Genomic DNA, 55,783 nt, shown 5'->3' with positions numbered 1-55,783 from the left:
TGGTCGTGCTGCTCTGGCACGCCGATGTCGCCATCCCAGAGCGTCACCTTGTGCAGGGACCATACACCGGGTTGGCCGCTTGGGGTGGCGGAGTGCGCGGAGAGCACCCGCGTGAGGGTCGGTTGGTTTATTCCGTCAAATATCATGACGTTTTGCAGGGTGGGTGTTGCGCCGCGTGTGAGGTCAGCACGCAGGGCGCGGGTGTCATCGGCCAGCCACTGAGTCCCCATGTCGACGGTGTGGTATCTCTGACCGTAGTCACCAAGATTGTCGCGCACTTGACGCTCCACCGCCAAGGGGCGCAGCCAGGCCTCTCCACTCAGTTGCACCCCCCCCAACAGCAGGCCGGACAGGCATAGCGCGGCGATGCGCAGTGTTGGTCCGCCGCCTGCGGTTGCGATCACAATGTCTTCCAGCCGTTGATGGCGCAGCAGGGTCACAGCAAAGCCGCCCGCCACACAGGCCATCGTGAGCAGCCGGGTGATGATGTCGATGCTGCGGAAGCCAATGTAGGGGAGTAACACCTGCCACAACGGGGTGTCGGTGGCGGCGGCGCGGGATTGCACTGAAGGCAGCCATTTGGCGAGGTCGATGGCAAGCGCGATCACCAACAGAACAAACATCAGAAAGCCAATTGCTGCCAGATCTGCGCGCACCATGGCGCGTACCGCCAGCCCGGTATGGCTGCGCCAGCTCATACGCGCGCCTTTGCGGGCATCATCAGCGCCTCGCCGCGCAGGATCAGATAGGCCAAAGGGGGGCCGAGATAGAGCATGCACGCGACGGAAATCAAAGCGGGCGAGGAGAGGACGTCAGCCCATTGCGTAATCAGTGCACGGCTGGCGACATCGCCTGACATCAAGAGCAGGGCGGCAAGAGGTAAGGCGACATGACGCCGGGGCCCACTGCCACCCGCCACCAATGCAGCCAGTGCCAAAAGCCCTGCCATCGGCACCATCAGCGCGCGGGTGATCAGGGTGGCCAGACGGGCAGGGGCGTCGCGGTTCAAATCGAGCAAGCGCTCAGCAGCAGAACGGGTGGTGGCGGGGCTTGGCAATGCATCTGACATCACAAAAGCAAAGCTGGCGTTTTCGGTGGCGAACCGTGTGAGGGCAGGGGCTGGCGCGTTGGAGGGGTAGGGACCTTCGAGCACGGTGAGATGTTTGAGGGTGATCTTGTGCGTGTCTGCCGGGGCCGGATCACTGACCTGCCAGCTCTGCGACAGCGCGGCGCGCCACAGGCCCCTTACGTCGGGTTGAAACACAAACAGCTGGCCACGTGGATCGGTGCCATCTTTGCGCGGTGGTGTGGCGATAAATGTGGTGTCGCGGATCGTTTGTAAGGTGGTCTCTTTCGCCCCCTCTTCGATGCGCGTCAGCACATAGGTCTTTTGAAGATCGGCCAAGGCGATGCGTTCGCCAAATTTTGCCATTGGCAGCAGCATGCCAGCGTTTAAAAAGCTGAGCAGGCCGCCCGCTGTGCCCAATACCAACACAAAGGTGACGATGCGGCCCCAGTGGATGCCTGCGGTGGCCAGAATCACCAGCTCTCCGCGGTTGCGGGCATCTTGTGTGGCGAAATATGTGGCAATCAACAGGCCGATGGCCAAGGCCAGATCGAGGATTTCGGGCCCTTTGAAGCTCAGCAGGCGCAAAATGTCAGCGGCTGACCCGCCATAGCGCAGCGCGTGTTCCATCAGGGTGGTGAAACTTTCCGCCAGAAAAATGGCCTCAATCACCAACAACAGAAGCAAAAGCCGCAATATCAGCGGCTTGCCCAGCACACGCAGCACCGGAAGGCGGGGAAACAATGACAGGCGCATCATAGTGCAAGTGTCCCTATCGGGGCGGCGGCTGGCAAGCCTGTTACCACATTGACACCATAAGATGCAGGGTGGTCAGTCCAGCCCCGGCGGCGATCCAGCTGTCCAAACTGTCCAGCAACCCGCCTTGGCGGGGCAGCATTTTGGGATAGTCTTTCACCTTGGCGATGCGTTTGTGGCGTGACGCGGTGAGATCGCCTGCGATCGCAAGCGCGCCGATCAAGAGCACAGTCACCACGGCCGGGAGCAGCGCGATATGCCAAATCAGGGCTGCGCCGATGGCCGCGATCAGCAGACACAGCGTACCACCTGCGAGACCTTCGATGGTTTTGTTGGGGCTGAGAGATGGGAAGGCTTTGGTGCGGCCCCAAAGGCTGCCAAACAGCAGCGCAAAGCTGTCAAATATTTCTACCAACACGTAGCTTGCCAACATCAGCGGGGCGAGATCAGCCGCCACGGCGCCATGTGCCAACAGAGCAAAGGGCAAGATTGGGAACAGCAACATGTCCGGCAGGGCGGGCATTTTTGTGCCCTGCAAAATAGCCACACGCCCCAAAAGCACAAACCAGAGACCGGCACAGGCCAGCGCGACCGGCGTATAAAGCACGCTGACCAAGGTGAGTGCGGCGGTGCCAATCGCCACCAGCAACACATGTTTCTCACCGGGAAGGCGTAGGGTGGCGATCTCATAGCCAATACGTGCACCCGCAAGGGTCAGCGCCGCCAAACGCATCTGCGGTCCCATCATAAACACCGCAATGAGACACAAAAGTATCAGTGCGGCGCTAAGCAGGGTGCGCATCAGGTCAAAGCTCTTGTGGCGCAGAGAGGGCACAGTTGCCAAGACGGCGAGCAACACAAATCCCCCGCCAACGATGCTGCTGGCGATCAGAGCGAGTATGTGGATGGGGGGCGCTGTCATCTGTTTTTGTATCGCGCAATGATGCGTTTCTGATGCCAGCGCAACAGTGGCGCCAGTAAGCTGCCAAAGCGATGTAGCGCGGTCATCTGAAAGCCTGGTGTCACCGCTGCATGGCGCGCCAACATGCCTTTGATCAGTTTGTTTGCCACGTCCTCCGGTTGCCACAATCCGCCGTCCGCGGTGATCTCTTTTGTGATTTCAGGCTTGGTGCGCTCTTCTTCGGCAAGCTGTGGTGTGTCGGTGTCAGGTGGGTAAACCACAGTGACAGAGATGTCTTGTGCGGCCAGTTCGAGATGCAGAATTTCGCCCAAACCACTCAGGGCAAATTTTGACGGCGCATAGGCGCCATAGCCATAGATGCCAAAGAGGGCCGCACCAGAGGCCACGAACCCGATATGCCCACCGCCTGCTGCGGCCATCGGGCCTGCGAGTGTGTGTGCAAAGGTGAGTGTGCCCAAATAGTTCACGGCCATGTGGCGCTGATGAAGGTCCAAAGGTTGCTCAGTGAACAAGCCGGGCTGCGCAATGCCAGCGCTGGCAATGGCGATCTCTGGCGCGCCGAGTTTTTGTGTGGCGTCCAGCAGGGCCTCCGTAAAGGCCTCTGTATTGGCGACGTCCACCGCGTAGGTTTGGATGTCAATGCTGGGCGCCGCGTCCAAAAGAGCAGCGCGGGCATCCAAAAGCTTGGCGGCATCGCGGGCAAAGAGCGCTAGATCGTGGCCCTTTGCGGCGAGTTGGAGCGCGGCTGCGAAACCAATCCCACTGGAGCCGCCGGTGATGAACGCCGCGCGCATCAGCCGTCTGCGTTCACAAACCGCAAGACCACTTCATGCGCGTCGGTGTCTTCGATTTGCTCCGGGGGATGTTTGAATAGAAAGGCGCTGGCCTCAGAGATCGGTCCTGCAAGGCCACGATCACGGGCTATGCGGGCCAGACGGATGGCCACAAGGGCTTCGGCGGCAGCATTTGGGCTATCTTCGACGTCCAGACGCACCTCGATATTGGTGCGCGCGCCGCCAAAAAGACGCCCCTCAAGCCGCACATAGGCAACTTTGCGGTCGTTGAGCCAAGGCACATAGTCTGACGGCCCAATGCGAATGTCGTTTTCATCCAGCCGCTCTTCCATTGCGGATTGCACGGCCTCTGTTTTGCTCTCGCGCTTGTTCATCAGGCGGGCGTTTTCGCTCATGTTCAGGAAGTCGGTGTTGCCCCCCACGTTGAGCTGATAGGTGCGATCAATTTCCACGCCACGCATTTCGGCCAGATTGGCCAAGGTGCGGTGCAAGATGGTTGCGCCCAGTTGCGCTTTGAAGTCATCGCCAAGGATGGGCACACCTGCGGCGACAAATTTCTCTGCCCATATTGGGTGTGAGGCAATAAACACCGGTATGCCGTTAACCACGGCGACGCCTGCTTCAAGCGCACATTCGACATAAAATTCGACTGCTTTTTGTGACCCAACCGGCAGGAAGATGATCATGACCTCTGCCTGAAGCTCTTTCAATTTCGCGACAATCTCTGCTTTGCTGAGCGCTGGTGCATCCGACAGGCGGAAGCTGCGATCAGCTGGATTGGTAAGCATATGCGCGGCGACGCCATCCAGATCAGGGCCGCGCAAAACCGTGGCGGTTTGATCATCAAGTTGGGTGTGAAACCGCTCTGTGCAGTTGGGCGCTGCAAAGGCAGCTTCGCCCAAGGTCAAGCCAACTTTGCGGCTGTCCACATCAAAGCCTGCCACCAAGTCCACATCGGCGGGTGTGTACCCGCCCAAGTCCGGGAAGCTGACCCCAACCGCATCATCCCCTAAGGCACGGCAATAAGACACGCCTTGGATCAGCGAACTGGCGCAGTTGCCCACGCCGATGATGACTGTGCGAATGGGGGAGGAGGGCTGCATTTGGGTCATTCTTTGTAGGCTCCGCCGGAAACGGCAATGGTATGGGTCACATAAAGACCTGTTTGTGGGTCACTTGTATAGAGGCGCAGGCCGGTCACTTTGGGAAACAGGCCACTTTCGTCGACATCAAGGTAGGCATAGATCAATTGGTAGTCGCGGTTGTTCTGTCGGGTGAAAAGCGCGGCGGAAAACGGTCCGGTTTGGCGCAGTTCCAGTTGATGTCTTTTGAGCGCGTTAAACGTGAGCGAATGCCGGTTGCTGACCGCCCCGTTGGACACGCGCACTCCAAAGCCGAACATACGTTCGTACCAACGCAGGGGCATGGTTTGGCCCTGATCTGCGAAGCGGCGCCAATAGATCGCAATCGGCTGTTTGGCATCGAGGTTTCCTTCGGCGTCAAAACGGGCTGTGTACACAACGGTATTGGCGTTCAACGTACGCTGCAGGAAAAACAGCTGTCCCGGCTCTTTGGGATGCTTGAAGGCGGGGTTTTCGGTTGGGAGCTGTTGGGTTGACTGTGTCGATAAGATGGACAGCGTCGGTTTGGCGGAGGCGGCGGAAACGGTTAGCAGAGATGTCGCAAGGGTGAGGCAAACAGCGCAGAGAAGCGATGTCAGGGAGCGGCCCCGCGAAGTCTTGCGTAGAAGTGCCGGCATCGTGGTTATTCCGCGCTCATGCGCTGTCGCAAGGCGGTCGCCGCCTGCAGGGCCTCTTCCACCGCTTTGATCACCCGATCAGTATCAGCTGTGCTGTGGGCGGCAGAGATGAAGAACCGAATGCGAGGCATGTCTTTGGGGACGCCGACATGCACCACTGGCGGGGCATAGATGCCTTGCTGCATCAAAGCTTCAGCCACAAAGACGCACTCATCTGGAGTTTCAAACAATATCGGAACCACGGCCTCGCCAATAGCAGTGCCGGTGTTCAGGCCAGCGTCGGCGGCCTTTTGCAGGAAGTCACGTGAATTGGCGCGCAATTTGGCGACGCGCTCTGGTTCGGTGCGCAAGACTTGTAGGGCCGCATGGGCGCTGGCAACAGTGGAGGGCCCCAAGCCGACCGAATAGACAAAGCCCGGCAAGCAAAAGCGCATCCATTCGATCACATCAGAATTTGCCGCGATGAACCCGCCAGAGGACGCGAAGCTTTTGGACAGGGTGCCAATGGCGATTTCGACTCGATTTGGGTCTTCGCCAAAGTGTTCGCACAGGCCGCGCCCAGTCGCGCCAAGCACACCGTAGGAGTGGGCTTCGTCCAGCAAAAGCCAAGCGTCATAGGCATCTTTCATATCCAAGAGACGCGGCAGATCAGTGATGTCCCCGTCCATGGAAAACAGCCCGTCGGTGCAAATCAGAACGCGGTTGTACTCAGCGCGGTGTTCGCGCAGCAGCCGCTCCAGATCATCCAGATCGTTGTGGGCATAGGTTTCAAAACGCCCCTTCACGCCGCGTGCGCCCACCATGATGGAGTTGTGTGCCAGCTCATCGACCAGCACCAGATCGCGCGGACCGACCAAGAGGCCAATCACGGATACGTTGGTCAGGTAGCCAGAAATCACCGACAGCACGCCGCCGACGCCGAGGAAATCGGCCATGTCTTCTTCCAAAGCGCGATGGGCAAGGCGTTCACCACCGACCAATCGTGACGCGCCAACACCGGTGCCCTGTGCGTCGATGGCTGCTTTGGCAGCGGTGGTGGTGGCGGGGTGGTGCATAAGACCGAGGTAGTCGTAGTGAGACATCGACAAATAACCGTGCGGCCACATATCGGATTGGGCCTCAAGCCCGTCGGTTGGCACAAAATAGGGATGGCCGTTTTCGATCAGCGCCCGGCCGCTCAGGCGAAAACGGCGTTCCGCGAAAGCCAGAAAGCTAGAATTTGATGTCTTCATGCAAGTCTCCGCAGCAAGGCTGCGCCAATAGCCAATCCGTGTAAAATCAAACCAAAACAAAAGCACAAACGATGGATGTTTGCGGCATTCTTTCAATATGACTGTTTAGTCGCATCCGGTCCAGAACAATGCAAGGGCGGAGTGGGCATGTTCTGGGCACATAAGGCCGGGGGCGGCGGTTGTGACCTGCATTTGTGCAGATCGCGAACGGCCAGAGCGGTCTAGACGCTTGCTCCGACAGGGATAATCATGTTCAGATGTCTCAAGACGCTCTGCCGCGAGGTGGGAAAACAAATGCGTGGCGAGGGACGTGGGTGTGACTGCACTTTTAACTGTGGAGAATCTGACCATCGGTTTTGGCTCGGCCGCACCGGTTGTGGACGATGTCAGTTTTTCGGTTGAAGCCGGGAAGACGCTGGCGCTGGTGGGGGAAAGCGGATCCGGTAAGACACTCAGTTGTCGGTCCGCTTTGCGGATTTTGCCAGCAGCCGCACAGTTGCGTGCGGGCAAGATTATCTTGGCAGGGCAAGGGGATGCAGACCCAATCGACATCACCAATCTGAGCGAGCGCAAGATGCGCGCGCTTCGTGGTGGACGCATTGCGATGATTTTTCAGGAGCCGATGCGTTCCTTGTCGCCGCTGCATCGTATCGGCAATCAGGTCTCCGAAGCGCTGAAACTGCACCACCCTTACGGCGCCGCAGAACGCAAAGAGCGTGTTTTGGCGATGTTTGAGCGGGTTGGTTTCCCCGATCCGATACGGGTGTATGACAGCTATCCGTTTGAGTTGTCAGGCGGGATGCGACAGCGCGCTATGATCGCGATGGCCATGGTTGTGCGTCCTGATTTGTTAATTGCGGATGAGCCCACCACCGCGCTTGATGTGACCACTCAGGCCCAAGTGCTGGGGCTGATCAAAGATTTGCAGGCTGAATACGGGATGGCCGTCGTTCTGGTGACGCACGATCTGGGTGTGGTGGCCAATATGGCCGACGACGTGGTTGTGATGAACAGAGGTCGTGTGATGGAGGCAGGACCCGCGCCGTTGATCCTGCGCGATCCACATCATCCTTACACGCGTGATTTGATGGCAGCAGCGCCAGAGATCCCGGCCACGCCAGAAGACCGGCCAAAAGAGGACGAGCGTGACTACATTTTGGAAATGCGCTCGGTCAACAAAACCTACATCCTGAAAGGCAGCTCGCCTTGGAAACCCAAGACTGTTGTGAAAGCGGTGCGGGGCATCGATTTTGGGGTTGAACGCGGCAAAACGCTGGCTGTTGTGGGGGAATCTGGCTCTGGCAAGACAACCTGCGCCCGGATGGCGCTGGGCGCGGAGCGCGCCGATCCTGGCGCGTCGCTGTTGTTTCGCAGCGCGCCGGATGCTGATCCGGTGAACCTGCAGGATTTGGATCGGGCAGAGCGCCTGGCATTTCAGCGCAAAGCGCAGATGGTGTTTCAGGACCCGTACAGTACGCTAAATCCTCGGATGCGGGTCAAAGAAGCGCTGTGTGAGCCGTTGGAAATTCACGGCGTTGGCAGCCCGTCAGAGCGTGTGGATCGGGCGGTGGAAATCCTGAAATGGGTGGGCCTGAACGAAAATATGCTGACCCGGTTTCCGCATGCGTTTTCTGGTGGTCAACGTCAGCGCCTGTCGATCGCGCGGGCCCTGATGCTGGGACCGACGTTTTTGGTATGTGATGAGCCGACATCCGCGTTGGATGTGTCTGTACAAGAGCAAGTCTTACAGTTGCTCGAGGACATTCGAGATCGGTTGAATCTGAGCTATCTGTTTATAAGTCACGATCTGGCTGTGGTGGCGCGTATTGCCGATGAGGTGGCCGTCATGCGGGCCGGGTTGGTGGTGGAGCAAGGCCCGCCGGAGCAGCTCTTTTACAATCCGCAACACCCCTACACCAAGGCATTGATTGCTGCGCAACCGGAACCGGATATTGCGCGTCCGATCAATTTGAAAATTGTGGCGCAAGGCGCGGGGGAACCCGGTAGCTGGCCTGACGCCTTCAGGTTTGACGGTGTCAAAGCGCCGCCTCTTACCGAAACGGAACCCGGACATAAGGTACGTTACCATGCTTAACGCGCGCATTTTTGCATTTGTTGTTGCAGCGGTGTCGGCAGTTGGCCTGACAGCGCAGGCCCAAGACTATCAAGAGAGCGCGTTTTGGCAACAAGAGGTGGATGCCGGAAACCTCCCACCCGTCGCCAAGCGAATTCCCGACGCGCCTAAAGTTGTGGATTTGGAATTGCGCAACCGTGAGACTGGTCAGCAGGGCGGTACGCTGCGCACCATGGTAACGCGTGCCAAAGATGTGCGGCAGATGGTTGTTTACGGATATGCGCGTCTGGTGGGTTACAACGAACGCTACGAGTTGGAAGCGGACATTCTCCGAGACTATGAGAATGAGGATGACAAGAAATTCACCCTGCATCTGCGCCCCGGTCATATGTGGTCAGATGGGCACCCTTTCACCTCTGAAGATTTCCGCTACTGGTGGGAAGATGTGGCCAACAATGAATTGTTGCAGCCGTCGGGCCCTGTAGATTTCCTGCGGGTTGAGGGCGAATTGCCCAAAGTGAGTTTTCCTGATGCGCATACGGTGATTTATGAGTGGAGCAAGCCCAACCCGCAGTTTTTGCAGAGTTTGGCTGAGGCGCGGCCGCCGTTTATTTACCGGCCAGCGCATTTGTTGAAGCCGTATCACGCGGACTACACGGATGAGGAAACGCTGAGCGAGCGGTTGTATGAGGCGCGGGTGCGCAGCTGGGCGGCGCTGCACAACCGGCTCGACAATATGTACAAGTTCGACAACCCGGATTTGGCGACGCTGCAGCCGTGGATGTTGGCGACCAAAGACGGCAAAAGCCGGTTCTTATTTGTGCGCAACCCATACTACCATCGTGTCGACAAAAACGGCGTCCAGCTGCCCTATGTGGATGTGGTGGAGATGCAAGTTGTTGCGCCCGGTCTGGTGGCCGCAAAAGCCAATGCTGGAGAGGTCGACCTTCAGGCGCGCGGCTTGGATTTCAAAGACACTGCCATCCTAAAGAAGGGTGAGGCGACCGGTGGCTATACCACGAAGTTGTGGAGCAACGGCACCGCAAGTCAGATCGCGATTTATCCGAACCTCAACTACAACGACAATATGTGGCGTGACACCATGCGCGATGTGCGCTTTCGCCGGGCGCTTTCGCTGGCGATCAACCGCAAGATCATCAACAAGAGCCTCTATTTTGGTCTTGCCAATTCCGGTGGCATGACTGTGCTGCCGATCAGCCCGTTCTTCCGCGAAGAAAATCGCAATGCTTGGGCCATTCGGGATCTGGAAAAGGCCAATGCGTTGCTTGACGAGATGGGGTTGGATCAGCGGGATCAGGACGGCTACCGCTTGCTGCCTGATGGCCGGCCAGCGTGGATTGTCGTGGAGACCGCAGGGGAACGCCAAGAGGTCGAAAACGCGCTGCAAATCATCATCGACAATTGGGCGGAGATTGGTGTCAAACTGATCATGCGTCCGCTGGAACGTGATATTTTGCGCAACCGTGTGTATGCTGGTGAAACCATGGCTTCAACTTGGTTTGGTTGGGACAATGGCTTGCCGCAAACTTACACATCGCCGGGGTATTTGGCGCCGTGGGATCAAGCGTTTCAGTCTTGGCCCAAGTGGGGGCAGTATCACCAGACCCACGGCGAAGTGGGTGAGCCGCCAGATATGGTGGCTGCAATCCAGCTCAACGATCTGGCACATAAGTGGACGCGTGCTTATGGCGCGGTGGAACGTGGGGTGATCTGGCAAGAGATGGTGGATATTCACGCGGACAACGTGTTTGCCATCGGCCTTTTGAACGGCGCGCCGCAGCCTGTGGTGGTCTCCAACCAGCTGCGCAATGTGCCGGACAAGGCCATTTGGGCTTGGTCGCCGGGTTCACACTTCGGGGTGCATCGCCCTGATGAATTTTTCTTTGAGCAATAGGAGCGCGGGATGGCCCTGCTGCGGTTTGCGGTTTTCCGGTTTCTGACCATGCTGGCGACACTGGCTGTGGTGTCGATTTTGGTGTTTGCCATCATCACTCTGCCGCCGGGGGATTACCTGTCCAATCAGATCAACGAGTTGCGGGCGACCGGGCAAACTGCTGGGATTGCCAAAGCGGAATTCCTGCGGTCGGAATACTCGCTGGATCAGCCACTTTGGAAGCAATACATGATCTGGGCCGGGTTTATGCCGGGCCCACATGGGTTTGCGGGGCTGATACAGGGCGAGTTTGGCTGGTCCTTTGAGTTTGACAAACCGGTGTCTGATCTGGTGGGCGGGGCACTGTGGATGACCGTATTGGTCAATCTGGCGGCGGTGCTGTTCATCTATGCGGTGGCTTTGCCATTGGGGGTCTTGGCGGCGGCGAAGTCCAAGACGTGGGTGGACTACAGCTCTGCATTTGTTGGCTACCTTGGGCTTGCGACGCCAAACTTCTTGCTGGCGTTGATCCTGTTTTACTACGGCAACCGCTATCTCAACCTGCCGATTGGTGGGTTGATGGACCCCAAGTTTGAAGGGGAGCCGATGAGCTTTGACAAGATGAAGTCGGTGCTGATCCATTTGATCATTCCAACCTTTGTGATTGGCACCTCCGGTGCGGCGGCGATGATGCAGCGGTTGCGAGCGAACTTGCTGGATGAGCTGGGCAAACCCTATGTGGAGACCGCACGCGCCAAAGGATTGAGTGAAGCGAGGATGCTGTCCAAATATCCGCTGCGTGTGGCGTTTAACCCTTTTGTGGCCGACATCGGCACGTTGTTGCCCTCATTGGTGTCAGGCTCGGTTCTGGTGTCCGTTGTGCTGGGGCTGCAAACCATTGGGCCTCTGTTGCTGACAGCCCTAAAATCGCAGGACTTGTTCCTGTCAGCGTTTGTTTTGATGTTTGTGGCGTTGTTGACCTTGATTGGCACGTTGGTGTCGGATCTTTTGCTGGCCTTGCTTGATCCGCGCATTCGGTTCGGAGGGCGGGAGCGATGAGCATGCAATCAGATGGCCGTTTTGTAGATCAGGCACCGTATAACCCTGAGGCTGCCGCCGAAGCGCGCAGTGCTGAGTTGGACATGTCCAACACGCGACTGTTGTGGCTGCGGTTTAAGCAGCACAAGCTTGGATTGGTGTCCGGGATTTTTCTGCTGTTGGCGTATCTGTCACTGCCTTTTGCCGGGTTCATTGCGCCCTACACGCCCAATGAGCGTCTCGAAGACTACATCTACGCCCCGCCTCAAGCGATCAACTTGTTCCACGAAGGCAAGTTTATCGGGCCGCATGTCTATCCAACCACCGCTGAGATTGATCTTGAGACGTTCAGTTGGAAATACGTTGAGGATCGCGACGCGCCGGCAAAACTGGAATTCTTTTGTGAGGGATCCAAATACAATTTGGTCGGCTTCATCCCCTCTACCACCCATCTGGTATGTGCGCCTGAAGGGGCAACGCTGTTCCTGTTTGGCGCGGACCGGCTGGGACGCGATGTGTTTTCTCGCATTTTCTACGGCGCGCAGCTATCGCTGACCGTGGGGTTGGTGGGGATCACCGTGTCATTTGTGATTGGCATCGTTTTGGGATCGATTGCAGGCTATTTCGGGGGCTTCCTTGATTGGATCATCAACCGGGTGATCGAAGTGCTGCGCAGCCTTCCGGAGTTGCCTTTGTGGCTGGCATTGTCCGCCGCTGTGCCGTCCCATTGGGGGCCGGTTTCCGTGTTTTTCATCATATCTATCATTCTAGGTATTTTGGATTGGCCCGGATTGGCGCGTGCGGTGCGTTCCAAATTCCTCAGCCTGCGGGAAGAGGAGTTTGTGAAGGCGGCCGAGATGATGGGGGCCAAACCCAGCCGCGTGATCAAGAAACACCTTTTGCCAAACTTCCTGAGCCATTTGATTGCCAGCGCAACCTTGTCGATCCCAGCGATGATTTTGGGGGAGACGGCGCTGTCGTTCCTGGGCCTGGGCCTGCGGGCACCGGCGGTGAGTTGGGGTGTTATGCTGAACGATGCGCAGAATCTTGCGTCGATTGAAATTTATCCGTGGACGGCGATTCCGATGCTGCCAATTGTGATTGTGGTCTTGGCGTTCAACTTCTTTGGCGACGGGTTGCGCGATGCGATGGACCCAAACCGCAGCTAAACCACCCGGCGAAACATGTGATTTGAAAATGCCCGCCACCGCGCGGGCATTTTTGTTCCCCGTCATATTTTCAGAGTTTGTTAATACAAAACCTTCGGCGAAGTGACACAGCGCCGTTACATCCCCGCGAAATCATTCGGATGAATTTTTTCTCGGGGAGACCGACCAATGAAACTACGTTCGATTTTGACAGGCGCGGCACTTGCTGCTGTTTCTGCCTTTGCTGCACAGGCAGAAACCTGGAAACTGGCTGTGACTGATGTTGAGGGCATGGAGCGCCTTCAGCTGGAGTGGGGGCCTTTCAAAGAGGCGCTGGAAACCGCCACTGGCGACACGTTTGAGTTCTACGCTGTGAACTCCCGTACAGCGGCTGCGGAAGCGCTGCGCGGTGAAACCGTTGATTTTGTGGTTTCCGGCCCGGCGGAATATGTTGTGATCAACAAGCTGACCAAAGCCACGCCTTTGATCGGTCTGGGTCGCCCTGACTATCACTGTTCGATCATTGTGCGTGCCGACAGCGGCATCAATGTGCCAGCGGATCTGAAAGGCAAAAAGGTTGCTTTTGGTGACATCGGTTCCACATCCAACATGTTGTGCCCGATGCAGGTTCTGGCCGACCACGGTGTTGACCCGGTGAACGACATTGAAAAGACTCACACATCGCGCAACATCGCGCACGAAGCGCTAAAAGCTGGCGATGTGGATGCGATTGGGTCCAACGCCGGTAGCTGGATGAACGTCCGCGCCAAAGAAACTGAGCTGCCTTATGGCTTTTTCAAAATGATCGCGCGCTCTGGCGACTTGCCAAACGACATGATCATGGTTGGCGCACACGTGCCTTCAGATGCCGCGGAGATGGTGAAAAACGCGATCCTGGAAAACAAAGAACAGGTCATCGCTGGCATCACCGCACATGAAGAGAACGACAAATACGTTGGTATGGACCTCGTGGCCATCGAAGACAGCGCTTATGACTATGTACGCTCCATGTACACCAACGCTGGTTTCCCTCAGTTCGACAACTTCATCGGTGACTGATCTCTTGAACAAGACACGGTTTGCGCAAGCGCAACCCGCGCAGGCCGGGGCACAGTTTGCCCCGGTTTTGCCCGTTGATATCCGGGCCGAAGGCTTGGCAAAATCCTTTGGTGGACATCAGATTTTCTCAGATGTGAGCTTTGGCATGTCGCGCGGCGAGGCGGTGGCGATTGTGGGGTCAAACGGGACCGGTAAATCCACGTTGCTGCGCTGCTTGATGGGGTTGATTCCTGCCGATGCAGGTCACGTGACGATGCTTGGCACCGACATTGGTGCGGCGTCGCCCTCCGACATGCGCAAACTGCGGTCGCAAATCGGGTTGGTGTCGCAGAAACACAACCTTGTGCCCCGTCTGAGTGTTTTGTCCAATGTTGTGCATGGGCTATTGGGGCAGAACCCAGGCGTGCGCCATTGGACCCAATCATTTGCGCCAGCGGCGTCGCGGGAAGCGGCGATGGCAGCGCTTCAAAAAGTTGGATTGGTGCATTTGGCGCAGAGGCGGGCGGACCGGCTGTCGGGTGGACAATCTCAGCGGGTGGCGATTGCGCGTGCCTTGGTGGGCAAACCCAAGGTGTTGTTTGCAGACGAGCCCACCGCGTCTTTGGATCCAGCCGCCGGTGATGATGTGATGGCACTGTTCTTCTCGCTTGCGCGCGAGGAAGGCGTGACCGTTGTGTTTATCTCTCACGATATGAGCCACGCGCTGAGCTATGGCGACCGCGTGCTGGGACTGGCCGGAGGACGTTTGCAGATGGATGCACGCGCCAGCAGCCTCACTGAACATGAATTGCGAGACCTTTATGACTGAGACGTTTTTCCCAAACCGGATGGAGCGGCCTTCGGCAGTGGCGTTTCTTGGGTACGCCTTCGCCATTGTGATCATTCTATGGTCGTTTGCAGGGGCAGGGTTTTCCGTGGAGAAGGTGATTTCCTCACCACCACGGTTCGCTGATTTTATTGACCGCGCCTTTCCGCCAAACCTAGAGCCCAAAGTGTTGGCACGGTTGGGGTGGAAGATGGTCGAAACCCTTCAGATCGCGCTGGCGGGAGCCGTGATTGGCGTAATCGTGTCGATCCCGATTGCCTTGTTGGCGGCGCGGGGATTGATCGCCGCACCTTGGGTCAACCAAACTGTGCGTACCGCGTTGGGTTTCATCCGCGCGGTGCCCGATATTGCATGGGCGTTGGTGTTTGTTGTGGCGGTGGGTCTGGGACCATTTGCTGGGATGCTGGCCATCGCAGTGGACACAGTTGGCTTTTGCGGGCGCTTCTTTGCGGATGACATGGAAGCGGTGGAAAAAGGCCCGGCCGAGAGCCTGACGGCGACCGGTGCACGGGGTTTGGATGTGGTGGCTTGCGCTACCATTCCCGCCGCCTCGCCTGCGTTCATTTCGACATCTTTGTTTGCGCTGGAAAAGGCGGTCCGGTCGTCGACCATTCTAGGTCTGGTGGGCGCTGGAGGTATCGGTATCGAGCTCAAAGTGGGCTTTGACCTGTTTGATTACCCAACAGCGATGTCCGTGATCTTGATGATTGCTGTGGTGGTGATCGGCATTGAACACATGAGCGGTTGGGCACGCACAAAAATTATCGGAGAGCAACGATGACAACAGATACCGCAGACGCGCATTGGAATGCGCAATGGTCCAATGTGTCGGCGGACAGCAAGTGGCTGACGCCTGAGCAGGATGTGATTGACTGGGCCAAGACGTTAAAGCCGGGCGCGCGCATTCTGGATTTGGGCGCAGGTGTTGGCCGGCACGCGTTGTGGTTGGCGCAGCAGGGGTTTGACGTGGTGGCGTTAGACGCCGCCCCTGAGGGGATCGAGGCGATCCAAGCGGCTGGTGGTGTGGACACTGTGTTGGCACGTATGGACAGCCTGCCATTTGAGGATCAGGAGTTTGACCATGTGTTGAGCTGGAATGTGATCTATCACGGTGACGAACGGGTGCTAAACCGGACCATTTTTGAAATCCACCGCGTTTTGAAGCCTGCGGGCAGCTTTCTGGGGACGATGCTGTCGGGGCGTCGTGTGCCGTTTGAGTTGGAAAAATATGAAGGGCGCGAGATCAGCCGGAACACTTGGGTGTTTGACGCGCCCGGCACCGATAAAATGCACCCGCATTACTTCTGCAGCGCGCGCGATCTGTTGGCGTTGTTTGACGGATTCGAAGTGCGTTGGTTGCAGGATCAGGAACACGAAAAACCCGGGTCCTGGCATTGGCATTTGATTATGGAGCGGCTTTAAATGACCGTCACTTTTGAAGGCGCGCAGGTCTATTTGCGCGATGAAATCGTTCACACCAACGTAACAGTTGCTGATGGTGTGATTGCAGAGATTGGTGGGCCGGTTCAAGGCAGTCGCATTGATGCGCGCGGGCTGATTTTGGCACCTGCGTTGATCGACGTACACGGCGACGCCTTTGAGCGTCAGTTGATGCCGCGCACTGGTGTGTTTTTCCCTCTTGAAACGGCCGTGTTGGAGACAGATCGACAGTTGGCGGCCAATGGGATTGCGACGGCGTACCATGCCATCACGCTGGGCTGGGAGCCCGGTCTGCGGGATGTGGCGCGCGGCAAAGACCTGATGCAGGCGATGCTGGATCAGGCGCCGCGCTTGCTGGTGGAAAATCGCGTGCAGTTGCGTTGGGAGACCTTCGCATTTGAGGCGCTGGATGTGATTGATTGGGCGTTGCAGGCACCGCTGACACCGTCAGTGGCTTTCAATGATCATACCTCGATGACCATGCGGGCCTATGACGTGCCGATCCAAGATCGCGCTTTTGAGTTGAGCCCGGATTTCTCGATTGCATCGCTGGATGATGCGCGGATGAGAAAGCGCACAGCGTCCAAAGCGCAGCGTGCTGGGCTGTCTGAGGACGACTACATCACCCTGTTGGCGCAGGTCTGGGAGAGGCGCGCAGAGGTGCCCGACGCAATTGCGCGCGTCGCAGAAAAAGCCCGCGCCGTAGGGGCGCCGATGTTGAGCCATGATGACACCAGAGCGGAAACGCGGGCTTACTTTCGCGACCTAGGTGCAAACGTGGCTGAATTCCCAATGGTGATGGAGGCTGCAGAAGCGGCGCGTTCACACGGCGACGCCATCATTTTTGGCGCTCCGAACGCGACACGTGGCGGCAGCCATATCGGCTCATTGGGTGCTGGGGACATGGTCGAGGCGGGGCTCTGTGATGTGTTGGCGTCAGATTACTATTACCCAGCGATGTTGGCAGCTGTGGATCGGTTGGATCGCGAACGGCGCGCGGATCGTTTGGTGCTGTGGTCTTTGGTGTCAACGGGGCCGGCAAAGGCCATGGGGTTGACGGATCGCGGTGAGATCGCCGTTGGCAAGCGCGCGGACTTGGTGCTGGTGGATTGGCCTGCTGGTCAGACACCTGCCATTCAGGGCACATGGGTTGGCGGTCGCGCTGCTTACCGTGGGGTGCCTGAGGGCGAGACGGCAGAAGCGGTCTCTGCACCGGCGGAAACGCAGCCAGCCTTGGAGACACAGGTATGACACCTTTAAAAATCGGTGCCTGCATGATGTCACATGAGGTATCAGATCATCGCGATTGGTTGTTCGATGCGGACCGAGACATCGAATTGCAGGACTTTGGCAGCTATCAGGCGCTGACACATGAGCTGGATGATCGGGTTGCGGCCGCCAAAGCTGCGCTTAGTGGTCATCACGGGCGTGTTGGAATTCATGGACCCTATGAGGGCCTTGATATGGACAACAAAGACCCGGAATTGCGCCCGTTGATCACGGCTCGTTTTCTGAAAGCGTTGGAAGCGGCAGATCGCGTCGGCGCACGGCAGATGGTGCTGCATTCGCCATACAAACGCTGGTATCAATGGAATCTGTTTAACAAGCCAGACTACGCTGCGACTGTGTTGGGGCGTGTGCACGACATCATGAAACCGGTGGTGGAACAGGCTGAGGCTCTGGGCGTTACTTTGGTGATTGAAAACATCTTGGACGTGGATCCGGCGACACGGCGGGACATGGTGGACAGTTTTGGTTCAGATGCGATTGCCTTGTCGATCGACACCGGCCATGCGCATTTGGCACGGCGGATGTCGGGTGCAGCGCCAGTGGATTACTTTGTACGTGATGCAGGTGATCAGCTGAAACATGTCCACATACAGGATCTGGACGGACATGCGGACCGTCATTGGGCCCCCGGAGAGGGTGAGATCCATTGGGTGGAGGTGTTCCGGGCACTCGCGGACTGTCAAAGCGCGCCACATCTGGTGCTTGAGTTGCGCCGTAAGACAGACATCCCGAAAGGATTTGCGCATCTACAGGGCTTGGGCTTGGCGATCTAAGCCTGAGCGAGCCACATCGCGATTCCGCCGATCAGTAGCGGGATCGGGAAGGTGACGGCCACGCGGGTGAGGATAAAGCGTGGTCCTAGAAAAATGAGTTCCTCGGCGATGACTTTGGTCAGAGAGAACTGAGACCAAGCCAGCAAATAGGCAATCATGGTTGGCGTGGCTGCGCCGGCTTTGAGCGCGCCTGCGGCCAGCGCAAAGCTCACAAATCCGCCTCCGGGTGTGAGCATGCCAAGCGCGCAGGCAATCAGCAGGCCGTTTAGGCCTGAGGTGTGTCCGAGGTAGTGCTGCACAATGTTGGCTGGCAGCAGTTCGGCCAAGAGGCCCGCTGTGATCAGCGCGATCACCAAACGTGGCAGATTGCTACGTACCATGCGGCGCACGGTGCGAAGGGCATCTTGACGGTGGCTGTTGGTTTCCAATTTTTGCCAGACCCAGGCAGCCAGCAGGCCAAGAACAAGCGTGCCGATGACAATGTTCATCGAAATATCCTGTGTGCAGCGAAACCGACAAGTATCGGCACCGGCAAACAAAGCAAAACGCGCAATGTGACAAATTCAATCGGCAGAAAAGAAATCTCCCAGATAACCGTGCGGTTCACACCCAAGAGATTCCACGCGGTGACAAAGCTGATCAAAGTGGCTGTGCTGGCTCCGGCCAGCCGAAAGTTTGCGGCGAGCGGGAAAATCATCGTCGGGCCGCCGGGGATCAGTGCACCTGCGAAGCTGACCACAACAACGCCCCGTGGGCCACTGTCTTTGCCCACCCAATGCGCCAACTGATCTGGTGGGATGAGGATGGGCACCGCAGCGGCAATGAAGAACCCACAGAATATCTTGGGGCTAAGCAAGGCTAGGAAACCGAGGCTTTCCAGCGAGATACGGACCACATCGGTGGGTGACTTTGTCCATGCCACGCCAATCGCTGCGATGAGGCAGATTGTTGCGAGGATCATAAAGGACGCGTCAAACCCCTTGGGATGTTGTCCGTGAGGCGTCTCAGCGGTATTTTTCGATGAATGCGTCAATGTCGAGTGCTCTGATGTCCGGTAGCGCAGCCTTGTATGTCTCTCGCGACCAATCCCAGACCGCGATGTGTTGCAAGGCGTCTGCCTGCTCTTCGGTGAAGCGACGCTTGATTTGGCGTGCCGGGACGCCGCCAACCACGGTGTAGGGGGCGACGTCACGGGTCACCACTGCACCAGCCCCAATCACCGCACCGGTGCCGATTGTGACACCTGCCGTAACTGTAACGCCGTGGCCGATCCAGACATCATGGCCAATGGTAACCCAATTGTCTTTGCGCCATCCAAAAAAATCGTGATCGTCGTCGCCCAGCCCATAAGCTTCGGCACGGTAGACACTGTGGTGCTGCACAGCGCGCCACGTCGGGTGATTGCCCGGATTGATGCGGGTGGAATTTGCGATGGAGCAGAATTTCCCAATGGTGGTCCAGACCACGTGGCAATTTTGTGTGATGTAGGAGTAGTCGCCCATCTCGGAGGACTTCATCACCGTGCCTTTACCAACCTCGGTCCAGACGCCAAGTTTGCAATCGCTGACCGTCGCGTCTTCATGGATGGTTGGGATTTCAGACAGGCTGTTTTTAGATCCGGCGCCGCTCATGGATAAGTCTCCAGTTCGATTCGCGTGAAGGCGCTGAGGCGGCCTTTGGTAAGTGTGACTTCAAAGAGGTCGGGATTGCGCAGCTGCTTCCAACCTTGAAAGCCAAATTCTGCGGTAAGGCTGTGAAACAGTGCGGATGTCATGCCGCCGTGGGTGACAAAGGCCGGCGTGCCGCCGTTTTGGGTGATCTCAGCAAAGGCGGAGGTCCAGCGCGCCAGAAGATCCGTGTGGCTTTCGCCACCTTCGGGCGCATGATTGGGATCTTGAAAGGAGCGTTGGATGTGGGTTTCCCAATCCGTCAGGGGCGTTGGAGACAAAAGCCGCTCGCGCAAGCTGTCCAGCCGCCGGATGGTTTGCCCGGAATGTTCGGCATAAGGGGTAAGAGTTTCCACCGCCCGTCGCATCGGGCTTGCAAACAGCGGGCCGGCTTCGCGTTCAATCAGAGTGGGGACCAAGGCGCGGGCGTCTTGATACCCACGGTCCGTGAGAGGTGCGTCTGCGGCTTGGCCAGTTGATTGGGCATGGCGGATCAGGAAGGCTTTCATGCGATGCTCCTTGGACGTGTGGTGCCGGTCATTGTTCCCTCAAAACTGGCGTATGTTCCGCCGTCAGGGCCGCAGTGAACCGGTTGATGTCCTGGAATGTGGTGAAGTGATGCTTTTCGATCTGAGCACTTTCGTAGAGGGCGCGCATTTTGGCGGTGCTGCGTTTACGGGTGCGTAAGATAAACAAAATGAACTCTGGCAACTCGCGCAGGGATTCTTGACAGCCGTCCTGCATGTCGGGGCGGGTTTTGCCGTGATCACGAAAGGTGCGACAAATGACACGATAGAGCCGCGTGATCACAGGCGAATCCAGCCATATCAATATGTCTGCGCGGGCAAGCCGGTCTGCGTAAGTTTCGGAGTGGCCGCCTTCAAACACCCAAGCGGGCTCAGCGATAATGCGCGCCACGATGGGGGCTTTGTCGTGTTTGGGACGTTCCTGCCACCCCGGCAGCCAATGGACCGCGCGGTCCATATGTTTCACGGGCAGGTCCAAGGCGTCGCCAAGCTGGCGGGCCAGAGTGCTTTTACCAGACCCCGGCCCACCAATGATCATGATGCGGCGCGGGCTCATTTGGCCAAATCGGATTTGCCAATCAACCGGGCGCGGATGAGGCCGGACAGATAGTCGATCAGATACACCATCGCGATGATCATGAAAATCATTGTCCAGGCCTGATCCCAGTTGTAGGAGCTGATCCGGTCACTGAGCAAAAAGCCGATACCACCCGCGCCAACGATGCCAAGGATTGTGCCTGAGCGGACGTTGGATTCCAGATTGTAGAGCAGAACGGAGATATGCACCGGAGTGACCTGTGGCATGATGGCATAGCGGATGGCCTGAAAGCGTGAGCCACCAGAAGCCACCACACCTTCTACGGGTTTGCGAGACGTGTTTTCTAACGCCTCAGAAAAGAGTTTCGAAAATGTGCCGATTTCACTGACAGCAATTGCGAGGATACCAGCGAGGGGGCCAAGGCCAAAAGCGCGGATGAAGATCAGCGCGAGGATCAGCGTTTCAAAGGCACGGATCACGTCATAGCCCCGGCGCGCGCCTTGGCGCAGCCAAAAGATGCGGTTGATGTTTTTGGCCCCAAGGAAAGACAGTGGGAACGCGACGACGGCGCCCAGAAACGTGCCAAGAAAGGCCATGGCAAGGGTTTCACCCAATGCTGTGAAGACTTCTACCCATTCCGCCCATGTGCTCCAGAAGTGGGGTGGGAACATGAAGCTGAGCACACGGCCCAGACGGCCAAGCCCAACCCAAATGCGCTCTGGTGCAAAGTTGAAATCATACAGGCACCAGCAGAACAGGCCGGTAAAACCCACCCAGAGCGCCAGTTTGCGCAGGCGGACATGGGTTGGATCGCGAAACGCGCGCGGATTGGCAGCCATTGCGGCGTTGATATCTTGCTGTGTCGGGGTCATGCGCTTGGCCCTTTCTCGAGTCCGATGACGCGGTGCCGCAATTTCTCAGAACCGTAATCGATCACGATTACAGTCACGAAGATAATGAGAAACAGCGCTGAGAGGTCAGTGTATTCCTGCAAGGACAGGGCTTCTCGGAATTCCTGTCCCAAGCCACCTGCGCCCACGTAGCCGATGATAGAGCTGGAGCGTACGTTGATTTCAAAGCGCAGCAACGTGTAGCTGATGATATTGGGCAGAACTTGTGGCACTGCGCCGTAGCGGATTTGGTCAAACCATGTACCACCCGCGGCTTTCACACCCTCAAGGGGGCGCATGTCGATGTTTTCATTTACTTCTGAGTAGAGTTTACCCAAAGCACCTGTCGCGTGTAAACCAATAGCCAAAACACCGGCCATTGGCCCGACGGAAAAGCAGAACACAAACATCAGCGCCCAAACAAGGTCAGGCACCGTGCGGGCAATTTCCAGATAGCGACGGCTCACCCAAAGCACCCATTTGTTGGGGGCCAGATTACGTGCCGCCGGGAAGGACAAAAGGAATCCGCCCATCACACCCAAGACCGTGGCCATAAAGGCGATTAGGATGGTTTCAATGAGCAATTTGGCCCAAATTTTCCAGCGCCAGAACCATTCGCCGAAATCTGCGCCAAGCGTGTCCCAGTGTAAATCAGGAATGGTTTTTGCAACAAATTCGCCCAGCCGCGGAATGCCCGCCGGGAGAATCCATCGCCAATCGCGCGATCCGTCAGGCAAAGTGATTTGTGTCACCTTGAAGAAATCTCCGAGCCACGCGGAAAATGTGAAAAGCACCAGAAAAATCACAGAGCCGACCAGCCAAGTGATCCGGGAACGGCGGCGCAGGTCGGCGTAGTCCTGTTCAAACTTCAGCAGCGGTGGAGATTTTGGAATGTCAGCAAGAGCGGTCATGTCTATGAGTCCTGGCACGTGAAAAGCCCCCGACGCGGGTGCGTCGGGGGCTGTAGGCATGAGAGCTTAGGAAGAGCGGCGCTGTTTTTTCAGCCAATCGCGCATGTCCACGATCCACTGATAGCGCTCGTGGTTCACTTCGATCCAACCAGTCTGTGGGTTTGGATCTTCTTCTTTGAAGCCTGTCATGGCTTTGAAGGCTTCTTCGTCTTTGTCCTGAACAGTCATCACCGCTTGTTTCACGGCGTCTTTCAACTCCTGTGGCAGGTTGGCGCGTGCGGTGAACGGGCCAGATGTGATTTCTGGGCTTTCCCAGATCGGGCAGATCACGCCTTCTTCGATCATGCCTTTGTCGATCATGCGCTGCCAGCGACCGTCAACGTCGTTGTTCTGCCAAGTGGCTGCGGCATCAAATGTGCCCTGTACCACGCCAGCAACGCCTGCTTCGTGAGACCCGGAGAATGGGATCGCGGAGAAGAAAGTTTTTGGGTCAACTTCTTTGGCGATGTTGAAGTAAGGCACCGCGTAGCCAGAGGTGGAATCTGGGTCAGCAAAGGCGACAACTTTGCCTTCAAGATCGGTGATCTGCTTGTAGCCATCTTCGCAACGGGTCACCAAAACAGAGTAATAGCCAGTGGAGCCATCTTTGCGCAGGCGAGACACCAGTGGCTCAACTTTGCCGTCGGTGCCCGTGTAGGCCGCTGCGTAGGAAGATGAGCCGAAGAAGGCAAATTCGATTTGATCTGCGCCGATCGCCTGGATCACGCCATCATAGTTGCCAGCGGTGAAGATTTCGACTTCCACGCCCAGCTCTTTTTCGAGGTATTCCTCAAATGGTGTGTAGCGTGCAACGCGGTCTTTTTCGTTTTCGCCAGACAGGATGCCGAACTTGATGACAGCATAGTCTTTTTTCCAGTCGTCTGCTGCGGCAACTGTTGCAGTCAGAGCGATGAGTGCGGTGGTAGCGAGAAGTTTCATGGTGGTATCCCCTTGTTGATTGGCTTGGTGGAGAGGTCAGGCAGTCACGGAAATCGATTGGGTTGATGTCACTGCTTCGTTGAATTCGCGCAGGCCCTTGGTGCCGTAGATGTCGCGGACGACATCATCGGTGAGCTGCGCGGCGGAACCGTCAAAGAAGACGCGACCGTTGCGCATCGCGATGATGCGGTCGCAATAGGCGCGTGCGGTGTCCAGCGTGTGCAGGTTCACCAGAACGGTCAGCCCGTCTTCTATGTTGATCTGTTTCAGACCGTCCATCACCAATGTGGCGTTGGCCGGGTCAAGTGATGCGATGGGTTCATCCGCCAGCATGATTTTTGGCTGTTGCACCAATGCTTTGGCGATGGCGACGCGCTGTTGTTGACCGCCGGAAAGAGTACCGGCGCGTTGCAATGCTTGTGGCACCAGATCGAGGCGTTCCAGGGCTTGAAGCGCCATGGTGCGTTCGGCATCGGTGAACTGCATGGCCATGGAACTGAGGAAGCCATGCTCGGCCAGACGTCCGATCAGAACATTGGTCAAAACATCGAGGCGATCCACAAGATTGAACTGTTGAAAGATCATCGCGCAGTCGCGACGCCAGTCGCGCAAGGCTTTGCCCTTGAGCGACGTGATTTCGACCCCATCAAATGAAATCGACCCCGAAGTGGGGTCGATCAAACGGTTTATGAGGCGCAACATGGTCGACTTACCCGCGCCGGAGCGCCCGATTACGCCGACAAACTGGCCGGGGGCAATATCAAGAGAAACCGTATCTACGGCCTTGGTTTCGTCAAAAATCTTAGAGACGTTTGATAGTGTAAGCGTAGCTGGCATGATGATTCATCCGAATGAATTTCATGTCCAGAATTGGCCCTGCGTGTAACTCTCCATTAACCGATATGTAACGGTTTAAATAAATCACACCGCCGCAATCGGGCTATTTGCCGTGGGTGTCACAGTTCCGTTGGAAAACACCGTCTGACCCTCAGAGAAAGTCGTAACAACACGGTTTTGAGTATCTACCACCGCGAGGTCTGCGCGTTTGCCTAGCGCAATCTCACCTCTGTCTGTCAGGCCCAACACCTCTGCAGGATTGGTTGTCGCAAGGCGTACCGCACCGGGGAGGCCATCAGAATCGGTTTCTGCCAGTGCATGAATTGCCGGAAGTATTGCTGCGGGGTGATAATCGGCTGCCAGGATATGCAAGAGGCTTGCAGCATGGGCATCGCGGGCCGAAAGATTGCCTGAGTAGCTTTGACCACGCATGGCATTTGGCGCCCCCATGGCAGTCATCATACCACGTTTCACAGCCACCTCTGCCGCCTCCATTGTCACCGGAAATTCGCTAATGACAGCTCCGATGTCAGCCATAATGTTGGCTTTCTCCATGGTGTCGTCATCATGACTGGCGACCGCAATGCCATGGGCCTTGCACAGGCGAGAGACGGTTTGCAGATTGGTGTAGATATCTTCGGTGGGCAGGGAGGCATCGATGCGTGTTTGGATTTGCGCGCGCGCCTCCTGCTCAGACACTTTGCCGTCGCGCATCCGGTAAGCGATCAGCTTTTCGAGATTGCGGTACTGGCCTTGGCCGGGGGTGTGATCCATCACCGACACCAGATCAACCGAGCCCGCTGTGAGCAGGTTTTCCAAAGAGTCGATGGCGGCGGTGAAGGTGATGTCAAAACGTGCGTGAATGCGGTGATCAACACGCAGATCGGCTTGTTGAGATTTCAGCGCATGTATGATGTCGGTGGTGTGCTGATAAGATCGGCGGTCACCGTCTTTGGCTGTGCGCGAGAAAGACACACCGGCGTAGGCGGTGGTGACGCCTGCCGCAGCCAGGCGTGCATCAAGGTGATTGACCGCAACATCCATCGGGAAATCCACGCCGGGACGGGGTTCCAGTTCATGTTCGATCATGTCGCCGTGCATGTCGACAAATCCGGGGTAGACAGTGTGCGTTGCCGTGCCGCCGGTTTCGGCGATCTCAGTGATCAAACCGTTTTCAATGCGCAAGGATCCGCAGGCAATCACGCGATTGCGCAGGACAATGGAAACATCAGACAACCACATCGTCACGGTCCTCTTTGGCATAATAATCAGGAGTCAAATCGACCACGCGGTCGATCAGGTGCTCGACATCATCCGGATGGTGGAAAACGCCAATCATGGCGGCACCGCCTTCTTTGAGCTCAGCCAGCCGCGCCACCAATGCGGCGCGCGCAGGGGCATCCAGCGACGCGGTGGGTTCATCCAAGAGCAGAAGTTTTTGCGGCAGGATCAAGGCGCGTGCCAAGTTTACCTTTTGCTGCTCTCCGCCGGAAAACGTGGTGGGGTAGGCCTGCCACAGGTCGGGTTTGACCCCAAAAGTGGCAAGCGCGCTGCGGGCTTCTCCCAAGGCGCCCTCTTGGGACACACCCGCCATACGCAGGGGCTCTGCTACGATGGCCTCAGCGCTGACACGTGGACGGGCGGTGAGAAATTGTGTGACAAATCCGATTTCGGTGCGTCTTAGGTGGGCAATGTCAATTTCAGCGGCACGAGCGAGATCAATTTCGCCGTGCGCTGATTGGAACCGGATCTGGCCAGATTGCGGAAGATAGGATCGGTACAGCGTGCGCAGCAATGTTGATTTGCCTGCGCCATTTGCGCCTTTCAGCAGCACAAATTCACCAGCTGCCACCGAAAAAGAAATGTCAGAGAACGCGCCTATCTGATTGCCCAGATGGTGCAGGGTGAAGGCTTTGGTCAGCCCTTCAATGTTCAAAACAGCGGTCATAGCTTTGCGTGCACCAATTGTTGTGTGTAGGCGTGTTGCGGGTCTTGGAAGATTTGGTCAGCCAGTCCGGTCTCCACCACTTCACCTTGGCGCATGACCATAACTCTGTCGGCGAGCGTTCGGATGACACCAAGGTCGTGACTGACAATCACCATAGTGATCTGGCGATCTTGTTGCAGCCGTTTAAGTGTGTCGAGCACCAGCGCCTGAACGGAGACATCAAGACCGGTTGTGGGTTCGTCCAGCAGCAGAAGCGCGGGTTCCAAAGCAATGGCTTTGGCGAGTTGCACGCGTTGCTGCATGCCACCAGACAACTCGATCGGTGGGGCGTCTAATCGATCCAGAGGAAACTCAGACGCATCCAACGCCGTGGTGGCTTTGTCTCGCAGGGTGGCAAAGCTGCGCTCGCCTGCGATCAGAAGACGTTCAGCCACGTTGCCCGAAGAGGAATGCTTCATCAGCAGGCCGAGGTGAGGGTTCTGATAGACAATCCCAATCTTGGTGGCACACAACATGCGGCGGGCGAAACGGTCCAGCTCAAAAAGGTTGCCGGGCGTGTCAGGCAGGTCCAACGTGTAGCTGCCTGTGTCCGGCGTTTCTTCCAAGTTCATCATGCGCAGGAGGGTGGATTTACCAGAACCACTTTCTCCAACGATGCCCAAAACTTCTCCGGGATAGGCACGTGCGGAGACATTGCGCACAGCCTGCACCTCGCCATAAGACTTGGAGACGTGTTGCACCGACAAGAGCGGTTTGGTGGTGACGATGCGCGGCGCGTCGAGTGTGAGGGTCATTGTGGCATCTCCCCGTCTTTGTACCAGGTTTCGCCCAGAGTGATGTCTTCGCCATCGCGTTGGCGGATGGCTTTGACGCCCCATTCGCTGTCGGAGACCTCATAGGTGGAGGTGCCGTCATCTTGTGGAATTTCGTTCATAAACATGCCTGTTGCGCCGGATCGGTGGCAGGTGAGATCGGCGTGATCTTCTACTTTGTAAGGCACATCAGAGAACACCAGAGGTGCAACTTTTGTGTAAGGCGGTACCGCAAAGATACGCTTCTCGCGCCCCGCGGAGAGGAACGTGAGATGTTTGGCCATGTTCAGCTTTGGCACATCCCAGCGCGGGATGGGCGAGGGGGTCATGACAAAGCGGTCGTGCACCAATGAGGGGTAGCTCGCGCCTTGCATCACGCGTCCAGAGCGCACGATTTGTTCGTAAAGTTGCAGCCACATGCGGCCGTAATCCGCATCAGCGTGCATTTGGCGTGCAATGGACATATTGGGCTGCACCGGGCGCAGAGGTTCGGGGTTTGGTACTTGCAGCACCAGCACCTGATCTTCTTGCATGATTTCCTCAGGAATGCGGTGACGTGATTGGATCAAATCCGCATCAAGAGTGTCCGTGGTGGTTGGCGTGCCGGCGACGCGGTTGATAAAGCGTCGTATGGAGGCGGCGTTGACGCTGTCATCCGCACCTTGGTCGACGACTTTGACGGTGGTGTTTGGGTTCACCAGAGTGAGCGAAACCTGCAAGCCACCGGTCCCCCAGCCACGTGCCATGGGCACCTCGCGGCTGGCATAAGGCATCTGGCAGCCGGGTACGGAGATGGCCTTGATCATTTTGCGGCGCAGCTCTCGTTTGGCAGAGCTGTCCAGGAAACCGTAGCTCATGGCTTCCCATGGTTTTGTCAGGTTTGAGAGGCTCATTCTGCGGGCTCGCTTGCTGTTTTGTCGTCACGTGCGGCTTTGGCGGCGGCCTTTTTGGCTTTGGCGTCGCGCATGGCGTCCAGTGAGGATTGGAACGTCACATAGTGGGGCAGTTTGAAGTGAATGCAGAAGCCGGAGCTTTCGACTCCCTCCGTATGATAGAGGAAGAATTCTTCCTCCGTGGGAGAGCCTTTCTCAGCGCCTTCGCTGTTGAGATCGAGCGTGGCGGCGGAGATGCATTTGACTTCGTTCCAGCCCAAGGTGGCGGCAAAGCCAAGATCGAGATTTTCGCCCTTTTTGTCGACCACTTCGGCTTGGCTCACTTTGGCACGGCCAGCAGAGAATTGGCGGCCGTCAGGGTGTGCAACGACGATTTCAGCCTCGGCCAGACGCAGTTCATTGACGGTGGGGTGAGCTTGTCCGTAACCGCGCATGGCCGCATATCCAAGCGCCAGCGCACCGCCGGTGTCGGCACGCGCCAGAGACTGCAATGTATGCGCCCTTTTTGCAGGGAACAGCAACGGTTCACGGGTCAGGTCAGGGATATCATTGCCCTTCGTCAGATCTGATTTGGGCAACTCAACAAGATCGTTTTCTGCCTGCCATGCGCTGACCGAGGGTTGATAGGCCGGGGAGGGTGTTTCGGCGGGCTCCACAGATGCGGGGAAATAATCTGCGCCGCGCAGCACGTCGGTGGCAAGAATGCGGTGGGCGTAGTCCAACGTGGGGCCAAGCACCTGCCCGCCGGGGATGTCCTTAAACGCGGCGGAGATGCGGCGATGTGTAAACAACGTGTCTTGTTCGACAGGCCTGGCCACAGAGAGGCGCGGTTGAGTTGTGCGCCATGCGCGCAAGAGCAAAACGGCTTCAAAGAGTTCGCCGCCAGTTTGGGCGAGCGCAAGTGCGGCCAGATCCTCGTCGTACAGCGATGCCTCGCCCATGACACGGTCGATCAAGTACGGCATGCTGTGTTTGATGGTATCCACGCGAGACTGGTCAAACGCGCCGATGGCCTCGCGGAAGAGGCGCTCAGATTGCTCGATGGCGTGTTCGCCACCACGGGTTGCGACATAGGCCATCAGAGCACCTCTACAACAGTGGAGCGGGGCAGAGCGAGCACTCGGTTGCCGTCCAGCAGGATCAATTCAAAGCCCGTGGGATAGCGCATCACATGTTTGCGCATGTCCCAAAAGCCATTCGGCAAGCCTGAGACGTTGACAGTGACACTGCCGTTTACGCCTGGGCCGGAAAGGCGCAGCGCCGGGCCCGCACCAAGAGTGGCGCGCACAATAACGGTTGCGCCGTCATCTGGGTAAAGATCGCTACCTAGAGGCATTTGTTTTAGGAGGGTGGCATCAGTGAGAGTGCCAAGGATCAGGTGATCCGCCTGTGGTATGTCGGCGACTTCGGCACCGCTGCGCATCACATCCGGCAGCAGCAGCGGATCTGCGCAATATACGCGGCACTCGCGGTCCATGAGTGCCTCGATCAGGCAGAGTTCGCCTGTTTGGGGTAGAGTTTTGATTTGGCCGGGGCGACTGAAGGCCCACATGAGCGCGTCAAACGTGGCGTTGGCGCTGGCTTCTGCGTCGCTGCGCAGGGGGGTGGAATGTGCCATTCAGAACGTCTCCATATTCACGCGGGTGGCTTGGATGCGACGCAGAGTGTCGACATCCGCTTCCGCCTGCGCCGTTGCCGCTGTTTCACAGAACTCTTTGCAGGCCGATGTCTGAACGCCGCTTTGCAGGGCCAGATCAATCAATGCCATGGCCATCGACGCTTCCAGATCATGGCCACGTCGCAGCCCGTAGCCTTCGATCTCTCCGGAGCGGATATGTGCCTCGCTCACCAGCACTTCGCCCAAATGAAATACGGTGCCCTGCGCGGTATCGCGCATGGGCAGCATCACAAGACCGGTGCGACTGTGTAAGACATCAATGTCTCCCAGTTCATCAATCAAGGTTTCCGCAAAACGTGTAAGCGTTTTTGCGTCTGTTTTTGCCAATGCATCAAGTTGTGGATCTGTGTCAGCCATCGCCCTGCCCTGAAATTGTGAATTTCACCCGCCCTGACGCCCAAATAACTTTGCTGTGGGAGATCGGGGCACCGGTGGGATCCGCGTCTGTGGCGCGGACCACCATCACTGGCAAGTCTGGGTGTTGTCGGAGTGTCTTTGCTTCTTCGGTGCGCGCTGGGCGCGAGAAAAACTCTGTGTCGATCCGGTGGTAATCGTCGATGCCATAAGATTGAAATGTCTTGGTCACCGAGTTCAGCGTCTCGCGGCGGGCAACGAAATCAGGAAAGCGATCTGCAGAGTACCACGCGGTTCCGAAGGCAATCGGGAGCCCATCTGCGAAAGTGATACGTTGGCTGCTCACAACCTTCTCACCCGCGGATAGTTTGAGCGCGGCGCGTAACCGATCGGTGGCCTCGACAATGTCGCCAGCCAAAGGCGCACTGCTGACCACACAGCCTTGAGGCACCAAATTCGGGCTGAGGCGGGTGCGCTTTCCGATCGTGTATGTCAGGCGCGGGGCCTCTTCGACAAACGTGCCGCGGCCCTGTTCTATGCTGACTTTGCCCTCTTTTGCGAGGGCTTCTACGGCGCGCCGCACGGAGTGACGTCCGGCGTCAAATCGAGTGGCAAGTTGCGGTTCAGTTGGCAACTTGTCTCCGGTGTTAAACTGGCCGGAGGCGATATCGTCGGCGAGCGCGTCGCGGATCATTGTCCAATTTGTACGTGTCATGGCTCACAATCATTCGAATGAATTTCGGGATAAGATGGACACGTGACATCCCCGTGACAGAGAGGCAATCAATCAGAGAAATTTTGAGCACCGCCCGTCGTTGAGATTTTTGACGCCCCACAGCATTCGGGGCCACCGATTTTTGAAAAGGTAGCCCCGATTGGGATGTCATTTTGGGTGTGTCGGAAACGGTACCGTAGCGATGACGCGACGGGCAGAGGTTGGTCAGTCGCCGCCGCCGCCCTCCGGACCACCTTCCATGGCGTCTTCGTCAATAGCAGCTTCGACGGCCCCCACAACGGCCTCCCGTTGTTTGGGGGTGAGGTCCTCTTCTTTGACGTCATCAGCAATACGCACAGTGACCTCGCGGTGGGCGAACTTGATCCCCTCGCGGGCAAAGAGTTCGCGGATTTCGTGATACACTTTTTTGCGCACCAACCATTGGTCACCGGGTTTGGTCATGAATTTGACGCGGATAATCATGGCACTGTCTTGCATCTCGACCACGCCCTGAGACTTTAGCGGTTGGATGAAGTTGTGGCCGATGACCGGATCGTCCAGCAATTCAACGCCAAGGTTTTTCACCAGTTTGCGCACGCGCTCTACATCTGTGTCATAGGTCACACGCAGTTTGAGTTTCATGATCACCCAATCGCGCGAATAGTTAGTGAGGTATTGGATCTCACCAAATGGGATGGTGTGCAGAGGGCCCAGATGGTGGCGCAGCTGGAAAGAGCGAACGGAGATTTTTTCGACCGTGCCTTTGACCGAGCCGATGTCGATATATTCACCTTTGCGGAATGCGTCATCAAACAAGAAGAAGGCACCAGAAAAGATATCGCGGACCAAGGATTGTGCACCAAAGCCAACCGCCAGACCAACCACACCAGCACCAGCAAACAGTGGGCTGACGTTGACGCCAAGTTCAAGCAGCACGATCAGGATGATGGTGACGAGGATCACAAGCAGGATGAAGTTTCGAAACAGTGGCAGCAAGGTTGCAAGACGGCTGGCGCTGGCCCCGCCGCCTTCATCACCCAGTTCGGCCTCGGTCTCCGGCTCACCTGACTCCTCGCGGATGCGGCGATCGATCCAAATGCGGAAGGTGTGAAAGCCGATGTATCCCAAGAACACAATAACGACCACATCCAGTATTCGCCCGCTGACCATGTCGTCTCGGATGAGGTGATCAAGGTCAAAGATATACAGCGCAGCATATAGCCCCGCAACCAAAGCCAGTACACCTGACACCCGCCGTGCGAGCTCTTCGTAGGTGTGCATTTGACGGTGGTCTATGATGTCCTCAAGAAGGGTGAGTTCTTCTTCTTGCTGTTCGGACAGCTGGCCATCTGTTGTGGCCTCTTCGCGCAGTGCCTCCGCCGCATCATTCATTTCCTGGACGTTGCGGTGGCGCTCAAAGTAGCGTTCGATGCCGTAGTTGATTGTCGCATAGACCACCAAAACGGCGGTCAAAATGGCATAGGCACCGGCGATCAACGGGATTTCGGTGTCGTTGCCCATGATAAGGTTCCACGACAAACGCGCCCATCCAAAAGCCACGTAGATGAGAAAGATCGGTGCCCAAAGTGTGCTGGCAAGGCGAGTCGCCAACGGTACTTTGTTAGACGGACGACCATTGCGCAGCGCATTGGAAATAGACACTCGGTTGGCAAAAACCATGGCGACGTTGCCAAGTGCGAACAAAGACCCAAGCAGGAAGGTCATCATCGCGTAGACGTCATAAACCAGTCCCAGTTCGTTGAGCCATTCGCCGAAAATAATCGTCACGGCATCGACCATGCCTAAGACACACACCCAATAGTGCAACTTTTTGGCGTCTGGCGTGGAGAAAGCGGGAATGCGGTATTGTGAAAGGTACGGCGATAAGATCATGCGCCAGACCAGTGCGATCATGCGAGAGAGAGCGTAGGCTGCAAAGATGGAAGCGCTGGTAAATCGGACAGCGGTGTCATCAGACGTGCCAAATATGATAAGGCCCAAAAGAGCAGCGACGGCCATGCTGACAAAAACGCCGATCACACCGCCAATAAAGCGCACCAGCAGGAACGGCAGTTTTTGCGTATAGCCCTCGGGGTTTTCTTTGATCAACGGAATCACAAAACGGGCCGCTATGCGTTTTCCATAGATCCGTGATTCCACCAAACGTCCGATTGCGAGCAGCAGCAAGATGATGGCCAGTTGCTTGGCAAACAGCATGATGGTGCCATCTGGACTTGAGGCGCGAAGGATAAAGAGGACCTCGTTCATGGCAGCTGGGAAGTGATCCAGACGGCTCATGAGGATTTGGTTGAATCCTTCAAGTTCCCATTGGAGTCGCATCACGGCTGTCATGTTGCTGGTCTCAGAGACTTCTTCCGATGTACTCTCGTCCATCTCTGCAGGCATGGGGTCGCCGTTGCCGTCAAGAATGATAACGGTCATGCCGGTTTCAGCAGCCTGTTCCACAATCTGTGAAATGGAGGAATTAAGAGTGGTTTCGTCGGTGTCCTGCGCAGCCAGTTGAGTCACTGGAAGAAGCAGGCAAGCCGCCAACACCGCAAACAAATATCGGAACATTTTAGTGTCTTTCCCTGTCGTCGTTTTTTCGTCTTACAGGAAGTCTTGGGTGTCGCGAAAGGAAATACACTTTCCATATCGTGAAACTTGCTCAATGGCTCAGTGCTTTGGGGGTGACAAACAGGGGTAAAAACGGTAGCGCACAAAATACGTGCGAAGGTCGCGGATCTATTTTGGGGACACAGCAAACGTGAGCCAGTCTAAACAGGAAAAAATCGCCGTCCTTGGGCTTGGTTACGTTGGATTGCCGTTGGCACTGGGTTTGGCGCGTGCGGGATTTGATGTTTTGGGATTTGACACCAATCCCAAGATGGTCGCGCGTTTGCATAGCGGAGAAGATCCCAACGGTGAAGTGTCCCCTGAAACTGTGGCCGCCAGCACAATGGCATTCAGTGATGCAGCAGAAGATTTGTCCGGCCGCACGGTTTTTATTCTGAGTGTTCCAACGCCAATCACGGACGCCAAAGCCCCGGATCTGGGTCCAGTGCTTGGGGCTTGTGCAACGGTTGCACCCCATTTGCGACCTGATGCTTTGGTGATCTTGGAAAGCACTGTGTATCCCGGCGTGACCGAAGAGGTTTGCGGCCCTGCTTTGGCACAGGCAAGCGGGTTGCGCGCAGGAGACGATATCAAGTTGGCCTATTCGCCGGAGCGGGTGAACCCGGGCGATGCAGAGCACACTCTGGAAAATGTCGTCAAAGTCATTGCCGCACAGGATGACGAGACCCTGGCGCGGGTGGAGGCGATTTACGGCCCTGTGATCAAAGCGGGCTTGCATGCGGCGAGCTCGATCAAGACCGCAGAGGCAGCCAAGGTCATTGAGAACACGCAGCGTGACTTGAACATCGCTTTGGTCAATGAGTTTTCGCTGATCTTCTCGCGTATGGGGCTCGACACCTTAGAGGTGCTTGAGGCTGCTGGCACCAAATGGAATTTCTTGCCATTTAAGCCAGGACTTGTCGGGGGGCACTGTATTGGCGTGGACCCTTACTATTTGACCTACAGGGCGGAACAGCTCGGCTATCATCCGGAAGTCATTTTGGCGGGTCGACGGATCAATGACCACATGGGCCGCCATGTCGCACAGGAAATGATCAAAGGTATGTTGGCCAAAGGCACAAACCCATCTGGCGCGCGCGTGTTGGTGATGGGTTTGGCGTTTAAGGAAAACTGTGCAGACACGCGCAACACGCGCGTGGCAGATATCGTTGAGGAACTAGAGAGTTACAGCGTCAATGTCGACGTTTGGGACCCTTGGGTTGAGGACGAAGCTGTAGAGGCAGAATATGGCATCACGCCAATTGATGCGCCTGAAAATGGGGCATATGACGGTATTGTCGTGGCTGTGGCGCATCGCCAGTTCACCGAGTTGGGTGGCGCGGCGATAAGAGCTCTCGGAAAGCCCACGGCTTTGCTCTACGATATCAAGGGCGTGTTACCCAAGTCTGAGTCGGACTTGCGGTTGTAAATAGAGTTGAGGCGCGAAATTTGTCTGAGGCGATTGCGATGACAGGGGATCTGGCGGCCAATGCGTCGCCGCGCGTGCTGTTGTACAGCCACGACACCTATGGGCTTGGCCATTTGCGCCGATCCCGCGCTTTGGCGACAGCTATCACCCAAGCCGACAGTCGCATCACAGCCTTGATTCTTACCGGCTCTCCAGTGGCGGGGCGGTTTCCGTTTCCAGACAATGTGGACCACATTCGCCTGCCGGGAGTCACCAAGACGCCGGATGGTAACTATGAAAGTGAGCGACTGGGGCTGCATATTGATGAAACAACTGCGCTGCGTGCTGGGTTGATCAAGGCCACGGTTGAGCATTTTGACCCCGACGTATTGATTGTCGACAAGGAGCCAACTGGCTTTCGTGGCGAACTGCTTCCTGCGCTTGACTGGTTGAAAGAAAAGCGCAAAGCGCATTTGGTTTTGGGGCTGCGCGACGTTTTGGATGATCCAAGTGTGCTTTCAGCTGAGTGGGATCGCAAAGGAGCGCTTGAGGCTGCAGAGCGTTACTACGATGAGACTTGGGTGTATGGTTTGCGCTCGGTCTATGATCCGACCGAGGGACTTGATTTGTCACCGGCGTTCCGGTCTCGGATGAAGTTTACTGGTTATTTGCAACGCGAAGCAATGAGTGAGGGTGAGACGCCTGAGCAACCGTACGTGCTTGTCACGCCCGGTGGTGGTGGCGATGGCGCCGGTATGGTTGATCTTGTGTTGTCTGCTTATGAGCAGGATCCGGATTTGTCGCCGCGTGCCATGCTGGTTTACGGCCCATTTCTATCCGGTGAAGTGCGCGCAGAGTTTGAAGTCCGTGTGGCTAAGCTTAATGGCAGGGTGCAGGCGGTTGGCTTTGACAGCCGCATGGAGACCTTGATGAAAGGCGCACAGGGCATCGTGTCGATGGGCGGGTACAACACGTTCTGCGAGGTGCTGTCTTTCGATAAACCGGTGGTGATTGTTCCACGCACACGTCCCCGCATGGAGCAACATATTCGAGCCAGCCGCGCCGAAGACATGGGCCTTGTACGCATGTTGGATGAAGACCGTGACGGGTTTACAGCCGATGCCATGATCGCAGCCATTCGTGCTTTGCCGCATCAGCCAAAGCCAAGCCATGCCTTTGTGCCGGGTTTGCTGGATGGGTTGGATGTGGTGTCAGACCGGACACTGGCGATGTTGGGTCTGGTCAGGTCACAAGGCGTAGCATGACAAAAAGACGTCCCAAGGTAGCGGTGGTGGTCAAAGGCTGGCCCCGCCTGTCAGAGACATTTATTGCGCAAGAACTCGTGGCACTTGAAGAAATGGGCTACGATCTGGATCTGTGGTCGCTGCGGTTTCCAACAGACAAGAAGCGCCATCCGCTGCACAAACGGTTGCAAGCGCCGGTACACTACCTACCGGAGTATCTGCATCAAGAACCTGCACGGGTGTTGGGCGGGCTCTTCGGCGTGATTGCCAAGCCCGGGTTTTGGAAAGCTGTCGGCATTTGGTTCAAAGACCTGCGTCGGGATAAAACGCGCAACCGCGTGCGCCGCTTTGGGCAAGCCTGTGTTTTGGCGCGTGAGCTGCCAGACAACATCGATTTGCTGTATGCGCACTTCATGCACACACCGGCGTCGGTGACGCGCTACGCTGCGATTATGCGGGACATGCCGTGGTCTGTGTCCGCGCATGCGAAGGATATTTGGACTTCACCTGAGTGGGAAAAGCGCGAAAAGCTGCAGGGCTCTACTTTTGGCGCGGCATTTCTGGCGACTTGTACAGGTGTTGGTGCCAAGCATTTGTCAGACTTGGCGGACCGGCCAGATCGAGTCGAGCTCGTCTATCATGGTTTGGATTTGACCCGATTTCCAGAGCCGCCTGAACCGCGAGCGGCGGAGCACGGAGTCCGATTTTTGTCTGTTGGTCGGCTGGTTGAAAAAAAGGGTTTTGATCGGCTGATAGCGGCGCTTGCGCTGTTGCCTGACGATCTGGACTGGCACTGGGAACACATCGGCGGTGGTGGCTCTGGTGCGGCGTTGGAAGCGGAAGCAGAGCGTTTGGGTATCGCGGACAAAGTCACTTGGCGCGGCGCCTGTGATCAGCCCGAAGTGATCGACGCTATGCGGACGTCAGATGTGTTTGTGCTGCCGAGTCGGATTGCTGAGGATGGTGACCGGGACGGGTTACCAAACGTATTGATGGAGGCGGCGAGCCAAAAGCTGTGTTTGTTGTCCACGCCAGTTTCTGCGATTCCGGAGTTTATCACCGACGGGGAACATGGCGTGTTGAGCGACGATACGCCGGCAGATTTGGCTGCAAACCTGCTGCGACTTGCGCGGAATTCGGATCTGCGGATCGCTTTGGCAGATGCGGCTTATGTACGACTGACGACGTCGTTTCTTATGCAGCCGGGTATCGAGCAACTGGATGCGCGTTTGCAGGCAGCGGCGCCTGCGGACCAGAAGGCGTGACGCCATGGCGCGGATTGCTTTTTACGCGCCTTTGAAGTCACCGCATCACCCGGTGCCGTCCGGTGAACGCGAGATAGCGCGCAATTTTATGCGTGTTCTTGAGCATGACGGCCACACACCAGTATTGGCTTCGGAATTGCGAACCTTTGAAAAGCGCGGTGATGCTGTCACGCAAGCAGCCTTGATTGATCAGGCGGAGCGGGCTTGCACAGGGTTGGTGGCACAAGGACAAAAAGACAAATGGGCCGCCTGGGTGACCTATCACAATTACTACAAAGCCCCCGATTTGTTGGGCCCAACAGTCAGTAAGGCATTGGGCATTCCTTATGTGTTGGTCGAGGCCACGCGAGCCAGCAAGCGGTTGGGCGGCCCTTGGGACGCGTTTGAGCGCAAAGCTGAAGAGGCGATCGACCTGGCAGATGTGGTGTTCCATTTCACCGAACGGGATGCCGAAGCTCTGCGTGCAAATCTGCGGGATGGGCAGCAGCTTGTGGCTTTGCAGCCCTTTCTGGCCATGGAGACGTTACCTGCCGCGGCAATTGGGCAAGCGCCGTTGGTGCTGATTGCGGGGATGATGCGGGCTGGAGATAAGTTGGCGTCCTACGCGATCGCGGCAGAGGCTTTGACACATATGCCTGATGGGCCATGGCGGGTTGAGATCGCCGGCGATGGGCCAATGCGCGAAGAAGTCGCCACACTGATGGCACCGTTTGGTGAGCGGGTGCAGTTTTTGGGGCAGTTGGATACGGCGGGAATGGCAGCCGCCTATCAGCGGGCGCGTGTGTTTTTATGGCCCGGCGTGAATGAAGCTTTCGGGATGGCTTATCTGGAAGCGCAGGCCCATGGCGTGCCCGTGGTTGCCGAGAACCGACCCGGTGTGAACGAAGTGGTTGCGCCTGACGGTTTGGTGCCTGTTGGGATGCCGGAAGCGCTTGCGGCGTCGGTATTGCATGTGTTGAATGACCCTGATTGCCACGACGCGCGCGCGCAAGCGGCGCGAGATTTGATTGCCGAGAGCCACTTGATGCCCGCTGCGCGGCGCAGGGTTTGGCGCATTTTGACGCCTTTGCTGAAAGACATTCCATGATCCGATTTTCTATGATGCGTCACGGACATACCGCGTGGAACCGCGCGCATCAGATTCAAGGGCGCACAGACATTCCATTGGATGATCAAGCACGTAAGGACCTGTCTGGGTTTGCTTTGCCTGAGGGCTGGGAAGAGGCGGACCTTTACGCCAGTCCGCTTTCTCGGGCACGGGAAACGGCAAAGATTGTGGCAGGGCGCGATCCTCATGTTGTGGATGCACTGATCGAGATGGATTGGGGGAAGTGGGAAGGCAAAAAAGGCGTTGACCTTAAAGCAGATCCCAACAGCGGATTTCGTGACATCGAAGCTTGGGGATGGGACTATCGCCCGCCCGCAGGAGAGAGCCCGCGTGAGGTCTGGGCGCGGGTTGCACCATGGTTGTTTGGCTTGCAGAGCGACACAATTGCAGTGTGCCATATCGGCACGATGCGCATGGTTTTGGCAAAGGCGTATGGTTGGGATTTTATGGGCCCGGCGCCATTTGCGGTGAAGCGAAATCGGCTTTTTGTGGTGGAAATTCAGGGCCATGAGATTAAAATAGCGGACCCATCTATTGTGAGGTTGAAAGGGCGCGGCTCATGAAGGTTTTGATCGCAGTCACTCATTTGCTTGGCACTGGCCATTTGTCGCGCGCCCTGACTTTGGCGCAGGCGTTTGTGCGCGAAGGTCATGAAGCCGTGGTGCTCTCAGGTGGATGTCCTGCGCCGCATTTGGAGAACGAGACTGTGCCCTTGGTGCAATTGCCTCCGCTTGCATCTGATGGGGTCGATTTCACAAAATTGCTGACGGATGCCGGCGTGGAGGCGGATGATGCCTATATGTCTGCGCGGCAGAAACAGGCCGCTGCGGCTGTGCAAGAGATGAAACCCGATGTGTTGATAACGGAGCTGTTCCCGTTTGGCCGTCGCAGTCTGTCGCAGGAGTTTGAGGCGTTGCTGAAGACGGCACAGGCGCTCACTCCGCGACCAGTTGTTCTGTCTTCTGTACGTGACATCCTTGCGCCGCCTTCCAAGGCCAGCAAAGCAACGATGGCGCGAGATCGGTTAAAGATTTACTACGACGCGGTGTTGGTTCATGCGGACTCCGATTTGACCCAGCTCGGTGTCAGTTGGCCTGTTACCAGTGATGTGACCCGCATGTTGCACTATACCGGCTATGTTGCGCCGGCTGCGCCGCAGCCACATCCCGAGGGTGTCGGCACAGGTGAAGTTTTGGTCAGTGCGGGCGGTGGCTCTGTTGGACAAGCCTTGTTTGAGAGCGCGATCAGAGCGGCTAAGAGAAGCCCGCTTCGATGGCGGATTTTGGTGGGTGGGGCCGACAAAGAAAAGCGTATTGCGGCATTGAAGGCGCAAGCGAATGACCCGACAATCATCATTGAAGCCGTACGCCCTGACTTTCGTCAAATGCTGCATCAAGCTGCGGCGTCGGTGAGCATGTGTGGCTACAACACTGCGATGGACGTGCTGCAGACCGGTGTTCCGGCCGTGTTTGTGCCGTTTGATGAAGGCGGCGAAGTGGAGCAAACCTTGCGGGCGCGGTCGTTATCGGTGCAGCCGGCGATAGAGGTTTTACCAGCCGCAGACTTGACGCCGCAAAATCTGCTCGGAGAGTTGAAACGAGTGTTACGAGATGGGCGGCGTAGCTCTTCAGAATTCCGGATGAATGGCGCGGCGGAAAGCGTACGTATCACGCAGGCGATTTTGGCGGAACTGCGGTCATGAAAGTTGATTGGGCACCGCTGCGCTCAGAGCTTGCCATTTGGCGGGCTGAGGGGCTGCAATTGCCTTTTTGGTGGCGTGATGATGATGCGGTGACGCAGACTGCTGCGTTGGAGCAGCTTGCCGCATTGAGCGAAGATGTTGCTGTTCCAGTGCATCTGGCAGTCATTCCTAAGATGGCGACACAGGCTTTGGCGGATGGGCTGCCAGCGCTGTTTTTGCCGGTGGTTCATGGATGGTGCCACACGAGCCATGCACCAGAAGGGCACAAAAACGCTGAATTTGGGGTCGGGCGCGATCATGCGGAGGCCGTAACGGATTTGCAGGCCGGTTTGGCACGGATGTCTGTTTTGTTTGGTGATCGTTTGTCGCCAATGTTTGTACCGCCTTGGAACCGGATGGACACAGCGTTTTTCCCGGAGCTTGGCCTGCTCGGCTACACGGCGGTTTCGACCTACAATCCGCGAAAAGCCGATATGGCCGCGCCAATGGTTGCGCAGATCAACACACATATTGATCCGATTTTTTGGCGTGGTACGCGCGGTTTGGTTGATACGGAGACGCTGGTGTCTCAATTGGTTCAACTTTTGCAAGAGCGCCGCACTGGCATCACAGACAATCACGAACCCTTGGGATATCTGACGCATCACCTTGCGCATGACGCAGATATCTGGGAGTTTTCGCGACAAGTATTGCATGAAATTTGCGAAGGGCCCGTATGGCTTTATCGCCATAAAAAAGAGGGCACCTCATGAGCCGATTGAATAGCATGATGCGCCGGTTGGCGGCACAGGCCGAGGGGCTGGAATGGGCAAACTCCCGGGTGGACAGCCTGAAGGGGGATTTTTTGGACATGGGTTTGGGCAATGGACGGACCTATGACCACCTGCGCGAGATCGCGGGGGATCGGCGCATTTGGGTTATAGACCGCGCGCTCAATTGCCATCACTCCTGCGTTCCTCCTGAGGAAGATTTTCTTCAGGGCGAGGCAGAAGATATGCTGAAAAAGATGGCGTCAGATGGCACCAAGGTTGCCTTGGGGCATTATGATTTTGGCTTTGGAGACAAGGAAAAAGATGTGGCTGAAGCCGCGCGTTTGTCGGTGTTTATCAAAGATATTATGTTGCCCGGCGGGGCCTTGGTATCAGGCCAGCCGTTGGTGGGGTTTGAGCAGGTGCGTGGCCCGGTAAGTGTCGCTCCGGAACGGTATTACTTTTACAGAACATAACGCTGCGATCAGCTAGGCCGCTTTAGGATTGAGCGGCGCAACCTGCTCAATCTACACCGATAATGTGCTGTTCGCCGCGCTGGCGGGCCAGCAACATCTGCTTTTGACGTTCCCGGAAGCGTGCCTTGTCCCGTTCGGAATTCTCATCGATACAGTGGTGGCAGCTTACGCCAGCTTCGTACTCCGGGCGGTCTAAGTCCTCGGGCAAAATTGGGCGACGGCAGGCGTGACACAGCACATGCGGCCCTTCTTTCAACTCATGTCCAACAGAGACACGACCATCAAAAACAAAGCATTCTCCATCCCAGGTGCTCTCTTCCTGTGGTACTTCTTCTAGGTACTTCAGGATGCCGCCTTTGAGATGGTAGACATCTTCAACTCCTTGATTCATCAAGAAATTGGTGGATTTTTCACATCGAATGCCGCCGGTGCAAAACATGGCAATGCGCTTGTTGTGGAAGCGATCTTTGTTCTCTTCCCACCAAGCCGGGAACTCGCGGAAAGAGGCGGTTTCTGGATCAACGGCGCCCTGGAACGTGCCAATGGCCACTTCGTAGTTGTTGCGCGTGTCAATGGTCACCACGTCCGGAGCCTGAATCAACTCGTTCCAGTCCTCAGGATTCACGTAGTTGCCCACATGTGCGGTTGGATCAACATTGGGCTGGCCAAGTGTGACGATCTCTTTCTTGAGCTTCACTTTGATCCGCGGGAACGGCTTTTCAGCTGCGGTGCTGAGTTTCCACTCAAAATTTGCGCAGCCGGGGAGCGATTGAATATGTGCAATGACAGTCTCAATACCCTTTCGGGGGCCTGCTATGGTGCCGTTGATCCCTTCGTGGGCCAGCAGCAACGTGCCGGTTATGCCTTCCTTCTGGCACAGCTCCAACAGAGGCGGACGAAGGGCCTCGTGATTGTCAAAACGGCTGAAGTGATAGAGAGCACAAACTGTATACATAGCGGTCCATTACGCCCATTTTGGTCTCTGTTCAAGATCGGCGGGCTTGTTGCTTATTGCGGTTTCCTGAGCAATCGTGGCCGTCATGCACCGATCTTCTCACTGGGGGAAATAGGGCAAAATGGCACGTCTGCAATACGTCGGTATTGCGTCTGTATCGCGACGGTGGAAAATTTCAGAAAAGCGCGCTGATCCCGCCCCAGATTAGGCGCAGTGCAACAAGCACCAAAATGACGTTTAGGACGCGATGGAAACCGTGGTCAGTCATGCGGCCCAAGACAATTTTGCCAACCCATGTCCCAAGCGCGCCAGCAACGATCAGCGCACCGATGACGGCGGCCCATTCTCCGTAGGCAAACCCCAGAACGCCGAACATTGCGACTTTGAGCCCGTGTTGTACCGTCATTAGGACGGCCTGCGTGCCCGTGTGCGTGTGGCGGTCGAGTTTCAGGGACTTGACGTAGCCCGCAACAAACGGGCCGGTTGCCCCGAAGAACATTGTGAGGAAACTGGAGATCAGCCCCGTAACCAGCGGCCATTGGGAAAGCCATCGGGGCGGATGGACGAAGACAACCCAAAGGATGAAAATTCCGACGGCTGACTGCACCAACCAAGCGGGAAGACTGACCACCACGCTGCCGCCGATGGCGACTCCCACCAAGGAGCCAATTACAAATGCTGGCAGCGCGGTCCACATCACATTGCGACGGAAAAGCAGTGCGCGGGTGGTATTGGAGCCAAGTTGCACAACGCCGTGGACCGGGATGATCGCAGCAGGCGGCAGAAGTATTGCACAAGCGCCTAAGAAAGCGACTCCGCCGCCGATCCCGAAGGCGGCGGTGAGGAACGACCCTGCGAAGCTGAAGGCGAGAAGTGCCAACGCTGCAGCTTGAGCAAGATCAGGGGGGAGCAGGGTGGACATGGCGCCACTATGGACAGAACTGTGGTGAGATCAAGCGGGTCTTTGGGGTGGTATTGCTGCCGAATATGTCTCCTGCCTTTACAGGGCTAGAGATGGCTTGCCTTGCGCTGGTGGCACAGGTTGGGAGCGCGTGGATCAGGCGTCCAATCTCAACAAGCAAGATGCGGCGTCACCGTTTGAAGCGGCACATTGCGCGGTGAGAATGGCCTTGTCCGTGTCAGCGGTTCTGACGGTGGCGATGGCCGGGGGCAGGTGGGGTTTCAGGGGGGCCGGCGAAACATTGAGCGTTGTCCATCCAGGTCTGTGCAATGTCGCCGTGCACCCGTAGTGCGGTATCCGCCAATGCACGGGTCTGGGTCACCACGGCAGCGAAATCCGCGGCGCTGCCGGTGATGGTGCTGTCTTCCTCGCCAAAGATCCAAACTGCGCCCGACGGTGCGGCGAGGGTCAGTTTCGGCACTGTGGTTGGAGCTGCCAAATTATGCACCTGATGAGACCATGCAAAGGTGTTCACACCAAGGATAACGATGTTTTTGATGCGGTCACCTTCGACGCGGGTTTGTCCCAGTAAGTCAAAGATTTCAAAGCCGTGTGCCCAAGTTTCCATTTGCCGCGCTGTCATTGACGAGCGTGCCGACATCGATGGGCCAACCCAAGGCAGGCGTGTTTTAGGGTCCATATCGCGCCAGCGTGCTGCAATGTCGCGTGCGGTTTCAATCCAAAGACTGCGCAGGGCTGCCCCGCGTTCTGTGATCGTGTCGTTTTCAAAGACGCGCAGTGAACCGGTTTGTTTTAAGGACGCCATGGCGCCGCCCGTGCGTGCCACAAAGGCGGCCTCATCAGAGGCGGACAGATCTGCGCTGGTGTTCCAAAAATGCAGATGGATTAGAACATCCTCTATGGTCCACCCCTTGAATTGCGTGGTTTGGCGCAGCTCGCTGTCTGACAGAGACGCTATGGCGGTGTGTAGAATTTCGGACTCTGCAAGGAAGTCATCGGCCTGTGTGAGCATCATGTGGGGACCTTTCGCGTGAAATTCGGGCGTCTATTGCGTGCTGTTGAACCGCTTGGACGTGGATGTACAAAAGGGCGCGGTCGCCAAAGGTGCTGCGCACACGGCAGCCCGATTTTGAGCAAACCGTGGGGTGCTTGGTGTGATTTGAATGCATAAAGACACTGCACGATCCTCCTCCTTGGCGATCCCGATTTGTGGCAGCATGGGACGGAGCGCTCCGGGCATCAATAGAGCGTTGCCGTTACGTGACGTGCACAGCTTGTTTGCATGCGGGAACACCGATAGACTGAGCCATATGCAACACGTTGATCTGCAAGAAGATATCGATAGCATTATTGGCTGCGGCCCGATCAAGGTCTGGTCGGTGGTTGTGACGGTGTTGGGAGACGTTTTGCAGGCTCATACCGAGTGGGTGATTGGTCCCGTTTTGGATCAGCTTGTTGGTCGAATGGGTATCAATAATCAAGCTCTGCGCGTGGCGCTGCACCGGTTGCGCCGCGACGGTTGGGTGGAAACGCAAAAGAGGGGACGTTTGTCCGCGCATCGATTGACGGCGGAGGCGTGGGCAGAAGCAGAATTGGTGCGGCCTCAAATCTATGGCGACCCGGCGCAGCCCACGGATTTGGTGACGTTGGCAATTGGCGCACCCAGTATTGCGATACACGATTTTGAAGCAGAGGTGCCAGCCGGGGCGGCGATCTTTGCGCCGCGGTGTGCGCTTGTTGCCGGCAGCATGCGCAGCACAGAGGCCTGTTTGGTGAGTCAGTTTGCACCTGACCGTTTGCCACCATGGGTGGTGGAGGCCCTTGCACCTAAGATTCTGTGTGCAGAGTATGATGAGCTGTCCGCTGCGGTGGGGCGCGTGTTGTCACATACATCACCAGACGATATCTGGGCGCGCAGCGCCCTGCGGTTGGCTGTGGTTCACCATTGGCGCCGATTGCGATTGCGACATGGCACTGTACAGGACATCGTGTTGCCCTCAGATTGGGAAGGGGCGCGGGCGCAACGGTTGGTAAAACAGGCGCTTGCGCGTTTGGAACGGCCCCAGATTTCTGTTTTGGAAAGTGCGCTGGACAGTGCTTAGGTGGAGTGGTTTGTTACGTTTCTGAAGAACAACTTGGATGGCAGGTCGTTGAGAACAGCATGACGTGTACCGTCAGAGACAGAAGTTTCCGCATCGGCGGCAATGTGACATGACAGATGGTCTGCCAAAGTTGCAGGTCGTGCCAGAAGGTGACGCGCGTCGCGTTGAGCTGTCTGGCGCTTTGGTGACCGAGCATCTGGCGGCTTTAGAAATCCCGTTTGCACAAGTTGACCCCAATGGTTCCCCGGTTCGCATTGATCTAAGCGCCTTGTCGGTGATCGATACCGGCGGCGCCTGGATGGTGGCGCAGTTGCGCGCGCGGCTGTTGGAGGCGGGCAGTGCGGTCGACATCGCCGGAGGGGCTGCGGATCACATCGCGCTGATCGACACGGTGGCGGCAGCGACACCGCAAGAGGAGCCGGAAGATGTCGAGGCGGCGCATAGATGGACTTGGGTTGAAGCGCTGGGTGAAAGCGTTGTCAGCGGGTACCAGAGTGTCTTGTCATTTATAAGTTTTCTAGGACAGACCATTGCCGGAATAGTCGGGGAATTGGCGCGCCCTCATAAGCTGAGATGGGCGTCTTTGGTCACACATATGCAGGACGTTGGGCTGAGCGCGGTACCGATTGTGGCCTTGATGGGGTTTCTGATTGGCGTGGTGCTTGGTTTTCAGGGCGCAAGCCAATTGCAGCAATTTGGGGCCGAGGTGTTTGTGGTCGAGCTGATCTCGATTTCGATACTGCGGGAGCTGGGTATTTTGCTAACCGCCATCATTGTGGCGGGGCGATCTGGCTCTGCCTTCACCGCCTCGGTTGGCTCGATGAAAGTGCAGCAGGAAGTTGATGCGATGCAGACGTTGGGGTTGGACCCGATCCGCGTGCTGGTGGTGCCACGGGTGTTGGCGTTGTTGATCATGCTGCCATTGCTGGGGTTTGTCGCCAATCTGTTTGGCCTGTTCGGTGGCGCGTTGATGAGCTGGTTCAGTCTGGATGTGAGCCCCGGCATGTTTATCACACGGCTGCACGATACGACGGATGTGAAACATTTGCTGGTGGGCATGATCAAAGCGCCGTTCTTTGCGCTGATGATTGGGGTTGTTGCGTGTTGGCAGGCGTTTCAAGTGCAGGGCAGTTCAACCAGCGTTGGACGACGGACCACTCAGAGCGTGGTGCAAGGCATTTTTCTGGTCATTGCAATTGACGCGCTGTTTTCGATCTTCTTTGCGCAGTTGGGGGTGTGAGCATGAGCGAAACTCCTGAACGTGAGGCGGTGATCAAAGTGCGGGGGCTGCGCAATCAGTTTGGTCCGCAAGTGGTGCATGACAATCTGGATTTGGATGTTTGGCGCGGCGAAGTGCTGGGTATTGTTGGCGGTTCTGGTACCGGGAAGTCGGTTCTGTTGCGCACAATTGTGGGGCTCAACCGACCGGCGGCGGGCAGCATTGAGGTGTTGGGCACGGATGTGCTGCATGCGCCAGAAAGCGAACGGCGCAAAGTTGAAACGCGCTGGGGGGTGGCGTTTCAGGATGGCGCTTTGTTTTCCAGCCTGACCGTTTTGCAAAACGTAATGGCGCCGATGCGCGAACATTTGAAGCTGTCACCCACTTTGATGAAAGAGCTTGGCGGGCTGAAGGTCAGCCTTGTGGGTCTGCCGCATTTTGCCTGTGGAAAGCTGCCAAGTGAGCTGTCAGGTGGGATGCGCAAACGCGCTGCGCTGGCGCGTGCTTTGGCGCTGGACCCGCAGATTGTGTTTTTGGACGAACCCACAGCTGGGCTCGATCCAATTGGGGCTGCTGCTTATGATGATTTGATCGGTGAGCTTCAGCGGGCGTTGGGCATTACAGTGTTTATGGTTACCCATGATCTGGACAGCCTATATGCCATCTGTGATCGCATTGCGGTGCTTGCTGAGAAGCGGGTTCTGGTAGAAGGTCCGATAGAGACAATGACAGCGGTCGATCACCCTTGGGTGCAAGAGTATTTTACCGGACCACGGGCGCGGGCCGCACAGGTCAAGAAGACGGGAGAAGCATAGGTCATGGAGACACGGGCCAACTACCTGTTGATTGGGGTGTTCGCGCTGATCGGGCTGATCGGGTCATTTGGCTTTGTGCTGTGGCTCGCAAAGATCGATTTGGAGCGGCAATACGCCTATTACGATGTGCTTTTTGAAAATGTCAGTGGCCTTGGGATGGCGGGTGGTGTGCGCTACAATGGCCTTCCAGTTGGTCAGGTTGTCATGCTGGAACTGGATGAAGATGATCCCTCAATGGTGCGGGTGCGCATCGAGGTTGGATCTGACACGCCGGTGAAAGTTGACACGGTGGCCAAGCTTCAGGGGCAGGGTGTGACCGGTGTGAGTTTTGTGGCGCTGTCAGGGGGGACGCCCACGGCTGCGGCGATGAAGCAATACGGTGAAATCAAGACCGAGCCGAGTGCGTTGCAATCGGTGATCGAAGGTGCACCAGAGTTGATGGAAAAGGCCATTGGCCTTTTGGAAAACCTTCAAGGGGTGGTGAGTGACGAGAACACTGCCGCGGTCAGCGAATTGATTGGCAATTTGAGCAGTGCCTCCGGACGCTTGGATCGCACCTTGGCAGAGTTTGAAACCCTATCGCAGGATGTGGGCAGTGCAGCCAAGGAAATTGCGGCCTTCACGACACGGCTTGAAGCGCTTTCTGATACGGCTGAGGAGACCTTGACCGAAGCCACTTCGGCTTTGGGATCGATAAAAGAAGCGGCGGATCGCACGGAAGGCACGTTGAAGAACGCCGAAAGCGCATTTGCAACAGCTGACGGGCTTATGCAGGAAGATCTGAAGGCGTTTATTCAGCGTGGCGCTGATGCGGCGGCGGCGCTTGAGAATGTGGTGAACGTGTTGGAGCCCTCAGCGCTGTCGGCGATGCAATCGGCCCAGACGTTGATCGAACAGCGACTGCCTGATCTGGCGCAGCAGGTGCAGGACACAGCTGCTGCTATGGAGACACAGGTGTCTCAGGTGGGCACGGATGCCTCCAGCCTAATGGCGCGCTACGAAGAAGTTGGCACGTCGCTACAGGCGCGCATGACTCAGGCGGAAAGCACAATTTCGGCGATTGAAACTGCGACCAATGCTGCGACGGAGACCCTAAAGTCGGTGCGCGCCGCCTCTGATACAGCCAATACGGTGATGACCAGTGATATCCAGCCGCTTGCTGGTGAAGCCACAGCTGCGTTGAGCACGGTTCAACAACTGGCGACCACAAAGGTCAGTCCGTTGATTGATCAGGCCAACGAGACGCTGGTGGCGATTGAAGGTGGTGTGGGTACGTTGACGGATCAAGGCACAGAGATGCTGGCAGTGGCAACGGCACGTTTGACTGAGGCGCGTGGCACGCTTGAGAATTTCAACGAGGCGTTGGAGTTGTCTGATGAAATGCTGCGGTCTTTGGATGCCACAGCTGATAGCGTGACGGCGCTTGTGGATGGGGACGGGCGTGATTTGATTGTCGACGCACGTGCTGCAGCGGCAAGTGCACGCAGCGCCTTGGACACCATGCGCACCACGATTGATGAGTCTTTGCCAAACGTCGTGGCAGATATCACTGCGGCGGCGCAATCGGCCAATACGATGATTGGCAATGTGGATACGCTGGCCGTGAATGCCACAGCGGATTTGGATACGCTGTCAGATCAAGGGCGTGCGGCATTGACGGCGGCAATTGACACATTTCAGCGCTCCAACACGACGCTGGAGGCCATTTACCAAGCGATGGAAACGGCGGATGGCACTTTGGTGGCCGCAGAGAAGACCTTCACAGGTGTGAATGAGATTTTGGACGAAGATGTCGACCAAATTGTTACGGACATTGGCAAAGCTGTTGCTGCTGTGTCGTCGACTGTTTCCGAGGTGTCCGATGATCTTGGGTTGGCATCAAATGAGGTTTTGGCAGCATCACAATCCGCGGCGAATTTGATTGGCACCATTGATGGTGTGGTGGCAAGCAATGAGCGGCACGTGTCAGAGTTCTTGCGGGTTGGCCTGCCGGAGACTGTTCGGTTTGTGGAGGAAGCGCGCTTCCTCGTGCAGAATTTGGATCGGTTGGTTGAGCGCTTGAGGCGTGATCCAGCTCGTTTTCTTTTAGGTACTCAAGGTTCGGAGTTTAGCCGATGACACGATGGATGTGGGGCGGTGTGTTGACCGCGTGTTTGGCGATTTCAGGGTGCTCGGGACTTGGCACGCTCAGTCGTGCAACGGCGCCGACAGACCTCTATACGTTGACGCCCAAAAGCACGTTTAGCAGTGGGTTGCCACGGATAAGCCAACAGTTGTTGGTGTCCGAACCGACCGCTTCTTCCGCTGTGAATACAGATCAGGTGGCGGTTCAGCCGACCCCCTATCAGTTTGAGTATTTGCCACGCGCGCGTTGGGTCGATCGTGCGCCTGTGATGCTGCAAACATTGTTGATTGAGAGCTATGAGAACAGTGGCAAGGTGGCCGCTGTGGGGCGTTCTTCGGTTGGGTTGCGTCCAGACTATTTGATTGTGAGTGAGTTGCGCGAGTTTCAAGCGCGCATACCGAAAGTGGAGACCGAAGAGGTCGCGCTTGAGGTGCATGTGATGCTGAATATGAAGATCGTCGACAATTTTGATGACCGCATCATTGGCTCCAAATCGTTTGAAGAAATTCTGTATGCGCCGTCTGACGACATGGATGATGTGGTGCTGGTGTTTGACAATGCGCTGGGCAAGGCGATGCGCAAGTCGGTGGAGTGGAGCGTGAAAACGATCTACAGCCACCAACAACGCAACCCACGGCCCGATGTGCGGTAGCCTTAAGCGTCTACAGTTATGGGTTCGCCTCGTGCGTGGCGCGCGACAAAGGAGATGTGATGTGTTGATGGTCTACGCTTTGACGTGGTTGGGGGTGATTGCTGCACAGGTGGCACCCGGACCCAATTTGGCGGCGGTGGCCTCGGTTGGTTTGGCGCAAGGGCGCAGGCCTGCGCTCTTTGTGGTGACAGGCATCGCCTCTGGCATGTTTGTCTGGTCGCTGGCGACATCCTTGGGCTTGGGTGCGCTGATTGAGGCGTTTCCGCTGTCACTTGTTCTGCTGAAGGTTTTGGGCGGCGGGTATCTGTTGTTCTTGGGATTGAAAGCTGCCCGGGCCACGATCAAAGGCGGCGGAGGCACAGCAATCAAACCGGACGCGCAGTCTTTGACGGATGTGGAGGCTTGGAAACGAGGCACTTTGGTGGTGCTGACCAATCCCAAGGCGGTGCTGATGTGGGCGGCTGTGGCCTCTTTCATGTTTGGCCAAGGACTGAGCGCGTGGCATGTGCTGGCCTTTGGACCGATGGGCGCGTTTTCAGGGCTGGTGGTCTACGGCATCTATGCGCTTTTGTTCTCCACCGGTGCGGCGATGCGCGGCTATGCCCGTTTTGCGCGCTGGTTTGAAGGCGTGTTTGCGGCGGCCTTTGGTGCGATGGGGGCAAGCCTGCTGTGGAGCGGGTTGCGGGACATGCGCAATTGATCTCGTTCAACATGGTTGCAACCGAGGCACCGATTTGAGTTCGGATACCCGCGACATACAAGAGCAACTCCGTCGGCGATTTGCTGCGCCTCTTAGCGAAACTCCGACGTTTCACAAGGTTGGTATCTCGCAGTCCTCATTGGATGGAGTGTTACCGTTAAACGGGTTGCGGCATCCTGTGACTAATGGTGTTTCAGGATGGTACATCTATGGTGGTCTGGCGTTTTCTCAAGCCCCTGATTTCTTCATGCCAATGCATGTTTCGCATCTAAAAGAGCGATGCCCACTTGCTTTGAAGTTCTTGCTTTTGCCGCCGGGTTGGAGGTTTTTGACGGACGGTGATTATGAAGATATTTGGTTTGATGAGGCGTTGCTAATTGACGGAGAATAGAACTCTTGGTGACAAGTCCGCATAGAAAAGGCGCCCCGAGAGGCGCCTTTTGTTTGTGATTAGGAGTGACCCTTAAAGGCTCGCGTCTAGCGCGGCCAAGATCGCGTCGCCCATCTCGGTGGTGGACACTGGTGTCTCACCTTCTGACTGCATCAGGTCTGCGGTGCGCACACCGTCCGCCAGCACTTTTTCTACGGCAGCTTCGAGGCGGTCTGCTTCGGCACCTTCATTGAAGGAGTAGCGTAGCGCCATGGCAAAAGAGAGGACGCAAGCGCATGGGTTGGCTTTGCCCTGACCTGTGATGTCTGGGGCAGAACCGTGTACGGGTTCGTACATGGCTTTGGGGCGACCGTTGTCCATGGGTGCGCCAAGGGAGGCTGATGGCAACATGCCCAGCGAGCCGGTCAGCATGGCCGCACAATCTGAGAGGATGTCGCCAAACAGGTTGTCGGTGTAAATCACGTCAAACTGTTTTGGTGCACGTACCAGCTGCATCGCGCCGTTGTCGGCATACATGTGGGACAGTTCGACTTCTGGGTAGTCTTTGGAGACTTCGGTCACCACGTCGCGCCACAGGATGCCGCTTTCCATCACGTTGGCTTTTTCCATCGAGCAGAGACGTTTGTCGCGCACCATGGCCAATTCAAACGCCGCACGTGCGCCGCGTTCAATTTCGCTTTCGGTGTAGCGCTGGGTGTTGATGCCAACGCGCTCGTTGCCTTCTTCAAAGATACCGCGTGGCTCCCCGAAGTAGACGCCACCCGTCAACTCACGCACGATCATGATGTCCAGACCGGACACCAGCTCGGTTTTCAGGGAGGAGAAATCGGCCAATGCGTCAAAACACTGCGCAGGACGCAGGTTGGCAAAGAGATCCATTTCTTTTCGCAGGCGCAGCAGGCCGCGCTCTGGCTTTACCGAGAAGTCCAGATCGTCATATTTTGGGCCACCCACAGCACCAAGCAGAACTGCGTCCACTTCTTGCGCTTTCGCCATGGTGTCGTCGTGCAGGGGCACGCCGTGTTTGTCGTAAGCGGCGCCGCCCACAAGGTCTTCGCTCACGTCAAATTTCAAGCCGCGCTTGTCGCCGAACCAGCTGATAACACGCTGAACTTCGGTCATGACTTCGGGGCCGATGCCGTCGCCGGCGAGGATGAGAAGCGAAGGGGTGCTCATGGGGTGTTGTCCTTGATCAAATTGGTTGGCTACGCCCTACCGATCTGTGGGCAAAAGATCAAGAAACAAAGGGTTTTAATGCCTGCTCCAGAAGAGACCAGACGCGAGAAATGCGAGGGGTGTGGCGCAGACTTTCATGTGCGGTGAGCCAGACAGATAAATCCGGCAGTGGAAAGTCGATGGGGATTTCTTCGATTCCCGGGGTCTTGCGGGCGATGTTGGCCTGACAAAACCCGATACCGCACCCCGCGCGCACCAACTCCCAATAGGCGGTTTGATTGTCGCAACGCACGGCAAACCAATCGCGGCTGGCGGGAATGCCCATGGTGCGCATTTCACGAATGATGTCGTCATTGGCGTCGTAGCCAACAATGTCGTGGTTTGGCAAATCTTCAGCCCCAGTAGGGCGGCCTTTACGGGCGATGTAGCTTTCTGCGGCAAACATGCCCAGCTCAATGTTGCCGAGGTATTTGGTGATCATATCGAGCTGCTTTGGGCGATACATGCGCACGGCAATGTCAGCCTCGCGAAAGAGCAGGTTTTCCGATTGATCCGAAGGAACAAGGTCGATTTGAATCTGGGGTTCCTTGGTGCGCAGCTCTGCGAGCATCGCGGGAAGCGCGTGATGGGCCATAAAGACGGAAGTGGCGATGCGCACAGTGCCTGCCAAGTCTGTTTCATCCCCCGCCGCCGCCAGTGCAAGATCGGCCATCGCCGCAGACATGCGTTGTGCCGGACCCAGCAAGGACCGGCCAGTGTCCGTCAGCTCAAAGCCACGAGCGTGGCGGTGAAACACCTCTACGTTCAGTGTGTCCTCCAGCGTTTTGATATGGCGGCCTAGGGTGGGCTGAGACGCGTTTAGATGTCGCGCGGCCGCAGACAAAGACCCGGTTTGCGCCACAGCAAGAAAGGATTGGATCAGAGACCAATCGAGATCAGAGAGAGACTTATCCATTCATTTATGAATGTCAAAAGTTTGATTTTGGTCAATACCTATTTGTATTCGGATGGGTCAAGTTGTGGAGGTGACGCCAGCCAGAAGGAGACAATCAATGGCCGAGACAGTTTTGATTTTGGGTTCAAACGGGCGCTTCGGGCGCCATGCAGCGGAAGCTTTTGCCAAAGCTGGTTGGGTGGTGCAGCGCTTTGATCGTAGCAAAGATGTGCTCAGAGAGGCAGTGCATGGGGTTCAGGTGATCGTGAATGCTTGGAACCCGGCGTACCCGGATTGGGAATCCCAAGTGCCAAAGCTGCATGCGGAGGTGATTGATGCGGCAAAAACGGTGGACGCGACCGTGATAGTTCCGGGCAATGTCTATGTGTTTGGCGCGGGGACGCCTAGCCCGTGGGGCGTGACAACCGCGCATCAGGCGCGCAATCCGCTTGGGCAAATTCGGCGCGACATGGAGCAGGCTTATCGAGACAGTGGCGTGCGCACGATTGTTCTGCGGTCCGGTGATTTCATTGACACAAAGGCGTCCGGCAATTGGTTTGATATGATCATGGCCAAGAAAATTTCGCGCAGCTTGTTCACCTATCCGGGGCGGCGCGACGTCGAACACGCATGGGCCTATTTGCCTGATGTGTGCCGCGCGGCAGTGGGATTGGCTGAAAAACGCACCGAGCTTAACCGGTTTGAGGATATCTGTTTTGCTGGATACACGTTGACCGGGGATGAATTGATACAGGCGCTGGAGGCTGTTTTAGGGCGGTCGATCAAAGTACGGACAATGCCATGGTGGGCCCTGAAACTGGCGGCCCCATTTTGGAAGCTCGCTCCGTTTCTGCTTGAGATGCGCTATCTGTGGAACACGCCGCATCGATTGGATGGAGCGCGGTTTGAGGCTGTTTTACCCGGATTTAAGCACACTGAGCTGCATGTTGCGTTGGCCTCTGCGCTACCAGATGAGATTGGCCGATCTCAAAAATCGATGTCAGCCCAAACCATATGATGGCGACTGGCGGGCGTGTCTTTGAAGGTCAGTAGAGACTGCAATGGATCAGAGGGTTGGGGCCAGAACACCCCAGCCGCTTTGACTGTCAGGTCGGCGCTGGGCAGGAGGTAGTCTACACGTAGGTCGCCCGGTGTGGGCTCGCGCCAATCGACTGTTGGCCCCGCTGTGGCATGTGGGTCTTGTAGGCGGGGGTCAGAGAGCAGTTGCTGAATTGCTTTATGGCGACCCTCCCCCCGGTCGGGATCGAGGTTGGCGCCACCCATTAAGGCAAAGGGCACATCGGGGGGGGAGCCAAGTTTGCCATCCAGAACGTGTGACCAGAGGCGGATTTCATCTGCATTTCGCAGGCCGTTGAGGTCTTCGGGGCCGTCAAACACCGGCGGGCCAGCAGCAAACAGCATTAGGGTCAGTGTCCGGTTGGGATGGTTGACTGGGAGTATCCAATGGCCCGTTGAGGACAGACGTTGGGCGGCCTGAGCTGCCTCAGACGGGAATGGCTTGCCATCAACATATGGCAGCTTCGCCTCCGGTAGGTCACGCCACAGTAAGCGCGTGAAGTCCTGCGCCTCGCCGAAGGGCCAGCGCGACAGAATCAGCATACCGGAGGCGCCGCGAAACCGGCCAAAGCCCTGTGCATCGGACGCTTTGTGGGTCCGGCCATCGCCGTTCATGTCGAGCCCTGTCGGGAGACCAGTGTTGGGAGTGAGGGCAAAGATGTGCGGATAGTGGAGGCCATTTCCGGTGAAATGATCACGCAGCGCCGATGCGCCCAACAAGTCGGCGTCGTAATCCACGCCCTGTAAAAACAGCACATCCGGCGCGAGGTGGGTGACCACCTGGGTGATTGCTTTGATCTGCGGATCGGCGCGGGAAATGTCACGCAGCATGAGGCCGGGGCCTTTGCGCGACAGTTCAACATCATAGGTGGCGACGCGGACGGTTTCAGCGTGGCTCAGGTTGGCAGAAGCAAAGAGGGCGCCGAAGATCAGGCGGTGGAGGACACGGGATGCATGCCGCGCGAGGCCGCATAGGCGCGACGTCGGTTTTCGTCGATCAAGCTGGCAACACGGGTCATGGCCATGCCGCGCATGATCATACTGGCGGGAACAAAGGCCCATGCGCTGATAGTCCAGATCATTGTCATCGGATCATGCAGATAGATAGGATCAATCAGGTCCGATACCATCTGAATGATCGCTGGAATTAAGAATGGCATCAGAAATCCTAACGCAATGTTAAGACGCCCATCCCGCTGCAAACGCGGCAGCACGTCGCCACCTGCGGTGGGATCAAACAGTGGCAGGTTGATCCAGACGTTGAACGCGCCATTGCGGGCTGGCCAGCCAAGGATACGGGCATAAAAGTAAAAGACTGCCAACGTCAT

The 55,783-nt window shown here is 56.8% G+C and carries 58 protein-coding genes (2 of these 58 only partly in view); 26 read left to right on the top strand and 32 right to left on the bottom strand.

Annotated features, from left to right (window positions below):
• The 7 genes in view from ABWV47_RS09670 to ABWV47_RS09640 are tightly spaced (at most 40 nt apart) and all read right to left on the bottom strand, a layout consistent with a single transcriptional unit that may run on beyond the window.
• On the bottom strand, positions 1-698 hold the 5' portion of the coding sequence (locus tag ABWV47_RS09670; RefSeq protein ID WP_353311158.1) for an LptF/LptG family permease. The gene continues 448 nt to the left of window position 1, outside the view; 698 of the gene's 1,146 nt are visible here — the first part of the coding sequence; its start codon is at positions 696-698; its stop codon lies off the left edge, out of view.
• The gene (locus ABWV47_RS09665; protein ID WP_353311156.1) at positions 695-1,825 is read right to left on the bottom strand and encodes an LptF/LptG family permease; all 1,131 of its coding nucleotides are present in this window, start codon (positions 1,823-1,825) and stop codon (positions 695-697) included. The genes ABWV47_RS09670 and ABWV47_RS09665 overlap by 4 nt, the downstream gene beginning before the upstream one ends.
• Before the next feature lie 40 nt (positions 1,826-1,865).
• Entirely contained in the window at positions 1,866-2,744 is an 879-nt protein-coding gene (locus ABWV47_RS09660; protein WP_353311154.1) for a phosphatidate cytidylyltransferase, read from the bottom strand.
• Positions 2,741-3,538, bottom strand: a complete 798-nt coding sequence (locus tag ABWV47_RS09655; protein WP_353311152.1) for an SDR family NAD(P)-dependent oxidoreductase — start codon at positions 3,536-3,538, stop codon at positions 2,741-2,743. Before ABWV47_RS09655 ends, ABWV47_RS09660 begins: the two co-directional genes overlap by 4 nt.
• Positions 3,538-4,650: an inositol-3-phosphate synthase gene (locus ABWV47_RS09650; RefSeq protein ID WP_353311150.1), complete on the bottom strand. Its 1,113-nt coding sequence runs from the start codon at positions 4,648-4,650 to the stop codon at positions 3,538-3,540. Before ABWV47_RS09650 ends, ABWV47_RS09655 begins: the two co-directional genes overlap by 1 nt.
• Complete coding sequence (locus ABWV47_RS09645) at positions 4,647-5,297, bottom strand: DUF4833 domain-containing protein (protein WP_353311148.1); 651 nt, start codon at positions 5,295-5,297, stop codon at positions 4,647-4,649. Before ABWV47_RS09645 ends, ABWV47_RS09650 begins: the two co-directional genes overlap by 4 nt.
• 5 nt (positions 5,298-5,302) lie before the next feature.
• On the bottom strand, positions 5,303-6,529 hold the full coding sequence (locus tag ABWV47_RS09640; protein ID WP_353311146.1) for an aminotransferase class I/II-fold pyridoxal phosphate-dependent enzyme: 1,227 nt from the start codon (positions 6,527-6,529) through the stop codon (positions 5,303-5,305).
• 316 nt (positions 6,530-6,845) lie between these two features.
• Here ABWV47_RS09640 and ABWV47_RS09635 point away from each other — a divergent pair, with 316 nt between their 5' ends.
• The 10 genes from ABWV47_RS09635 (at position 6,846) to ABWV47_RS09590 (ending at position 18,071) form a co-directional block, all read left to right on the top strand.
• Positions 6,846-8,624 carry an ABC transporter ATP-binding protein gene (locus ABWV47_RS09635; protein WP_353311144.1) on the top strand — a complete coding sequence of 593 codons (1,779 nt, stop codon included), beginning with the start codon at positions 6,846-6,848 and terminating at the stop codon, positions 8,622-8,624.
• A complete protein-coding gene (locus ABWV47_RS09630; RefSeq protein WP_353311142.1) occupies positions 8,617-10,518 on the top strand; it encodes an ABC transporter substrate-binding protein in 1,902 nt (633 codons plus the stop codon). The genes ABWV47_RS09635 and ABWV47_RS09630 overlap by 8 nt, the downstream gene beginning before the upstream one ends.
• A 9-nt stretch (positions 10,519-10,527) precedes the next feature.
• A complete protein-coding gene (locus ABWV47_RS09625) occupies positions 10,528-11,556 on the top strand; it encodes an ABC transporter permease (protein ID WP_353311140.1) in 1,029 nt (342 codons plus the stop codon).
• Complete coding sequence (locus ABWV47_RS09620; RefSeq protein WP_353311138.1) at positions 11,553-12,704, top strand: ABC transporter permease; 1,152 nt, start codon at positions 11,553-11,555, stop codon at positions 12,702-12,704. Before ABWV47_RS09625 ends, ABWV47_RS09620 begins: the two co-directional genes overlap by 4 nt.
• 168 nt (positions 12,705-12,872) lie before the next feature.
• A complete protein-coding gene (locus ABWV47_RS09615) occupies positions 12,873-13,742 on the top strand; it encodes a PhnD/SsuA/transferrin family substrate-binding protein (protein ID WP_353311136.1) in 870 nt (289 codons plus the stop codon).
• Positions 13,735-14,550: a phosphonate ABC transporter ATP-binding protein gene (locus ABWV47_RS09610; RefSeq protein ID WP_353311134.1), complete on the top strand. Its 816-nt coding sequence runs from the start codon at positions 13,735-13,737 to the stop codon at positions 14,548-14,550. The genes ABWV47_RS09615 and ABWV47_RS09610 overlap by 8 nt, the downstream gene beginning before the upstream one ends.
• Positions 14,543-15,349, top strand: a complete 807-nt coding sequence (gene phnE / locus ABWV47_RS09605; RefSeq protein WP_353311132.1) for a phosphonate ABC transporter, permease protein PhnE — start codon at positions 14,543-14,545, stop codon at positions 15,347-15,349. Before ABWV47_RS09610 ends, phnE (ABWV47_RS09605) begins: the two co-directional genes overlap by 8 nt.
• The gene (locus ABWV47_RS09600) at positions 15,346-15,990 is read left to right on the top strand and encodes a class I SAM-dependent methyltransferase (RefSeq protein WP_353311130.1); all 645 of its coding nucleotides are present in this window, start codon (positions 15,346-15,348) and stop codon (positions 15,988-15,990) included. Before phnE (ABWV47_RS09605) ends, ABWV47_RS09600 begins: the two co-directional genes overlap by 4 nt.
• Positions 15,991-17,259: an alpha-D-ribose 1-methylphosphonate 5-triphosphate diphosphatase gene (locus ABWV47_RS09595; RefSeq protein ID WP_353311128.1), complete on the top strand. Its 1,269-nt coding sequence runs from the start codon at positions 15,991-15,993 to the stop codon at positions 17,257-17,259. It abuts the gene before it with no gap.
• Complete coding sequence (locus ABWV47_RS09590) at positions 17,256-18,071, top strand: sugar phosphate isomerase/epimerase family protein (RefSeq protein WP_353311126.1); 816 nt, start codon at positions 17,256-17,258, stop codon at positions 18,069-18,071. Before ABWV47_RS09595 ends, ABWV47_RS09590 begins: the two co-directional genes overlap by 4 nt.
• Here ABWV47_RS09590 and ABWV47_RS09585 read toward each other — a convergent pair.
• The 18 genes from ABWV47_RS09585 to ABWV47_RS09500 form a co-directional block, all read right to left on the bottom strand.
• Positions 18,068-18,559: a permease gene (locus ABWV47_RS09585; protein WP_353311124.1), complete on the bottom strand. Its 492-nt coding sequence runs from the start codon at positions 18,557-18,559 to the stop codon at positions 18,068-18,070. The two genes, ABWV47_RS09590 and ABWV47_RS09585, sit on opposite strands and share 4 nt — an antisense overlap.
• Entirely contained in the window at positions 18,556-19,032 is a 477-nt protein-coding gene (locus tag ABWV47_RS09580) for a hypothetical protein (RefSeq protein WP_353311122.1), read from the bottom strand. The genes ABWV47_RS09585 and ABWV47_RS09580 overlap by 4 nt, the downstream gene beginning before the upstream one ends.
• Positions 19,033-19,075: 43 nt before the next feature.
• On the bottom strand, positions 19,076-19,702 hold the full coding sequence (locus tag ABWV47_RS09575) for a DapH/DapD/GlmU-related protein (protein WP_353311120.1): 627 nt from the start codon (positions 19,700-19,702) through the stop codon (positions 19,076-19,078).
• Positions 19,699-20,247 (bottom strand): histidine phosphatase family protein, encoded by a 549-nt coding sequence (locus ABWV47_RS09570; protein ID WP_353311118.1) that lies wholly within the window; start codon positions 20,245-20,247, stop codon positions 19,699-19,701. Before ABWV47_RS09570 ends, ABWV47_RS09575 begins: the two co-directional genes overlap by 4 nt.
• Before the next feature lie 28 nt (positions 20,248-20,275).
• Entirely contained in the window at positions 20,276-20,821 is a 546-nt protein-coding gene (locus ABWV47_RS09565) for a P-loop NTPase family protein (protein ID WP_353311116.1), read from the bottom strand.
• Complete coding sequence (gene phnE / locus ABWV47_RS09560; RefSeq protein WP_353311114.1) at positions 20,818-21,675, bottom strand: phosphonate ABC transporter, permease protein PhnE; 858 nt, start codon at positions 21,673-21,675, stop codon at positions 20,818-20,820. Before phnE (ABWV47_RS09560) ends, ABWV47_RS09565 begins: the two co-directional genes overlap by 4 nt.
• On the bottom strand, positions 21,672-22,604 hold the full coding sequence (phnE, locus tag ABWV47_RS09555; RefSeq protein ID WP_353311112.1) for a phosphonate ABC transporter, permease protein PhnE: 933 nt from the start codon (positions 22,602-22,604) through the stop codon (positions 21,672-21,674). The genes phnE (ABWV47_RS09560) and phnE (ABWV47_RS09555) overlap by 4 nt, the downstream gene beginning before the upstream one ends.
• A gap of 66 nt (positions 22,605-22,670) precedes the next feature.
• Positions 22,671-23,582 (bottom strand): phosphonate ABC transporter substrate-binding protein, encoded by a 912-nt coding sequence (phnD, locus tag ABWV47_RS09550; protein ID WP_353311110.1) that lies wholly within the window; start codon positions 23,580-23,582, stop codon positions 22,671-22,673.
• 36 nt (positions 23,583-23,618) lie between these two features.
• Positions 23,619-24,419 carry a phosphonate ABC transporter ATP-binding protein gene (phnC, locus tag ABWV47_RS09545; RefSeq protein ID WP_353311108.1) on the bottom strand — a complete coding sequence of 267 codons (801 nt, stop codon included), beginning with the start codon at positions 24,417-24,419 and terminating at the stop codon, positions 23,619-23,621.
• 84 nt (positions 24,420-24,503) lie between these two features.
• Complete coding sequence (locus tag ABWV47_RS09540) at positions 24,504-25,661, bottom strand: alpha-D-ribose 1-methylphosphonate 5-triphosphate diphosphatase (protein ID WP_353311106.1); 1,158 nt, start codon at positions 25,659-25,661, stop codon at positions 24,504-24,506.
• Complete coding sequence (locus ABWV47_RS09535) at positions 25,648-26,367, bottom strand: phosphonate C-P lyase system protein PhnL (RefSeq protein WP_353311104.1); 720 nt, start codon at positions 26,365-26,367, stop codon at positions 25,648-25,650. The genes ABWV47_RS09540 and ABWV47_RS09535 overlap by 14 nt, the downstream gene beginning before the upstream one ends.
• A complete protein-coding gene (locus tag ABWV47_RS09530) occupies positions 26,364-27,161 on the bottom strand; it encodes an ATP-binding cassette domain-containing protein (protein WP_353311102.1) in 798 nt (265 codons plus the stop codon). The genes ABWV47_RS09535 and ABWV47_RS09530 overlap by 4 nt, the downstream gene beginning before the upstream one ends.
• Complete coding sequence (locus ABWV47_RS09525; protein ID WP_353311100.1) at positions 27,158-28,036, bottom strand: alpha-D-ribose 1-methylphosphonate 5-phosphate C-P-lyase PhnJ; 879 nt, start codon at positions 28,034-28,036, stop codon at positions 27,158-27,160. The genes ABWV47_RS09530 and ABWV47_RS09525 overlap by 4 nt, the downstream gene beginning before the upstream one ends.
• 32 nt (positions 28,037-28,068) lie before the next feature.
• Positions 28,069-29,151 (bottom strand): carbon-phosphorus lyase complex subunit PhnI, encoded by a 1,083-nt coding sequence (locus ABWV47_RS09520; protein WP_353311098.1) that lies wholly within the window; start codon positions 29,149-29,151, stop codon positions 28,069-28,071.
• Positions 29,151-29,690, bottom strand: coding sequence for a phosphonate C-P lyase system protein PhnH (gene phnH, locus ABWV47_RS09515; protein WP_353311096.1), 540 nt, complete (start codon positions 29,688-29,690; stop codon positions 29,151-29,153). Before phnH ends, ABWV47_RS09520 begins: the two co-directional genes overlap by 1 nt.
• Positions 29,691-30,107 (bottom strand): phosphonate C-P lyase system protein PhnG, encoded by a 417-nt coding sequence (locus tag ABWV47_RS09510; RefSeq protein WP_353311094.1) that lies wholly within the window; start codon positions 30,105-30,107, stop codon positions 29,691-29,693.
• The gene (phnF, locus tag ABWV47_RS09505) at positions 30,100-30,819 is read right to left on the bottom strand and encodes a phosphonate metabolism transcriptional regulator PhnF (protein ID WP_353311092.1); all 720 of its coding nucleotides are present in this window, start codon (positions 30,817-30,819) and stop codon (positions 30,100-30,102) included. Before phnF ends, ABWV47_RS09510 begins: the two co-directional genes overlap by 8 nt.
• A 225-nt stretch (positions 30,820-31,044) precedes the next feature.
• Positions 31,045-33,396 (bottom strand): mechanosensitive ion channel family protein, encoded by a 2,352-nt coding sequence (locus ABWV47_RS09500; protein WP_353311090.1) that lies wholly within the window; start codon positions 33,394-33,396, stop codon positions 31,045-31,047.
• A gap of 190 nt (positions 33,397-33,586) precedes the next feature.
• Between ABWV47_RS09500 and ABWV47_RS09495 the strand changes: the two genes are divergently transcribed.
• From ABWV47_RS09495 to ABWV47_RS09460, 8 genes are read left to right on the top strand one after another with little or no spacing between them, the layout of a single operon-like run.
• Positions 33,587-34,864, top strand: coding sequence for a nucleotide sugar dehydrogenase (locus ABWV47_RS09495; RefSeq protein ID WP_353311088.1), 1,278 nt, complete (start codon positions 33,587-33,589; stop codon positions 34,862-34,864).
• Positions 34,865-34,902: 38 nt separating this feature from the next.
• Positions 34,903-36,108 carry a glycosyltransferase family protein gene (locus ABWV47_RS09490; protein WP_353311086.1) on the top strand — a complete coding sequence of 402 codons (1,206 nt, stop codon included), beginning with the start codon at positions 34,903-34,905 and terminating at the stop codon, positions 36,106-36,108.
• Positions 36,105-37,352: a glycosyltransferase family 4 protein gene (locus tag ABWV47_RS09485; protein WP_353311084.1), complete on the top strand. Its 1,248-nt coding sequence runs from the start codon at positions 36,105-36,107 to the stop codon at positions 37,350-37,352. Before ABWV47_RS09490 ends, ABWV47_RS09485 begins: the two co-directional genes overlap by 4 nt.
• Positions 37,353-37,356: 4 nt before the next feature.
• A complete protein-coding gene (locus ABWV47_RS09480; RefSeq protein WP_353311082.1) occupies positions 37,357-38,439 on the top strand; it encodes a glycosyltransferase family 4 protein in 1,083 nt (360 codons plus the stop codon).
• Complete coding sequence (locus ABWV47_RS09475) at positions 38,436-39,023, top strand: histidine phosphatase family protein (RefSeq protein ID WP_353311080.1); 588 nt, start codon at positions 38,436-38,438, stop codon at positions 39,021-39,023. Before ABWV47_RS09480 ends, ABWV47_RS09475 begins: the two co-directional genes overlap by 4 nt.
• Positions 39,020-40,162 carry a glycosyltransferase family protein gene (locus tag ABWV47_RS09470; RefSeq protein WP_353311078.1) on the top strand — a complete coding sequence of 381 codons (1,143 nt, stop codon included), beginning with the start codon at positions 39,020-39,022 and terminating at the stop codon, positions 40,160-40,162. The genes ABWV47_RS09475 and ABWV47_RS09470 overlap by 4 nt, the downstream gene beginning before the upstream one ends.
• Positions 40,159-40,914: a polysaccharide deacetylase family protein gene (locus tag ABWV47_RS09465; RefSeq protein ID WP_353311076.1), complete on the top strand. Its 756-nt coding sequence runs from the start codon at positions 40,159-40,161 to the stop codon at positions 40,912-40,914. The genes ABWV47_RS09470 and ABWV47_RS09465 overlap by 4 nt, the downstream gene beginning before the upstream one ends.
• Complete coding sequence (locus ABWV47_RS09460) at positions 40,911-41,387, top strand: class I SAM-dependent methyltransferase (protein WP_353311074.1); 477 nt, start codon at positions 40,911-40,913, stop codon at positions 41,385-41,387. The genes ABWV47_RS09465 and ABWV47_RS09460 overlap by 4 nt, the downstream gene beginning before the upstream one ends.
• Before the next feature lie 46 nt (positions 41,388-41,433).
• On the opposite strand, the gene trhO is transcribed toward ABWV47_RS09460, so the two are convergent.
• The 3 genes from trhO to ABWV47_RS09445 all read right to left on the bottom strand — a co-directional run bounded on the left by trhO (position 41,434) and on the right by ABWV47_RS09445 (position 44,279).
• Complete coding sequence (trhO, locus tag ABWV47_RS09455; protein ID WP_353311072.1) at positions 41,434-42,342, bottom strand: oxygen-dependent tRNA uridine(34) hydroxylase TrhO; 909 nt, start codon at positions 42,340-42,342, stop codon at positions 41,434-41,436.
• 175 nt (positions 42,343-42,517) lie between these two features.
• Positions 42,518-43,264 (bottom strand): sulfite exporter TauE/SafE family protein, encoded by a 747-nt coding sequence (locus ABWV47_RS09450; RefSeq protein ID WP_353311071.1) that lies wholly within the window; start codon positions 43,262-43,264, stop codon positions 42,518-42,520.
• 217 nt (positions 43,265-43,481) lie between these two features.
• Positions 43,482-44,279, bottom strand: a complete 798-nt coding sequence (locus tag ABWV47_RS09445) for a TIGR03084 family metal-binding protein (RefSeq protein WP_353311069.1) — start codon at positions 44,277-44,279, stop codon at positions 43,482-43,484.
• Between the two features lie 148 nt (positions 44,280-44,427).
• Here ABWV47_RS09445 and ABWV47_RS09440 point away from each other — a divergent pair, with 148 nt between their 5' ends.
• The 7 genes from ABWV47_RS09440 (at position 44,428) to ABWV47_RS09410 (ending at position 51,268) form a co-directional block, all read left to right on the top strand.
• Positions 44,428-45,366 carry a PaaX family transcriptional regulator C-terminal domain-containing protein gene (locus ABWV47_RS09440; protein ID WP_353311067.1) on the top strand — a complete coding sequence of 313 codons (939 nt, stop codon included), beginning with the start codon at positions 44,428-44,430 and terminating at the stop codon, positions 45,364-45,366.
• Between the two features lie 109 nt (positions 45,367-45,475).
• Positions 45,476-46,606, top strand: coding sequence for an ABC transporter permease (locus ABWV47_RS09435; protein ID WP_353311065.1), 1,131 nt, complete (start codon positions 45,476-45,478; stop codon positions 46,604-46,606).
• A gap of 2 nt (positions 46,607-46,608) precedes the next feature.
• On the top strand, positions 46,609-47,400 hold the full coding sequence (locus tag ABWV47_RS09430; RefSeq protein ID WP_353311063.1) for an ABC transporter ATP-binding protein: 792 nt from the start codon (positions 46,609-46,611) through the stop codon (positions 47,398-47,400).
• A 3-nt stretch (positions 47,401-47,403) separates the two neighbouring features.
• Positions 47,404-49,518 (top strand): MlaD family protein, encoded by a 2,115-nt coding sequence (locus ABWV47_RS09425; RefSeq protein WP_353311061.1) that lies wholly within the window; start codon positions 47,404-47,406, stop codon positions 49,516-49,518.
• Positions 49,515-50,177 (top strand): ABC-type transport auxiliary lipoprotein family protein, encoded by a 663-nt coding sequence (locus ABWV47_RS09420; RefSeq protein WP_353311059.1) that lies wholly within the window; start codon positions 49,515-49,517, stop codon positions 50,175-50,177. The genes ABWV47_RS09425 and ABWV47_RS09420 overlap by 4 nt, the downstream gene beginning before the upstream one ends.
• 67 nt (positions 50,178-50,244) lie before the next feature.
• Positions 50,245-50,877, top strand: a complete 633-nt coding sequence (locus tag ABWV47_RS09415) for a LysE family translocator (protein WP_353312074.1) — start codon at positions 50,245-50,247, stop codon at positions 50,875-50,877.
• Between the two features lie 34 nt (positions 50,878-50,911).
• A complete protein-coding gene (locus ABWV47_RS09410; protein WP_353311057.1) occupies positions 50,912-51,268 on the top strand; it encodes an immunity protein Imm33 domain-containing protein in 357 nt (118 codons plus the stop codon).
• A gap of 72 nt (positions 51,269-51,340) precedes the next feature.
• Here the strand turns inward: ABWV47_RS09410 and leuB are convergent, their stop codons facing one another.
• Positions 51,341-52,444 carry a 3-isopropylmalate dehydrogenase gene (leuB, locus tag ABWV47_RS09405; protein ID WP_353311055.1) on the bottom strand — a complete coding sequence of 368 codons (1,104 nt, stop codon included), beginning with the start codon at positions 52,442-52,444 and terminating at the stop codon, positions 51,341-51,343.
• Between the two features lie 58 nt (positions 52,445-52,502).
• The gene (locus ABWV47_RS09400; RefSeq protein WP_353311053.1) at positions 52,503-53,399 is read right to left on the bottom strand and encodes a LysR family transcriptional regulator; all 897 of its coding nucleotides are present in this window, start codon (positions 53,397-53,399) and stop codon (positions 52,503-52,505) included.
• 97 nt (positions 53,400-53,496) lie between these two features.
• On the opposite strand from ABWV47_RS09400, the gene ABWV47_RS09395 reads away from it, so the two are divergent.
• On the top strand, positions 53,497-54,396 hold the full coding sequence (locus tag ABWV47_RS09395) for a Rossmann-fold NAD(P)-binding domain-containing protein (protein ID WP_353311051.1): 900 nt from the start codon (positions 53,497-53,499) through the stop codon (positions 54,394-54,396).
• Here the strand turns inward: ABWV47_RS09395 and ABWV47_RS09390 are convergent.
• Entirely contained in the window at positions 54,366-55,286 is a 921-nt protein-coding gene (locus ABWV47_RS09390) for an endonuclease/exonuclease/phosphatase family protein (RefSeq protein ID WP_353311049.1), read from the bottom strand. The genes ABWV47_RS09395 and ABWV47_RS09390 overlap by 31 nt on opposite strands.
• Before the next feature lie 98 nt (positions 55,287-55,384).
• Positions 55,385-55,783, bottom strand: the final stretch of a protein-coding gene (locus ABWV47_RS09385) for a hypothetical protein (RefSeq protein WP_353311047.1). Its footprint extends 447 nt past the window's final position; the window shows 399 of its 846 coding nt (coding positions 448-846); its start codon lies off the right edge, out of view; its stop codon occupies positions 55,385-55,387.

Origin of the sequence: Shimia sp. NS0008-38b, from assembly GCF_040370365.1 — a bacterium.
Lineage (GTDB): Bacteria > Pseudomonadota > Alphaproteobacteria > Rhodobacterales > Rhodobacteraceae > Shimia.
The sequence above is the reverse complement of the archived record's forward strand: the minus strand, read 5'-3'. Positions and strand labels throughout refer to the sequence as shown.

Bases quoted from the DNA above. Each gene is read 5' to 3' on its own strand.
- ABWV47_RS09665 (WP_353311156.1), bottom strand. From the start codon at position 1,825: ATGATGCGCCTGTCATTGTTTCCCCGCCTTCCGGTGCTGCGTGTGCTG.
- ABWV47_RS09660 (WP_353311154.1), bottom strand. From the start codon at position 2,744: ATGACAGCGCCCCCCATCCACATACTCGCTCTGATCGCCAGCAGCATC.
- ABWV47_RS09655 (WP_353311152.1), bottom strand. From the start codon at position 3,538: ATGCGCGCGGCGTTCATCACCGGCGGCTCCAGTGGGATTGGTTTCGCA.
- ABWV47_RS09650 (WP_353311150.1), bottom strand. From the start codon at position 4,650: ATGACCCAAATGCAGCCCTCCTCCCCCATTCGCACAGTCATCATCGGC.
- ABWV47_RS09645 (WP_353311148.1), bottom strand. From the start codon at position 5,297: ATGCCGGCACTTCTACGCAAGACTTCGCGGGGCCGCTCCCTGACATCG.
- ABWV47_RS09640 (WP_353311146.1), bottom strand. From the start codon at position 6,529: ATGAAGACATCAAATTCTAGCTTTCTGGCTTTCGCGGAACGCCGTTTT.
- ABWV47_RS09630 (WP_353311142.1), top strand. From the start codon at position 8,617: ATGCTTAACGCGCGCATTTTTGCATTTGTTGTTGCAGCGGTGTCGGCA.
- ABWV47_RS09625 (WP_353311140.1), top strand. From the start codon at position 10,528: ATGGCCCTGCTGCGGTTTGCGGTTTTCCGGTTTCTGACCATGCTGGCG.
- ABWV47_RS09620 (WP_353311138.1), top strand. From the start codon at position 11,553: ATGAGCATGCAATCAGATGGCCGTTTTGTAGATCAGGCACCGTATAAC.
- ABWV47_RS09615 (WP_353311136.1), top strand. From the start codon at position 12,873: ATGAAACTACGTTCGATTTTGACAGGCGCGGCACTTGCTGCTGTTTCT.
- phnE (WP_353311132.1), top strand. From the start codon at position 14,543: ATGACTGAGACGTTTTTCCCAAACCGGATGGAGCGGCCTTCGGCAGTG.
- ABWV47_RS09600 (WP_353311130.1), top strand. From the start codon at position 15,346: ATGACAACAGATACCGCAGACGCGCATTGGAATGCGCAATGGTCCAAT.
- ABWV47_RS09595 (WP_353311128.1), top strand. From the start codon at position 15,991: ATGACCGTCACTTTTGAAGGCGCGCAGGTCTATTTGCGCGATGAAATC.
- ABWV47_RS09590 (WP_353311126.1), top strand. From the start codon at position 17,256: ATGACACCTTTAAAAATCGGTGCCTGCATGATGTCACATGAGGTATCA.
- ABWV47_RS09585 (WP_353311124.1), bottom strand. From the start codon at position 18,559: ATGAACATTGTCATCGGCACGCTTGTTCTTGGCCTGCTGGCTGCCTGG.
- ABWV47_RS09580 (WP_353311122.1), bottom strand. From the start codon at position 19,032: ATGATCCTCGCAACAATCTGCCTCATCGCAGCGATTGGCGTGGCATGG.
- ABWV47_RS09575 (WP_353311120.1), bottom strand. From the start codon at position 19,702: ATGAGCGGCGCCGGATCTAAAAACAGCCTGTCTGAAATCCCAACCATC.
- ABWV47_RS09570 (WP_353311118.1), bottom strand. From the start codon at position 20,247: ATGAAAGCCTTCCTGATCCGCCATGCCCAATCAACTGGCCAAGCCGCA.
- ABWV47_RS09565 (WP_353311116.1), bottom strand. From the start codon at position 20,821: ATGAGCCCGCGCCGCATCATGATCATTGGTGGGCCGGGGTCTGGTAAA.
- phnE (WP_353311114.1), bottom strand. From the start codon at position 21,675: ATGACCCCGACACAGCAAGATATCAACGCCGCAATGGCTGCCAATCCG.
- phnE (WP_353311112.1), bottom strand. From the start codon at position 22,604: ATGACCGCTCTTGCTGACATTCCAAAATCTCCACCGCTGCTGAAGTTT.
- phnD (WP_353311110.1), bottom strand. From the start codon at position 23,582: ATGAAACTTCTCGCTACCACCGCACTCATCGCTCTGACTGCAACAGTT.
- phnC (WP_353311108.1), bottom strand. From the start codon at position 24,419: ATGCCAGCTACGCTTACACTATCAAACGTCTCTAAGATTTTTGACGAA.
- ABWV47_RS09540 (WP_353311106.1), bottom strand. From the start codon at position 25,661: ATGTGGTTGTCTGATGTTTCCATTGTCCTGCGCAATCGCGTGATTGCC.
- ABWV47_RS09535 (WP_353311104.1), bottom strand. From the start codon at position 26,367: ATGACCGCTGTTTTGAACATTGAAGGGCTGACCAAAGCCTTCACCCTG.
- ABWV47_RS09530 (WP_353311102.1), bottom strand. From the start codon at position 27,161: ATGACCCTCACACTCGACGCGCCGCGCATCGTCACCACCAAACCGCTC.
- ABWV47_RS09525 (WP_353311100.1), bottom strand. From the start codon at position 28,036: ATGAGCTACGGTTTCCTGGACAGCTCTGCCAAACGAGAGCTGCGCCGC.
- ABWV47_RS09520 (WP_353311098.1), bottom strand. From the start codon at position 29,151: ATGGCCTATGTCGCAACCCGTGGTGGCGAACACGCCATCGAGCAATCT.
- phnH (WP_353311096.1), bottom strand. From the start codon at position 29,690: ATGGCACATTCCACCCCCCTGCGCAGCGACGCAGAAGCCAGCGCCAAC.
- ABWV47_RS09510 (WP_353311094.1), bottom strand. From the start codon at position 30,107: ATGGCTGACACAGATCCACAACTTGATGCATTGGCAAAAACAGACGCA.
- phnF (WP_353311092.1), bottom strand. From the start codon at position 30,819: ATGACACGTACAAATTGGACAATGATCCGCGACGCGCTCGCCGACGAT.
- ABWV47_RS09500 (WP_353311090.1), bottom strand. From the start codon at position 33,396: ATGTTCCGATATTTGTTTGCGGTGTTGGCGGCTTGCCTGCTTCTTCCA.
- ABWV47_RS09490 (WP_353311086.1), top strand. From the start codon at position 34,903: ATGACAGGGGATCTGGCGGCCAATGCGTCGCCGCGCGTGCTGTTGTAC.
- ABWV47_RS09485 (WP_353311084.1), top strand. From the start codon at position 36,105: ATGACAAAAAGACGTCCCAAGGTAGCGGTGGTGGTCAAAGGCTGGCCC.
- ABWV47_RS09480 (WP_353311082.1), top strand. From the start codon at position 37,357: ATGGCGCGGATTGCTTTTTACGCGCCTTTGAAGTCACCGCATCACCCG.
- ABWV47_RS09475 (WP_353311080.1), top strand. From the start codon at position 38,436: ATGATCCGATTTTCTATGATGCGTCACGGACATACCGCGTGGAACCGC.
- ABWV47_RS09470 (WP_353311078.1), top strand. From the start codon at position 39,020: ATGAAGGTTTTGATCGCAGTCACTCATTTGCTTGGCACTGGCCATTTG.
- ABWV47_RS09465 (WP_353311076.1), top strand. From the start codon at position 40,159: ATGAAAGTTGATTGGGCACCGCTGCGCTCAGAGCTTGCCATTTGGCGG.
- ABWV47_RS09460 (WP_353311074.1), top strand. From the start codon at position 40,911: ATGAGCCGATTGAATAGCATGATGCGCCGGTTGGCGGCACAGGCCGAG.
- trhO (WP_353311072.1), bottom strand. From the start codon at position 42,342: ATGTATACAGTTTGTGCTCTCTATCACTTCAGCCGTTTTGACAATCAC.
- ABWV47_RS09450 (WP_353311071.1), bottom strand. From the start codon at position 43,264: ATGTCCACCCTGCTCCCCCCTGATCTTGCTCAAGCTGCAGCGTTGGCA.
- ABWV47_RS09445 (WP_353311069.1), bottom strand. From the start codon at position 44,279: ATGATGCTCACACAGGCCGATGACTTCCTTGCAGAGTCCGAAATTCTA.
- ABWV47_RS09440 (WP_353311067.1), top strand. From the start codon at position 44,428: ATGCATAAAGACACTGCACGATCCTCCTCCTTGGCGATCCCGATTTGT.
- ABWV47_RS09435 (WP_353311065.1), top strand. From the start codon at position 45,476: ATGACAGATGGTCTGCCAAAGTTGCAGGTCGTGCCAGAAGGTGACGCG.
- ABWV47_RS09430 (WP_353311063.1), top strand. From the start codon at position 46,609: ATGAGCGAAACTCCTGAACGTGAGGCGGTGATCAAAGTGCGGGGGCTG.
- ABWV47_RS09425 (WP_353311061.1), top strand. From the start codon at position 47,404: ATGGAGACACGGGCCAACTACCTGTTGATTGGGGTGTTCGCGCTGATC.
- ABWV47_RS09420 (WP_353311059.1), top strand. From the start codon at position 49,515: ATGACACGATGGATGTGGGGCGGTGTGTTGACCGCGTGTTTGGCGATT.
- ABWV47_RS09415 (WP_353312074.1), top strand. From the start codon at position 50,245: ATGGTCTACGCTTTGACGTGGTTGGGGGTGATTGCTGCACAGGTGGCA.
- leuB (WP_353311055.1), bottom strand. From the start codon at position 52,444: ATGAGCACCCCTTCGCTTCTCATCCTCGCCGGCGACGGCATCGGCCCC.
- ABWV47_RS09400 (WP_353311053.1), bottom strand. From the start codon at position 53,399: ATGGATAAGTCTCTCTCTGATCTCGATTGGTCTCTGATCCAATCCTTT.
- ABWV47_RS09395 (WP_353311051.1), top strand. From the start codon at position 53,497: ATGGCCGAGACAGTTTTGATTTTGGGTTCAAACGGGCGCTTCGGGCGC.
- ABWV47_RS09390 (WP_353311049.1), bottom strand. From the start codon at position 55,286: ATGCTGCGTGACATTTCCCGCGCCGATCCGCAGATCAAAGCAATCACC.